Annotated in this window: 54 protein-coding genes (1 of these 54 running past the window's edge); 30 read left to right on the forward strand and 24 right to left on the reverse strand. The window is 67.2% G+C overall.

Annotated features, from left to right (window positions below; translation table 11 throughout):
- Positions 1-112: 112 nt before the first annotated feature.
- Positions 113-649 carry a GcrA family cell cycle regulator gene (locus HNP47_RS14340; protein ID WP_184280079.1) on the reverse strand — a complete coding sequence of 179 codons (537 nt, stop codon included), beginning with the start codon at positions 647-649 and terminating at the stop codon, positions 113-115.
- Between the two features lie 312 nt (positions 650-961).
- On the opposite strand from HNP47_RS14340, the gene HNP47_RS14345 reads away from it, so the two are divergent.
- From HNP47_RS14345 to argF, 4 genes are all read left to right on the forward strand, one after another.
- Positions 962-1792: an ABC transporter permease gene (locus HNP47_RS14345; RefSeq protein WP_045810698.1), complete on the forward strand. Its 831-nt coding sequence runs from the start codon at positions 962-964 to the stop codon at positions 1790-1792.
- A gap of 42 nt (positions 1793-1834) precedes the next feature.
- A complete protein-coding gene (locus HNP47_RS14350) occupies positions 1835-2860 on the forward strand; it encodes a M28 family metallopeptidase (RefSeq protein ID WP_184280080.1) in 1026 nt (341 codons plus the stop codon).
- Between the two features lie 117 nt (positions 2861-2977).
- Entirely contained in the window at positions 2978-4171 is a 1194-nt protein-coding gene (locus tag HNP47_RS14355) for an aspartate aminotransferase family protein (protein WP_311770083.1), read from the forward strand.
- Between the two features lie 139 nt (positions 4172-4310).
- On the forward strand, positions 4311-5225 hold the full coding sequence (argF, locus tag HNP47_RS14360; protein ID WP_184280081.1) for an ornithine carbamoyltransferase: 915 nt from the start codon (positions 4311-4313) through the stop codon (positions 5223-5225).
- Positions 5226-5232: 7 nt separating this feature from the next.
- Here the strand turns inward: argF and HNP47_RS14365 are convergent, their stop codons facing one another.
- From HNP47_RS14365 to HNP47_RS14375, 3 genes are all read right to left on the reverse strand, one after another.
- Positions 5233-6021 (reverse strand): hypothetical protein, encoded by a 789-nt coding sequence (locus tag HNP47_RS14365; RefSeq protein ID WP_184280082.1) that lies wholly within the window; start codon positions 6019-6021, stop codon positions 5233-5235.
- Positions 6022-6115: 94 nt separating this feature from the next.
- Positions 6116-6613 (reverse strand): pyridoxamine 5'-phosphate oxidase family protein, encoded by a 498-nt coding sequence (locus tag HNP47_RS14370; protein ID WP_184280083.1) that lies wholly within the window; start codon positions 6611-6613, stop codon positions 6116-6118.
- 62 nt (positions 6614-6675) lie between these two features.
- Entirely contained in the window at positions 6676-6894 is a 219-nt protein-coding gene (locus HNP47_RS14375; RefSeq protein ID WP_184280084.1) for a hypothetical protein, read from the reverse strand.
- A 216-nt stretch (positions 6895-7110) separates the two neighbouring features.
- Here HNP47_RS14375 and HNP47_RS14380 point away from each other — a divergent pair, with 216 nt between their 5' ends.
- The 3 genes from HNP47_RS14380 (at position 7111) to HNP47_RS14390 (ending at position 11817) form a co-directional block, all read left to right on the forward strand.
- Complete coding sequence (locus tag HNP47_RS14380; RefSeq protein WP_311770084.1) at positions 7111-9987, forward strand: hypothetical protein; 2877 nt, start codon at positions 7111-7113, stop codon at positions 9985-9987.
- A 97-nt stretch (positions 9988-10084) separates the two neighbouring features.
- Positions 10085-11008: a sulfite exporter TauE/SafE family protein gene (locus HNP47_RS14385; RefSeq protein WP_017506607.1), complete on the forward strand. Its 924-nt coding sequence runs from the start codon at positions 10085-10087 to the stop codon at positions 11006-11008.
- On the forward strand, positions 11008-11817 hold the full coding sequence (locus HNP47_RS14390) for a TIGR02186 family protein (protein ID WP_091750657.1): 810 nt from the start codon (positions 11008-11010) through the stop codon (positions 11815-11817). Before HNP47_RS14385 ends, HNP47_RS14390 begins: the two co-directional genes overlap by 1 nt.
- Here HNP47_RS14390 and gluQRS read toward each other — a convergent pair.
- On the reverse strand, positions 11801-12661 hold the full coding sequence (gluQRS, locus tag HNP47_RS14395; RefSeq protein WP_184280085.1) for a tRNA glutamyl-Q(34) synthetase GluQRS: 861 nt from the start codon (positions 12659-12661) through the stop codon (positions 11801-11803). The genes HNP47_RS14390 and gluQRS overlap by 17 nt on opposite strands.
- An 81-nt stretch (positions 12662-12742) precedes the next feature.
- Between gluQRS and HNP47_RS14400 the strand changes: the two genes are divergently transcribed.
- From HNP47_RS14400 to HNP47_RS14425, 6 genes are all read left to right on the forward strand, one after another.
- Entirely contained in the window at positions 12743-13393 is a 651-nt protein-coding gene (locus tag HNP47_RS14400) for a DNA-3-methyladenine glycosylase (RefSeq protein ID WP_184280086.1), read from the forward strand.
- Complete coding sequence (locus tag HNP47_RS14405; protein ID WP_184280087.1) at positions 13390-14049, forward strand: trimeric intracellular cation channel family protein; 660 nt, start codon at positions 13390-13392, stop codon at positions 14047-14049. Before HNP47_RS14400 ends, HNP47_RS14405 begins: the two co-directional genes overlap by 4 nt.
- A gap of 141 nt (positions 14050-14190) precedes the next feature.
- Positions 14191-14751 (forward strand): HNH endonuclease, encoded by a 561-nt coding sequence (locus HNP47_RS14410; RefSeq protein WP_184280088.1) that lies wholly within the window; start codon positions 14191-14193, stop codon positions 14749-14751.
- Positions 14752-14920: 169 nt separating this feature from the next.
- A complete protein-coding gene (locus HNP47_RS14415) occupies positions 14921-16159 on the forward strand; it encodes a site-specific integrase (RefSeq protein ID WP_184280089.1) in 1239 nt (412 codons plus the stop codon).
- A gap of 75 nt (positions 16160-16234) precedes the next feature.
- Positions 16235-16516: a type II toxin-antitoxin system RelE/ParE family toxin gene (locus tag HNP47_RS14420; RefSeq protein WP_184280090.1), complete on the forward strand. Its 282-nt coding sequence runs from the start codon at positions 16235-16237 to the stop codon at positions 16514-16516.
- 59 nt (positions 16517-16575) lie between these two features.
- Positions 16576-16896 carry a HigA family addiction module antitoxin gene (locus HNP47_RS14425; RefSeq protein WP_184280091.1) on the forward strand — a complete coding sequence of 107 codons (321 nt, stop codon included), beginning with the start codon at positions 16576-16578 and terminating at the stop codon, positions 16894-16896.
- A 322-nt stretch (positions 16897-17218) separates the two neighbouring features.
- Here the strand turns inward: HNP47_RS14425 and HNP47_RS14430 are convergent, their stop codons facing one another.
- Together HNP47_RS14430 and HNP47_RS14435 are read right to left on the reverse strand one after the other, a co-directional pair.
- The gene (locus HNP47_RS14430; protein WP_184280092.1) at positions 17219-21478 is read right to left on the reverse strand and encodes a YadA-like family protein; all 4260 of its coding nucleotides are present in this window, start codon (positions 21476-21478) and stop codon (positions 17219-17221) included.
- Between the two features lie 120 nt (positions 21479-21598).
- Positions 21599-23347 (reverse strand): PAS domain-containing protein, encoded by a 1749-nt coding sequence (locus tag HNP47_RS14435; RefSeq protein ID WP_184280093.1) that lies wholly within the window; start codon positions 23345-23347, stop codon positions 21599-21601.
- Positions 23348-23870: 523 nt separating this feature from the next.
- On the opposite strand from HNP47_RS14435, the gene HNP47_RS14440 reads away from it, so the two are divergent.
- Together HNP47_RS14440 and HNP47_RS14445 are read left to right on the forward strand one after the other, a co-directional pair.
- Positions 23871-25001, forward strand: a complete 1131-nt coding sequence (locus tag HNP47_RS14440; protein WP_184280094.1) for a relaxase/mobilization nuclease domain-containing protein — start codon at positions 23871-23873, stop codon at positions 24999-25001.
- Positions 25002-25082: 81 nt separating this feature from the next.
- Positions 25083-25688 carry a DUF3363 domain-containing protein gene (locus tag HNP47_RS14445; RefSeq protein WP_184280095.1) on the forward strand — a complete coding sequence of 202 codons (606 nt, stop codon included), beginning with the start codon at positions 25083-25085 and terminating at the stop codon, positions 25686-25688.
- On the opposite strand, the gene HNP47_RS14450 is transcribed toward HNP47_RS14445, so the two are convergent.
- The 3 genes from HNP47_RS14450 to HNP47_RS14460 form a co-directional block, all read right to left on the reverse strand.
- A complete protein-coding gene (locus HNP47_RS14450) occupies positions 25685-25975 on the reverse strand; it encodes a hypothetical protein (protein WP_184280096.1) in 291 nt (96 codons plus the stop codon). The two genes, HNP47_RS14445 and HNP47_RS14450, sit on opposite strands and share 4 nt — an antisense overlap.
- Before the next feature lie 166 nt (positions 25976-26141).
- Positions 26142-27107 (reverse strand): HEPN domain-containing protein, encoded by a 966-nt coding sequence (locus HNP47_RS14455; RefSeq protein ID WP_184280097.1) that lies wholly within the window; start codon positions 27105-27107, stop codon positions 26142-26144.
- Positions 27108-27944: 837 nt separating this feature from the next.
- Positions 27945-28655 (reverse strand): ATP-binding protein, encoded by a 711-nt coding sequence (locus tag HNP47_RS14460; protein ID WP_184280098.1) that lies wholly within the window; start codon positions 28653-28655, stop codon positions 27945-27947.
- Here HNP47_RS14460 and HNP47_RS14465 point away from each other — a divergent pair.
- On the forward strand, positions 28617-30110 hold the full coding sequence (locus HNP47_RS14465; protein WP_184280099.1) for a hypothetical protein: 1494 nt from the start codon (positions 28617-28619) through the stop codon (positions 30108-30110). The two genes, HNP47_RS14460 and HNP47_RS14465, sit on opposite strands and share 39 nt — an antisense overlap.
- A gap of 351 nt (positions 30111-30461) precedes the next feature.
- On the opposite strand, the gene HNP47_RS14470 is transcribed toward HNP47_RS14465, so the two are convergent.
- The 3 genes from HNP47_RS14470 to HNP47_RS14480 form a co-directional block, all read right to left on the reverse strand.
- Entirely contained in the window at positions 30462-30923 is a 462-nt protein-coding gene (locus HNP47_RS14470; RefSeq protein WP_184280100.1) for a hypothetical protein, read from the reverse strand.
- Between the two features lie 93 nt (positions 30924-31016).
- Entirely contained in the window at positions 31017-31769 is a 753-nt protein-coding gene (pdeM, locus tag HNP47_RS14475) for a ligase-associated DNA damage response endonuclease PdeM (protein ID WP_184280101.1), read from the reverse strand.
- On the reverse strand, positions 31766-34273 hold the full coding sequence (locus HNP47_RS14480) for a ligase-associated DNA damage response DEXH box helicase (RefSeq protein WP_184280102.1): 2508 nt from the start codon (positions 34271-34273) through the stop codon (positions 31766-31768). Before HNP47_RS14480 ends, pdeM begins: the two co-directional genes overlap by 4 nt.
- 58 nt (positions 34274-34331) lie before the next feature.
- Between HNP47_RS14480 and HNP47_RS14485 the strand changes: the two genes are divergently transcribed.
- The 5 genes from HNP47_RS14485 to hisC are packed head-to-tail and all read left to right on the forward strand — an operon-like array spanning position 34332 to position 40557.
- The gene (locus tag HNP47_RS14485) at positions 34332-37187 is read left to right on the forward strand and encodes an ATP-dependent DNA helicase (RefSeq protein ID WP_184280103.1); all 2856 of its coding nucleotides are present in this window, start codon (positions 34332-34334) and stop codon (positions 37185-37187) included.
- 1 nt (position 37188) lies between these two features.
- Entirely contained in the window at positions 37189-37662 is a 474-nt protein-coding gene (ybaK, locus tag HNP47_RS14490; protein ID WP_184280104.1) for a Cys-tRNA(Pro) deacylase, read from the forward strand.
- Positions 37663-37694: 32 nt separating this feature from the next.
- Positions 37695-38753, forward strand: coding sequence for a DUF2125 domain-containing protein (locus tag HNP47_RS14495; RefSeq protein ID WP_184280105.1), 1059 nt, complete (start codon positions 37695-37697; stop codon positions 38751-38753).
- Positions 38753-39439 carry a hypothetical protein gene (locus tag HNP47_RS14500; RefSeq protein WP_184280106.1) on the forward strand — a complete coding sequence of 229 codons (687 nt, stop codon included), beginning with the start codon at positions 38753-38755 and terminating at the stop codon, positions 39437-39439. The genes HNP47_RS14495 and HNP47_RS14500 overlap by 1 nt, the downstream gene beginning before the upstream one ends.
- 14 nt (positions 39440-39453) lie before the next feature.
- Complete coding sequence (gene hisC / locus HNP47_RS14505; protein ID WP_184280107.1) at positions 39454-40557, forward strand: histidinol-phosphate transaminase; 1104 nt, start codon at positions 39454-39456, stop codon at positions 40555-40557.
- A 47-nt stretch (positions 40558-40604) separates the two neighbouring features.
- On the opposite strand, the gene HNP47_RS14510 is transcribed toward hisC, so the two are convergent.
- The 5 genes from HNP47_RS14510 to HNP47_RS14530 are packed head-to-tail and all read right to left on the reverse strand — an operon-like array spanning position 40605 to position 44421.
- Positions 40605-41384 carry a MipA/OmpV family protein gene (locus tag HNP47_RS14510; RefSeq protein ID WP_184280108.1) on the reverse strand — a complete coding sequence of 260 codons (780 nt, stop codon included), beginning with the start codon at positions 41382-41384 and terminating at the stop codon, positions 40605-40607.
- A gap of 36 nt (positions 41385-41420) precedes the next feature.
- The gene (locus tag HNP47_RS14515; RefSeq protein WP_184280109.1) at positions 41421-42158 is read right to left on the reverse strand and encodes a 1-acyl-sn-glycerol-3-phosphate acyltransferase; all 738 of its coding nucleotides are present in this window, start codon (positions 42156-42158) and stop codon (positions 41421-41423) included.
- Complete coding sequence (locus tag HNP47_RS14520) at positions 42159-42803, reverse strand: YdcF family protein (protein WP_184280110.1); 645 nt, start codon at positions 42801-42803, stop codon at positions 42159-42161. It abuts the gene before it with no gap.
- Positions 42800-43714: an ABC transporter permease gene (locus HNP47_RS14525; protein WP_184280111.1), complete on the reverse strand. Its 915-nt coding sequence runs from the start codon at positions 43712-43714 to the stop codon at positions 42800-42802. The genes HNP47_RS14520 and HNP47_RS14525 overlap by 4 nt, the downstream gene beginning before the upstream one ends.
- On the reverse strand, positions 43711-44421 hold the full coding sequence (locus HNP47_RS14530) for a cell division ATP-binding protein FtsE (RefSeq protein WP_184280112.1): 711 nt from the start codon (positions 44419-44421) through the stop codon (positions 43711-43713). The genes HNP47_RS14525 and HNP47_RS14530 overlap by 4 nt, the downstream gene beginning before the upstream one ends.
- A 71-nt stretch (positions 44422-44492) precedes the next feature.
- Here HNP47_RS14530 and HNP47_RS14535 point away from each other — a divergent pair, with 71 nt between their 5' ends.
- The 5 genes from HNP47_RS14535 to HNP47_RS14555 all read left to right on the forward strand — a co-directional run bounded on the left by HNP47_RS14535 (position 44493) and on the right by HNP47_RS14555 (position 47765).
- On the forward strand, positions 44493-45428 hold the full coding sequence (locus HNP47_RS14535; protein ID WP_184280113.1) for an MJ0042-type zinc finger domain-containing protein: 936 nt from the start codon (positions 44493-44495) through the stop codon (positions 45426-45428).
- On the forward strand, positions 45421-45954 hold the full coding sequence (locus HNP47_RS14540) for a phosphoribosyltransferase (RefSeq protein ID WP_055754434.1): 534 nt from the start codon (positions 45421-45423) through the stop codon (positions 45952-45954). Before HNP47_RS14535 ends, HNP47_RS14540 begins: the two co-directional genes overlap by 8 nt.
- Positions 45955-46113: 159 nt before the next feature.
- Complete coding sequence (gene rplU / locus HNP47_RS14545; RefSeq protein ID WP_184280114.1) at positions 46114-46680, forward strand: 50S ribosomal protein L21; 567 nt, start codon at positions 46114-46116, stop codon at positions 46678-46680.
- Positions 46681-46776: 96 nt separating this feature from the next.
- Positions 46777-47064 (forward strand): 50S ribosomal protein L27, encoded by a 288-nt coding sequence (rpmA, locus tag HNP47_RS14550; protein ID WP_039244031.1) that lies wholly within the window; start codon positions 46777-46779, stop codon positions 47062-47064.
- Between the two features lie 167 nt (positions 47065-47231).
- Positions 47232-47765, forward strand: coding sequence for a GNAT family N-acetyltransferase (locus tag HNP47_RS14555; protein WP_184280115.1), 534 nt, complete (start codon positions 47232-47234; stop codon positions 47763-47765).
- Positions 47766-47781: 16 nt separating this feature from the next.
- On the opposite strand, the gene HNP47_RS14560 is transcribed toward HNP47_RS14555, so the two are convergent.
- Positions 47782-47979 carry a hypothetical protein gene (locus tag HNP47_RS14560; RefSeq protein ID WP_039244035.1) on the reverse strand — a complete coding sequence of 66 codons (198 nt, stop codon included), beginning with the start codon at positions 47977-47979 and terminating at the stop codon, positions 47782-47784.
- A 115-nt stretch (positions 47980-48094) separates the two neighbouring features.
- A complete protein-coding gene (locus tag HNP47_RS14565) occupies positions 48095-48610 on the reverse strand; it encodes a hypothetical protein (RefSeq protein WP_184280116.1) in 516 nt (171 codons plus the stop codon).
- Positions 48611-48784: 174 nt separating this feature from the next.
- Between HNP47_RS14565 and HNP47_RS14570 the strand changes: the two genes are divergently transcribed.
- On the forward strand, positions 48785-49987 hold the full coding sequence (locus tag HNP47_RS14570; RefSeq protein ID WP_184280117.1) for a threonine ammonia-lyase: 1203 nt from the start codon (positions 48785-48787) through the stop codon (positions 49985-49987).
- On the forward strand, positions 49968-50483 hold the full coding sequence (locus HNP47_RS14575) for an FKBP-type peptidyl-prolyl cis-trans isomerase (RefSeq protein ID WP_184280118.1): 516 nt from the start codon (positions 49968-49970) through the stop codon (positions 50481-50483). Before HNP47_RS14570 ends, HNP47_RS14575 begins: the two co-directional genes overlap by 20 nt.
- Before the next feature lie 43 nt (positions 50484-50526).
- On the opposite strand, the gene queG is transcribed toward HNP47_RS14575, so the two are convergent.
- Both queG and HNP47_RS14585 read right to left on the reverse strand, forming a co-directional pair.
- A complete protein-coding gene (gene queG, locus HNP47_RS14580) occupies positions 50527-51636 on the reverse strand; it encodes a tRNA epoxyqueuosine(34) reductase QueG (protein ID WP_184280119.1) in 1110 nt (369 codons plus the stop codon).
- Positions 51637-51802: 166 nt separating this feature from the next.
- The gene (locus HNP47_RS14585) at positions 51803-52330 is read right to left on the reverse strand and encodes a DUF2239 family protein (RefSeq protein WP_184280120.1); all 528 of its coding nucleotides are present in this window, start codon (positions 52328-52330) and stop codon (positions 51803-51805) included.
- Positions 52331-52388: 58 nt separating this feature from the next.
- Here HNP47_RS14585 and HNP47_RS14590 point away from each other — a divergent pair, with 58 nt between their 5' ends.
- Complete coding sequence (locus tag HNP47_RS14590; protein WP_184280121.1) at positions 52389-52724, forward strand: GIY-YIG nuclease family protein; 336 nt, start codon at positions 52389-52391, stop codon at positions 52722-52724.
- 6 nt (positions 52725-52730) lie between these two features.
- Here HNP47_RS14590 and HNP47_RS14595 read toward each other — a convergent pair whose 3' ends face one another.
- Together HNP47_RS14595 and HNP47_RS14600 are read right to left on the reverse strand one after the other, a co-directional pair.
- Positions 52731-53417, reverse strand: a complete 687-nt coding sequence (locus HNP47_RS14595; RefSeq protein WP_184280122.1) for a glutathione S-transferase family protein — start codon at positions 53415-53417, stop codon at positions 52731-52733.
- Positions 53418-53478: 61 nt separating this feature from the next.
- Complete coding sequence (locus HNP47_RS14600; RefSeq protein ID WP_184280123.1) at positions 53479-54471, reverse strand: cation diffusion facilitator family transporter; 993 nt, start codon at positions 54469-54471, stop codon at positions 53479-53481.
- Between the two features lie 138 nt (positions 54472-54609).
- On the opposite strand from HNP47_RS14600, the gene HNP47_RS14605 reads away from it, so the two are divergent.
- Positions 54610-54963 carry the start of an undecaprenyl-diphosphate phosphatase gene (locus tag HNP47_RS14605; RefSeq protein WP_112863434.1) on the forward strand. It continues 447 nt past the right edge of the window, so only the first 354 of its 801 coding nucleotides appear in the window; the start codon lies at positions 54610-54612; its stop codon lies beyond the right edge, outside the window.

A 54963-nucleotide genomic window follows, 5' to 3' on the forward strand; every position in this document is an offset into this window, starting at 1 on the left:
AAGGAGCATCTTTTTGGCGCTACGTTCGCGACGCGGTCGCTCACGACTTGAGCGCAGTCGTGCGCCCTGCGCGAAGCGCCGCGCTCATGTAGAGCGAAGCGCGGTAGCGCCCTTAAATGTAACGACGCAGGCTGCGGGCCAGGTCGGAACCGCTTTCCTTGGAGCCGCGACGGACTTGCGGCTGATAGGCGACGCGGGCGTGTTCGACGCAATAGACGCCTTCCGAGGAGCGGCGGCCGCAGAAGCTGAACTCGCGCGACGACGGGTCGCCGATCGGCCATTTGCACATGTGGGCGCCCAGGGTCATCACGGTCGCCGTGCCCGGCAGGTCCGGGATCGGGGCGGGAACGGGGGCTGCGGGTTCGACCGGCCTGGGCTCGACGGCTTCCAGACGGCGCGGGGCCGAAGGTTGCTGCGCGGGAGCAGCCGGCGCCGGGCGCGGACGTGCGGTGCGGAAGGTCGCGGCGACGGTGCGCGCCGGCTGCGACGGGGCGGCCCGGCCCGACAGGCCCAGACGGTGCACCTTGCCGATCACGGCGTTGCGGGTGACCCCGCCGCCCAGTTGTTTGGCGATCTGGCTCGCGGACTGGCCCTCAAGCCAGAGCTTCTTTAGCGCGCCTACGCGGTCGTCGGTCCAGCCTGCGGTCATGCCACCCTCCAGCGAGTTTGGATTCAATATCTAGGTCCAGGCTCCCCCTCCGGGGTCTTGACCTACAACTAATCGTAAACCAGCCGTTAAGAGACGCAAGATGTGCGAATCATCCTGTCCACAGAAACCAGATATTGAATCATCGTTAAGGTTAAGGCGGATTGGTGAGTGGTGAGTGGTGAGTGGTGAGTGGTGAGTGGTGAGTGGTGAGTTGGGTCGTGGGTCACGGCTGCGCCCTTCGGAAGTCACGATTCACCATTCACCAGTCACCCGGCCTTGCGCAGCAAGGGCGCAAAGCGCATCTGGCGGGCCATGACCGATACGCCCGATCTGATCTCCACCCGGCCTGCCGGCCTGCCGCAGCCGCGTCGCTATCCGGGGATCAACTGGATCGGGGTGCAGACCCTGTATCTGCGCGAGGTGCGTCGCTTCTGGAAGGTGGGCGCCCAGACGGTAGCTGCGCCGGTGGTCACGACGCTGCTCTATATGCTGGTGTTCGTGGTGGCGCTCCAAAACGCGCGGCCGCCGCTGCACGGCACGCCGTTCGCCCTGTTCGTCGCGCCCGGCCTGATCATGATGGCCATGTTGAACAACGCCTTCGCCAACGCCTCGTCCAGCCTGATCCAGGCCAAGATCATGGGTACGGCGACCGACTTTCTGACCCCGCCGCTCAGCCCGCTGGAACTGACGCTGGGCTTTACGCTGGGCGCCGCGACGCGCGGCCTGGCGGTCGGTCTGGTGACGGCGATCTGCGTGCTGCCGTTCGCGCCGTTGGGCATCGCCAACATCTTCGCCATCGTCTGGTTCGCCCTGGCCGCCTGTTTCATCATGGGCATGACCGGCGTGCTGGCGGGGCTGTGGAGCGAGAAGTTCGACCACCTGTCGGCGGTCCAGAACTTCATCGTCATGCCGATGACCTTCCTGTCAGGCACCTTCTATCTGGTCGAGAACCTGCCCGAGCCGTTCCGGGCGCTGAGCCGCTACAACCCCTTCTTCTATCTGATCGACGGCTTCCGCTACGGCTTCATCGGCCATGCCGAGAGCAATCTGACGGTCGGGGTCATAGGGTCGGCCGTACTGATGGCCGTCATGGGCGTGGTTTGCTGGCTGGTGTTCCGCTCGGGCTGGCGTCTTAAGAGCTAGATCGCTACCTGTTGCGGATCGCTCCCCCGAGAGGTCCGCTTCATGCTGTTTCGTTCGCTCGTCGCCGCCACGGCCCTGTTCGCCGCCACATCCGCTTCTGGGCCCGCCTTCGCTCAGGAAGCGACGCCCCAGGCCGGCGACCGCCCCGACATCGCCGCCGGCGCCGCCCAGTTCATCAAGCCCACCAACGCCGAGCGGACCCAGGTCCTGGTCGGTTTCCTGACGACGCTGGGCTTCACGCCTGAAATCCAGACCTTCGAGGGCGGCAACCAGGCCACCGGCCCGATGGAAGGCGCCAATGTCGTCGTCACGGTGGGCGAGGGCGACAAGGATATCGTCCTGACCGCCCACTATGACGCGGTGAAGCTGCGCGACGGCACGCTGTCGCAGGGCATCGTCGACAACGTCGGCTCGGTCATGGCGATGATGGAGGCGGCCAAGACGCTGGACATGGCGCTGGAAGGCCAGCCGGTCGCCCACCGCTTCGTCTTCGTCTTCACCGACCAGGAAGAGCTGGGCCTTCTGGGCGCCAAGGCCTTCCTGGCGAAACACGGCAAGGACCGGATCGCCGCCGTCATCAACGCCGATGTCGCCGCCTATGGTCAGACGGTCATGTACGGCGAAAACAATGGGCCGCAGTCGGCCTTCGTGCTGGAGACGCTGCGCGGCCTGTGCGCCGAACGCGGCTTCGACTGCATGCCCTATCCGACCTATCCGCCTAGCGACGACCGCGCCTTCTCGGCCGCGGGCGTGCCGGTGGTGTCGATGGGCACCCAGGATGCGGTCGGCGCCCACCAGATGTGGCTGGCCTTCAACGGCGGCAAGGACAACGGTCTGAAGGAGGGCTTCGTCCCGCCCGTCTTCCAGCGCATCCATACGGCCGACGACAAGCTGTCGTATCTGAAGGGCGTCGACGTCGCCCGTTTTGGCCTGTTCATCGCCGACCTGGGCCTGGCGCTGGACAAGAAGCTGGTCGAGATCCAGGCCAAGGACGAAGCGGTCGCCGCCGAAACGGCCCCGGACGCCCCTGCGGCCAGCACGCCCGCGCCGGACGCCGGCAACCCTTAAGCGGCTTGGTGCTCGGTGTTGACTAACACCGTCACTAATCCGACAACGCCTGACCGTATTGATCCGGCTCCGTCGCGCACGCGGCGGGGCCGTCTCGCTTTTGGAGGTCTTGGTCCCGTGTCCACTGAACATCTGATGGGTGTCTACAATCGCGCGCCGCTGGAAGTGGAACGGGGCCGAGGCGCGCGTCTGTGGGCGACCGACGGGACCGAATATCTCGACTGCGTCGCCGGCATCTCGACCAACGGCCTGGGCCACGCCCACCCCGAACTGGTCCAGGCGGTCAAGGATCAGGCCGAGAAGCTGTGGCACGTCTCCAACATCTTCCGCATTCCGGGTCAGGAAGCGCTGGCTGATGCCCTGTGCGAATCCAGCTTCGCCGACGTGGTGTTCTTCACCAACTCGGGCACCGAAGCCGTCGAATGCGCGCTGAAGACGGCGCGCAAATACCACTCGGCCAATGGCGCACCTGAGCGGATCGACATCTATGGCTTCGACGGCTCGTTCCACGGTCGGACCTATGGCGCGATCAACGCCGCCGCCAACCCCAGCTATACCGAGGGCTTCGGCCCGCCGATGCAGGGCTTCCACCAGCTGAAGTGGGGCGACCACGAGGCGATCAAGGCCGCCATCGCCAACCCCACCACCGCCGCCATCATCGTCGAGCCCGTGCAGGGCGAGGGCGGCTGCCGCGCCATGCCCGAACAGTGCCTGCGGGGCCTGCGCGAACTGTGCGACGAACACGGCGTTCTGATCATCTTCGACGAGGTCCAGTGCGGCATGGGTCGGACCGGCAAGCTGTGGGCCCACGAATGGGCGGGCATGGCGCCGGACATCATGGCGGTGGCCAAGGCCTTGGGCGGGGGCTTCCCCATCGGCGCCTGCCTGGCCTCGGCCAAGGCGGCCAAGGGGATGACGGTCGGCGTTCACGGCTCGACCTTCGGCGGCAACCCTCTGGCCATGGCCGTGGGCCAGAAGGCCCTGAGCCTGATCAACAGCCTCGAGACGCTGAGCAACGTCAACGAGATCGCCGGCTATTTGAAGCAGCAGTTCGCCGGCCTTCAGGAACGCTTCCCCGACGTGATCGCCGACGTGCGCGGCAAGGGCCTTCTGATCGGCATCAAGATGGTGCCGAACAATCGCGAGTTCATGGCCCTGGCGCGCGATACGCAGCAGCTGCTGATCGCCGGCGGCGGCGACAACTGCGTGCGCCTGCTGCCGCCGCTGAACCTGACGCTGGACGAGGCCCGCGAAGCCGTGGCCCGTTTCGAGGCGGCCTGCGAGGTCGCCCGCGAGAAGCTGGCGGCCTGAGCCCGACATCCGCTCATCCCCGCGAAAGCGGGGACCCAGTTCTTTCGGGAACGCAGGGTCGGCGGATGAAACACCCGACGGGCGCTGTCGCCCACAGCACTAGATCCCCGCCTTCGCGGGGATGAGCGGAGCTAGACATATGGTCCGGCACTTCCTCGACATCCACCGGCTGGACGCGGCGGACCTGCGCGCCATCCTGGACGACGCCCATGCCCGCAAGGCCGCCCGCAAGGGCTGGCCCCAGGGGCGCGCCGACGCCGATGCGCCGGGCAAGGACCGCGTCCTGGCGATGATCTTCGAGAAGAACTCGACCCGTACGCGTTTCAGCTTCGACGCGGCGATCCGCCAGCTGGGCGGCTCGTCCATCATCGCCACGGCCTCGGACATGCAGCTGGGGCGCGGCGAGCCCGTGGAGGACACCGCCCGCGTCCTGTCGCGCATGGTGGATGCCGTGATGATCCGCGCCAACGATCACGAGGATGTCGAGCGGTTCGCCCGCGTCTCGACCGTCCCGGTGGTCAACGGCCTAACCGACCGTTCGCACCCGTGCCAGATCCTGGCCGATCTGCAGACGATCGAGGAGCATCGCGGGCCGATCGCCGGCAAGACGATCGCCTGGATCGGCGACGGCAACAACGTCTGCCACAGCTTCATGCACGCGGCGCCCAAGTTCGGATTCCATCTGAACGTCGCCTGCCCGGCGGAATACCACCCGGACCTTCGCGACCTGGCCAAGGGCGGCGACGCCGTCACCCTGACCAGCGATCCGCGCGAGGCGGTCAAGGGCGCCCACGTCGTCGTCACCGACACCTGGGTCTCCATGGGGGATCAGGACTATGAGGCGCGGCTGGCGGCGTTCGAACATTACGGCGTCGATGAAGCCCTCATGGATCTCGCCGATCCCGAAGCGGTCTTCCTGCATTGCCTTCCCGCCCACCGTGGCGAGGAAGTCACCGACGCCGTCATCGACGGGCCGCGCTCTCTGGTCTGGGACGAGGCCGAAAACCGCATCCATGCCCAAAAGGCCGTTCTGGCCTGGTGCTTCGGCGGATGACGGTGTGCTATTCCTCGCTGCCGATCGGCGGCGAGGCGGTCCAGGGCCCCAGCGCCAGAACGCCGTCGTATCCGCCGTCTTCCAGCGTGGTCAGGATGACGCCTCGCGCATCGACGTCGTAGCTGGCGATCGACGGATTGACCCCACAGGCGTCTTGACCGCAGTTCCAGGCAAAACCGCCTTGCTGCGCGATCTTCAAGCTCAAGGTTTCGCGCTTGGGGAGATGGCCGGCGGCGGGAACGCCAATGTCTGGATACTTTTCGAACGGCGTCTTTCGCGCGTGGATATTGCCCGCCAACCCGATCACCCGCGCGTCGGGCCGTTTCTGACGCGCCTGGCTCAGAAGGTGACCCATGTCCAACTCATACCAGGCCTGATCCAGGCCTTCGCCCTGTGTCATGCTGGGCTGGAACAGATGAAGGGAAATGTCCCGCCCCGACGCCTTCAAGTCGCGCACACGATCAAGCAACGCCAGCAGAGCGTGACTGGTGCGGCCATCCTGATGTACGCGGTTCAATAGGGAGCTGCCGGTCAAGACTGCCCGCGCCGCATCCTGATCGGGCGCAACAATGAAGGCGTCCAGCGTCGGTTGCAGCGTGTCTTCCAGTTCCAACGCGACGACGACAGGGCCGCGTTCAGAAGCGGCGCATGCGATCTCGGCGACTGCGTTGGGGGCTTGGTCGGTGCCGTGAAGCTCCCCTATCATGATGACCCGTTCGGGGCGATCCAGCAGAGTGTCTGTTCCCGGCGGCGGCGTGCATGCCGCGACGGCCGCGGCGGCCAACAATCCCAGCATCGACTTCCCCCTTGCTTTGACGGTTGTATAACGAACAACCCAAAAGGCGAAAATATGGTGGAGCTGCTGACCGCCACGATTGGCGATCGGTCTGTTAAAGCTTCACGTCCGACACGCCGCCGACATCCGGGACGCTCTTGGTCAGGTTGGCCTTGAGGACTTCGTATCCGAAGCCCAGCGCGCCCTTGTCGGACACCCACACGCGGCCGTCGTCGGCGTCGAAGCGGACCAGGGTCAGGTGGGCGTCGTCCTTGCCGTCCGGATACCAGGCGGCGACGACGGGGTTCCAGTATTTCTCGATGCGGCTGCGATCCTGGTCGGTGGCCAAGCGGCCGTGGATGCAGGCCTGAACCTTGCCATCCTTGGCCTGGTAGCAGAACATGCCGTTCTGGCCGCCGCCGGCGACGTCACGGGCGAAATCGGTGTCGTCGCGGGTGAAGAACCAGATGGTCCCCGTCTCGTCCTCGCCGAAACCGGTCATGGGTTGGTGGTGATAGCCGGGGCGATCGATGCCCAGCATGCCGGTGTTGGACTCCTTCAGGCTCTTCCAAAATTCTTTCTCGGCCTCGGCGGGGGTCAGTTTGTCGGACACGCGGTCTCTCCTTGAGTGGTTCGCAAGGTTCAACCGACCGGCCCTAATCGGGTTCCCGCAGCTTAAGCGCCGGGTATCCAGGGCGCGCGCTCGGCGCCGAACAGCGTCGCCAAGTGAATCAGCAGCAGCATGGCGATCGCCGCCGCGCCGACCATCAGGAACCGCCACGGCATCAGGCGCGGTCCCTTGAACGGATCCGGCGGCCGCGCGCCGCGCCAGCCGCAAAAGACCATGACGGCGAGGGAGACGCCCAGCAGGATGAGGGTGGTGGTCAGGCTCATGCGCCGCAGGTGGCGAAAGCCGCGGCGCTTGGCAAGCGAACCCTTGCTGGGAGGTTAATCTTCATGCCGCGTTAACCGAGATGATACACAAATCCGGCTGTCTGGCGCGATGTCCACAGGATTGGGATATCGCTGCTAGATATTGCGGTTAACCATCAGTTTACACCCTCGATATTGACGGTATAGCCTTCGTCGCATGGGCTGGGAGACGAATCAGTGAGCGCTGCAGCGCCGTGGAGCGTTAAGGGAATCGATCCCAAAGCACGCGAGGTCGCCAAGGATCTGGCGCGCCGGTCCGGCATGACGCTGGGCGAATGGCTTAACTCCATGATCATGGAAGACGAGGAGGAGGGCTACGCCACCCTGCCGCGTCGCTCACAGGCCGCCGAATACGAACGCCGCAACCGCAGCCGTCGTCTGGACGACGCCTATGAGGTCGAAGACAACCAGCAGCGGATCAGCGCCTCCATCGATGTGATCGCCGCGCGGCTGGAAGCCGCCGAACGTCGCTCAACCGTCGCCATCCAGGGCGTAGATCAGGCCGTCGCGGGGCTGATGCGTCGGCTGGATGGCCAGGAGGTTGAGGCCCAGGGCGCCGCCCGCCGCATCGACGATATCGCCGAGGAACTGCGCGAAGGGCATCGCCGCCTGCGCGCCTTCGAACGCGACACCGGCCCGTCGACCCAGGAAGCCTTCGGCAAGATCGAGACCTCCTTGGGCGCGCTGACCGGGCGCCTGTATGACATCGAGGAACGCCAGCGTCTGGGCGTCAGCGATCTGCGCGAGCGGATGGAGGCGGTCGAGAAGGCCGCCGGCCCCGGCGTCGGTACGGAAATGCTGGCCCAGGTCAGCGCGCGTCTGGACGAGGCCCAGAACCGCACGACCGAAGCCCTGAAGACGCTGGAACGCTCGTTCGCCGCGCTGGACCAGCGGATGCGGACGGCCGAAAGCCGCGTCGAGCCGGAAGGCGCGCGCGACCTGGCCCGTTTCGAGAAGCTGGCCGAAAGCCTTTCGCGTCAGATCGACAACAACCGCGTCGAGATGATGCAGCGTCTGGACGCCGCCGAAACCGGCGCCCGCATCGATCGTATCGAACGCGCCGTCCAGGCTGTCGGCGATCAGTTGAAGGCGTCCGAAGAGAAGGGCGCCATCGGCCTTGAGGCCATGGGCCGCGAGGTCTTGCGCATCGCCCGCAACCTGAATGCGCGGGTCAAGAAGGTCGAGACGGACAACGACGGTCGCACCGACGCCGTCGCCCGCGCCGCCGCCGACGTCGTCAGCCAGACCATCGAAACCGAGGTCGCCCGCCGCGCCGCGCGTCTGGACCAGGAGTTCGCCCGCCACGTCGACCGGGTCGACCAACGCCTGACCGCCAGCGACGATCGCCACGCCATTGCCCTGGAGAAGCTGGGTGGCGAGATCACCCGCATCTCGGATCAGCTCAGCGACCGCATCGCTCAGTCCGAGCGCCGCTCGCAGCAGGCGCTGGAAGACATCGGCCGACGTCTGTCGGAAAGCTCGGACAAGATCGAGCAGCGCTACGACCGCGCGTCCGGCGAACTGGCCGAGCGGATGCGTCTGAGCGAGGAACGCACCGCCCGTCTGCTGGCCGAGGCCCGCGAAAGCATCGACGCCCGCGCGCCGACGCCGATCCGTGACAAGCCGCTGGACAGTGAGCCCGCGTGGACCCCGGCGCGACAGGTGCTGGAACGCGCCGCCTCGGCGACAATACAGGCGCCGATCCAGTCCGCATCCGTCGAAGGCGACTGGCGCGCCGCCGCCTTCCCCGATGAGACATTCACCGACCAGGACGCCTGGTCGAGCGATCCGGTGACGCCTGAAGTCGCGACCGCTGCGCCCTTCCCCTCGTCGCCCGTCGTCCACACCGAGGCCGAGCCCGTCGAAGCGCTGGCCGACGACATGCCGATGCGTCAGGTCGATCCCGACGGCGTCGAACCCATCATCCAGCCCTTTAGCGGTTTCGGCGGCGCCGACGTCGAGGATGCGCTGGAGGCGACGTCGCCGGGCTTCTCGACCGCACCGGCCGAAAAGCGTGACGCAACCGTCCTGGATGCGGACGACGACGATTTCGGCGGCGAGACCGAGTTCGTGGATCCGCGCCGGCTGCGTTCCAGCATGGAAGCCGCCGCCGCCGCCGGCCGCGCCGCCTCGACCCGCAGCACCATCGATGCCGCCCGTGCTGCGATCACCGCGCCGGCCGAGCCGGAACCTGCGCCCCGGTCGGGCTTCGGCCCGAAGCGCGGCGGCAAGTCCAAGCTGCAGGAACGGCTGGACCGGCAGGCGTCCAAGGACGGATCGACGGTCAAGAAAACCTTCCTGGCTTCGGTCACGGCGGTCGCCCTGACCGGGGGCGTCTATGGCTATCTGTCTCTGACCGACGGCGGTTCGCCGGACTTCGAGATGCCCGGCTTCGGCGGCGGCTCGACGACAAACGGCGCCGTGCCTCTGGCTGCGTCGGCGGTGACGCCGACCGGCCGGAAGGCGACCTTCGACATCGGCGGCCCTGGCGCTGCCGACTATGAGACGGCGATCGGCAAGCTGGAGGCCGGCGACAACTCAGGCCTCGACGGCATGAAGCGCGCCGCCAACCTGGGTTACGCCCCCGCCCAGACCTATCTGGGTCAGCTGTATCTGGACGGCGCCAATGGCGTGCAGGCCGATCCGGCCCAAAGCCGTCAGTGGGGCCGTCGCGCGGCCGAGGGCGGCGATCCGCGCGGGATGCATCTGTATGGGATGCAGCTCTATGAAGGCGACGGCGGCGCGACCAATCAGGCCGAGGCCCTGACCTGGCTGCTGAACGCGGCCGAGCGCGGCCTGCCGGACAGTCAGTACAATGTCGCGCGCATCTACGAGACCGGCGCCGACGGCGTGGCCAAGAATCCGACCGAAGCGCTGAAATGGTACATGATCGCCGCGCGCGGCGGGGATGCGGAGGCCCAGGCCGCCGTGACGCGCCTGCGCCCGACGGCCAGCGCCACCGCCCAGCGCGCGGCCCGCACCGCCGCCGACGCCTTCGTGGCCCAGTCGCAGGGGCAGTCGCAGACCCAAGCCCAAACGCAGGCCACGGGCTAGATTCCCAGGCGCCGGGCGGCTATCGGTCGCCCGGTCGTCCCCGACCTCGCCCGCCTGACGGCGATTCTTGTGTCCGCTCCAGCCGAAGGCGCGTCCTTTGGACATCTATCTGCCGATCGCCGAGGTTTCGGTGAACTGGCCGACCCTGGTGATCCTGGGGGCGGTGGTTGGATTCGTGTCCGGCCTGTTCGGCATCGGCGGCGGCTTCCTGATGGCCCCGATCCTGGTCTTCCTGGGCATTCCCCCGACCGTCGCCGTCGCCAGCCAGGCCAGCCATGTCGTGGCCTCCTCGACGTCGGGCGTCATCCGCTACGCCGGGGCGGGTTCGGTCGATTTCAAGATGGGGTCAGTGATGGCGGCTGGCGGCGCGGCCGGCGCCCTGGCGGGGGTCGAGCTATTTCGCTACCTGCGTCTGCTGGGCCAGGCCGATCTGGTCGTGGCCCTGTCCTATCTCGTCTTCCTGGGCGCCATCGGCATTCTGATGCTGAACGAGAGCCTGACCGAGATCCTGCGCCGCCGCCGGGGGCTGCCCGCGCCGCACAAGCAGCGTCGGCGGCCGATGTGGCTGTATGGTCTGCCGCTGAAGATGAAGTTCCCCAAGTCGGGCCTCTATATCAGCGCCTTGCCGCCGTTCGGCCTGGGCGTCTTCGCCGGCGTCCTGTCGGCCATCATGGGGGTGGGCGGCGGCTTCATCCTGGTGCCGGCCATGCTCTACATCCTGCGCATGCGCGCGGGCGCGGTGGTGGGCACCAGCCTGTTCCAGATCATCATCACCACCGCCATCACCACCATACTCCAGGCCGGGCGTAACCAGACGGTCGACATCGTCCTGTCCACCATCCTGCTGCTCGGCGGCGTCGTCGGCGCCCAGATCGGCGCGCGCTTCGCCGGGCGGTTCCGCGCCGAGGAGCTGCGGGCGGCGCTAGGCCTGATCGTGCTGCTGGTTGGGATCCAGATGGGGCTGGATCTGTTCGTGCGGCCCAACGACATCTTCATGATCGCGCCGGGGATCGCCGACTGATGCAGGCGCTTCCTCCCCCTCCGCCCCCCGTCGCGGCCCCGCCGCTCGATCGGTCCGAAGCGACGACCGGCGACCTGCGCGTCGCCGCCGCCCTGACCGACGCCCAGGTCCGGGTCGACAGCAGTTTCCGCGGCGCGTCCATCGTCCTGTATGGCGCGGTTTTCAATCCGACGCCTGAACCGGCGGATGTGGTGGTCGTGGTGCGGGGGCCGGACGCGCCGATCCGCCTGGTCAAGAAGACGCGCACGTCGGGTGTCTGGCTGAACAGCCGGCCCGTGCTGTTCGAGGGCGCGCCCGGCTTCTACATGACCGCCTCGACGCGCCCGCTCAGCGACATCGCGGACTTCGGCCAGCTGCGCCGCCTGGGCGTCGGCGTCGATCACCTGCGCATCGATGCGCCCGAGGAAAGCCGCACCGTCACCCGCTATGGCGTGCGCGATGTGGTCGTCAGCCGTCTGGGCGACGACTACCTGGACTGGCGCCGCGCAGTGATCCGGCTGAAGGAGGCGGCCGCCCTCTACGATACCGATTCCGAGGGCGTCGAGTTCGTCGACCGGGGCCTGTTCCGCGCCGAGGTCAAACTGCCGACCGTGGCGCCCACCGGCAAATACTACGCCGAGGTCTGGCTGTTTCAGGACGGCGAGCCGCAGTCGGTGTCGAACCTGACGCTGACGGTCGAGAAGGTCGGGCTGGAGCGCGACATCTATGAGTTCGCCCACCGTCGGCCGTGGCTGTACGGCGTGCTGTGCGTCGTGCTGGCCGCCCTGACCGGCTATGGCGCCTCGCGCATCTTCAGCCGGCGGAGCTGAAGCCCAGCTCGGTGCGCAGGGCGTCGGCCGTCAATCCGCCGGCCCTCAGCTCGGCGAGGGTGATCGAGCGATCGCGCTTGGCGTAGCGCCGCCCGTCCGCCCCTGTTAGCAAGGCATGGTGACGATAGGTCGGCGCCGGCCACCCTATCAGGGTCTGGATCAGCCGCTGCACGTGCGTGGCTTCGAACAGGTCCTGGCCCCGGATCACATGGGTGATCCCCTGCAAGGCGTCGTCATGGGTCACGGCCAGATGATAGGCGACGCCCGTATCCTTGCGCGCCAGGACCACATCGCCTGCCGCCTCGGGATCGACGGCGATGACGCCGGTTTCGTCGTTCGGACCCTCGCCCTCTTCGACGAAACTCAGGTCGTTCCAGGTCGCCTCGCCCAAGGCCTCCCGCGCCCGATCCAGCGACAGCCGCCAGGCGAACGGCGCGCCCGAGGCCAGCAGTCGCGCCTCCTCGTCTGCTGCGTGCGGACCGGGCCTCGCCGCCTCCATCGCCCCATGCGGCGCCTCACTGATTGCGCTCAGGATCTCTTTGCGTGTGCGGAAACACCGATAGAGCAGGCCGCGCGCACTCAGGTTTTCGATCGCGGCGGCGTAGTCGCTCAGATGATCAGACTGGCGACGGACCGGCGCTTCCCAATCCAGACCTAGCCAGGCCAGGTCCTCCAGAATGCCCGCCTCATATTCCGGCCGGCATCGCGTCGGATCGATATCCTCGATGCGCAGCACGAAGCGCCCGCCCGCCGCCTTCGCCGCCGCCCAGGCGGTCAGCGCCGAAAAGGCATGGCCCTTGTGCAGGCGGCCGGTAGGCGATGGGGCGAAGCGGGTCGTGAACATCCCGACGCTCCTTAGCGGTTTGCGGCCCTCAACGGCGCCCCCGCTCTTTCCGACAGGCGCGACGGGCCGTAAGCATGGCGAATGCCGTTCGCACCCACGCCTGATGACATCGCCGCCGCGCGTCGCGCGCTGGTCGCCGCCGATCCGGCGCTCGTGCGCGTGGACGCCCAGACGCCGCCGCTGGAATGGCGGTTGAGAGTGGGCGGGTTCGAAGGTTTGTTCCGCATGATCGTGGAGCAGCAGGTTTCGGTGGCCTCGGCCGCTTCGGTCTGGGCGCGGCTGCGCGAAGGCATGGGCGGCATCACGCCCGAGCTATTGCTGGCGCACGATCTGGATCAACTGCGCGGCATGGGCCTGTCGCGACAGAAGGCGACCTATGGTCAGGGGATCGCGCGGGCGCAGATCGCGGGCGAGATCGATCTGGAGCATCTGGCCAACCTGGATGACGAGGCGGCGATCGCGTCACTGACAGCGCTGAAGGGCGTGGGCCTGTGGACGGCCGAAGCCTATCTGATGATGTGCGAGGGGCGGCTGGATGTCTTTCCCGGCGGCGACGTGGCCTTGCAGGAGGCGATCCGTTGGGCGGACGGCGCAGAGGTACGGCCCGATCAAAAGGGCGCCTATGCCCGCGCTGAGATTTGGCGGCCCTATCGTGCGGTCGCCACGCACCTGCTGTGGGCATGGTACACGGGCGTGAAGCGTGGCGAGATCGCGCTGGATGCGCCGGCATGACCCCGCTCGATCCCGCTCTGACCGAACCGCTGCGCAATCCGCAGACCGTGCTGACCGCGCTGGATTTCGCCGGCGTGGCGGTCTTCGCCGCCACCGGCGCCCTGGCCGCCGCGCGCGAGAAGCACGATGTCGTCACCTTCGCCTTCTTCGGCGCCATCACCGGCGTGGGCGGCGGGACGCTGCGTGACCTGCTGCTGGGCCTGCCGGTCTTCTGGGTGCAGGACTGGCGCTATCTGGCGGTCTGTCTGTTCGCATCGACGGCCTTATGGCTGGTGGGGCAGCGCGACTGGCGGTTCCGCGCCTTGCTGTGGCTGGATGCCGTGGGTCTCGCGGCCTATGGTGTGATGGGGGCGGCCAAGGCCGAGGCGGCCGGGGCGCCGGCCCTGATCTGCGTCGTCATGGGCACGCTGACGGCCTGTTTCGGCGGGGTGGTGCGCGACACTCTGGCGGGTCAGCCGTCGATCCTGCTTCGGCGAGAGATCAACGTCACGGCCGCGATCCTGGCGGCGACGGTCTATATGGTGCTGAGGGCGCCGGGCGTCGGCGTCTGGCCCGCCGCCATCGTCGCGGCGCTGTCGGGTTTCCTGCTGCGCGCGGCCGCCTTGCGCTGGGGCTGGACCCTGCCGGGGTTCCCGACCCATGCGCGCCGGGTCTGAGGCAGGACGTCACGAAAACGCTGCACACTGGTCATGGCGATGAGCGGGAATCAGGGGTAGGCTGATCTCACAAGACTAGGGAAGGAGACGTGTCCTCACCTCTGTCGCCTCAAAATCCCCCCGTCCGCGCGGGAGGGCCTGATGCAGGTTCTCCATCGACCGCCCTCAGGTTTTCCCGCGTTGGTGTTGAACGCCGACTTCCGGCCGCTGTCCTACTATCCGCTGTCGCTGTGGCCGTGGGAGGAGGCGGTCAAGGCGGTCTATCAGGACCGCGTGGACGTGGTGTCCCTGTATGACAAGGTCGTCCGCTCGCCGTCGATGGAGATGCAGCTTCCCAGCGTGATTGCGCTGCGCAGCTATGTAGATCAGGACCGCAGCCCCGCCTTCACCCGCTTCAACGTCTTTCTGCGCGACGGCTTCGCTTGTCAGTACTGCGGTCAGTCGGCTGAACTGACCTTCGACCACGTCATTCCCCGCTCGCAGGGCGGACGCACGACCTGGGACAATATCGTCGCGGCCTGCAGCCCCTGCAATCTGGCCAAGGGCGGGCGAACGCCGCGCCAGGCGATGATGCCGGTCCGTCGCGAACCCTATCGCCCCAACGCCTGGCAGCTTCAGGACGCCGGCCGACGCTTCCCGCCGCACTATCTGCACCAGAGCTGGCTGGACTATCTCTATTGGGACATCGAGCTCGAACCCTAGGGTTTCCCGATGTTTCCCGTTGATGCCCAAGTGCCTGTTTTGATGGCGTAAACTGGGCAAAGGGCGATTGCCCGGGATGACCGCTTTATCCTCCGATTTGCTCCCAAGTGGTGACCATGTGGTCACCAAAATGGGCGTTCAAAACCCGCTGTGGCGGGACGGAGGCGAAATGTCTGGTGACCATACGGTGACCACGAAATTGACCAAACGGGCCGTAGATGCCCTGGTGGTGGGCCCAGAGCGGTATTTGGCGTGGGATATCGAGTTGAAAGGGTTTGGCGTTCGGGTCACCCCGGAAGGCCGAAAAACCTACATCGTGAGATACCGCACGATCGGCGGCGCGAGGCGGATGCTGACGCTGGCGACCCACGGCGTTCTGACGACGGAGGAGGCCCGCGAGGAGGCGCGCAAAGCGCTCGCGCGGGTCGCAATGGGCGGCGACCCGCAAGGGGTGAAAGCCGAGCGGCGCGCGGAGATGACGGTCCGGGAGCTGTGCGACCTCTACATGGCCGAGGGTACGGCGACCAAGAAGGCGACGACGCTCCATATCGACCGCATACGGATCAAGCGGCATATCAACCCCCGGATCGGAAACATGAAGGTCACCGATGTCGCGCGGAGCGATATCCAGAGGCTGATGATCGACGTGGGCAACGGCAATATTCGCAAGGACGCGACGCCGCACACGCGAGGCGGCAAGGGCGCTGCTGCGCGAACGGTCGGTCTCCTCGGCGGCATCTTTAACTTCGCAGTCGATTACGGCTTCATCGCGCAGAGCCCCGTTCGAGGCGTGAAACGCTATCGGGACAATCGGAGAGATCGTTTCCTGTCTCCCGCAGAGCTCGGCCGACTTGGGGATGTCCTCTCCGACCTCGAAAAGGACGGCGGCGACCCTCGACATATCACCATCCTGCGGCTGCTGGCGTTGACGGGCGCGCGCAAGAGCGAGATCGCGCGTCTGAGGTGGTCCGAGCTGGATCTCGATCGCGGCCTGCTGCGGCTGCGGGACTCCAAGACCGGGCCGAAGATCATTCCGCTCGGCGTGGCTGCCCTGGAGCTGGTCGCGGCGCTCAAGTCGAATGGAAGCGTATATTTGTTTCCCGACCGGCGGAGACCTGACCAGCCGGTCGCCAATCTGGATTGGGCCTGGGTCTGCATCCGCAAGAAGGCGGGGCTCGATGATGTCCGCATCCATGACCTGCGCCACAGCTTTGCGAGCGCAGGTTTGGCGTCCGGCGAGGGGCTCCCTCTGATTGGCAAGCTGCTCGGGCACGCCCATGTCGCGACTACCAGCCGGTACGCCGACTTGGCCGACGATCCGATCCGCGCCGCCGCCGACCGGATCAGCCGCAACGTCGCAGAAACGCTTCTACGTCGATCCGCTGAGGGCGGAAATGATCATGTGTAGTGTGTCGCGCTACAAAACGCTTGCTGTCTGTAGCGTTTCCCGCTACGTGTCGGGCGACGTCAATGGATGTGGAGGATGATCCAGTCGTTCAAGGATCGCCAGACCGAGGCGGTGTTTCTGGGCGCGAGCCCCAAAGGCTTTCCGGCCGACCTTCTGAGGCGCGCGCGGCGAAAGCTCCAGGTGCTGGACGCCGCCACGGATGTAAGCGACCTGAGAGATCCGCCGGGAAACCGGCTTCACCGACTGATCGATAATCGCGACGGGCAGTGGTCCATCAGCGTGAACGACCAGTTTCGGATCTGCTTCTCTTGGGGAGCGTCCGGTCCCGAGGATGTTGAGTTCGTCGACTACCATTGAGGCCATCCCGGAGGTCACAGACCTTCTCTTCATCCGACGGCGGAAGCCTGGAGACCGTCATGACCGTTCGTGACTATACGACCTTCGCTGCGCCTCTAGCCCACCCGGGCGAAATCCTGAGGGAAGACTACCTGCCGGCCTTCAAGCTTTCGGCCGGCGGGTTGGCGCGCGCCATGGGCTTGAAGGATCGCAGTCGGATCGAACAGCTTGTCCGCGAGCAGCGCGCCATCACCTCTGACACAGCCCTGCGGCTCGCGAGGGTGTTTGGGACGTCACCGGAGTTCTGGATGAACCTCCAGGCTCAACATGACCTGTCGCGGGATGCGATCGCCAATCGCCAAGCCTTGGCGGAGATAGAGCCTTTGCGCCCCGTGGCCTGACAGTGGAGGCTTGCGTGCCTGGGTCCCTCAGCGCGGCCGGATCAAAACGTTCGATCCTCTGGAGGGACGCGCACCGGGTCCGTCACTGAGGCCTCCCGATCGCTTATCCGACCCGTGCGCCTTTGCCGGAGCATCTCGTGATAGCAATCCGCGAGATCGAGAAGCTGGAGGTCTGACAACCGACCACCGGCGGCGATGAACCGCGCCTTCATGGTCTCAAATTCAGCGTCGGTGAGGGTGGGGGCGGACACAGGGAAACGACCTCTTGGAGCTTCGCCTATAAGGCGGATAGCCAGGGGAGGCTGAGCCTCCCCTGGCCTATTCAGAAGCGCCAGCCGATGCCGGCGTTGGCGCCGACATGGTTCTGGGTGTCGAAGGTCGCGCCGGCCCGGAAGACCATGGAGCCGTCGCCCAGGGCGCGGGAGTAGCCCATCGCCATGGCCGATTGGCCCTCGTAGGTGCCGTAACCCACCGCGAACATCGACTTGCCGCGCTCGGCGATCTGCGGCATCCCGGCCGCCGCCAGGGCGCCTGCCGTGCCGGCGAAGGCCAGCTTGCGCACTTCCTGGACGTTGTAGTTGACCGCCGCCAGCCGCATGTCGGTGTAGGTGTTCGACTGCTGAATCGCTTCGTTCATGCTCTCGCGCAGTTGGAGGACGTTGACGGCGTCGGTGTCTGCGACGCCGGCGGCGACATTGCTGACAGTGACCGCCGGTCCGTTGCTGCGGCCCAGGACGACGCGGGTCTGGCCCTGATCGGCGTACTGAAGCGAGTTCTGACCCAGGGCCAGGGCGCTGTCGGCCGTGGTCTGGGCGGTGGCGACCGCCTGGTTGGTCTGGAACAGCTGCGAGCCATTGACCGCCTCAGTAGAGGTGGCCGTGACCGCACCCGCCGCGACATTGTTCAGCGTCACCGGGGAGGACGCGTCGCCGCCCTGGAATGTGATGCTGTTGGTGCGACCGCCGTTTGCGTCGGTGTCGTATTGGACCGCATTGGTCGCGGCGAAAGCCAGTTCGTAGATCTGGCCGCCGTTGACGGCGTCGGTCGAGCCGGCGGCGATACGGCCGTTGGCGACATTGTGCAGACCCACCGCGCCGCCGCTGGCGCCGACCAGGGTGAGGTCGTCTGAGCGCACGCCGCCGTTCGGGGTCTCGGGGTCATCGCCGTCGCTGTATTGCACGGGGCCGAGGCTGCCGTTGGCGATGTCGTTGGTCAGATTGGTGATCGCCGTCGTGTTCTGGGCGACCTGGGTGTTGGTGGCGAACAGTTGCGACCCGTTGACGGCGTCGGACGAGTTGGCGTTGACTTGGCCCGCCGCGACATTGGTGATCGTGGTGCCGTTGGCGCCGGCCAGGGAAAGGGTGTCGCGGGTCGTCGTGTCGTACGAGACGGCGGTCCCGGCGATGGCCTCGACCCGATCGGACACGCCTTGGAGTTGGGCGACGTTGACCGCGTCGGTCGCCGCCGTGCCCGCTGCAACATGGGTGAGCTGGCGTTCGGCGCCGGCAGAGCCGAACGAGACCGAGCCGGCCGACGATAGAAGGCCCGTGACGCCCAGCGCCGCATAGTCGGTCTGGGCGGCGCGATCGGCGACACTGCCGGCGCCCAGGGCGACGCTGTTGTCGGCGACGGCTTGGGACTCGGGGCCGACGGCGACGGCGTCCTGACCTTGCGCCGTCGCAGGGGCCAGGTTGGAGTTGACGGCCAGGTAGACGCTTGGGCCGCTGCCGAGAGGCGTCGCGGAAAGGGCGTTCAGGAAGGCCTGGATGCTGGCGTATTCAACGCCCTGGTAGGTGATGGCGACATCCAGGGTGTTGGTCACAGGGTTGAAGGCGGTGCCGCCGCCGAACCCGGCCGCCGCACTCTGTCCGAAGGCGAAGATCTGGCCGCCGTTGACGGCGTCGCTCGACCCAGAAGCGATCAGGCCGGCGGCGACATTGTGCAGGCCCACCGGACCGGCCAGCGCGCCCACAAGGGTCACGTCATTGCTGGGGCCCCCCCCGTTCGGCGTCGTCGGATCGGCGGCGTTCGAATATTGCACCACGCCGACCGCGCCATTGTTCAGATTGTTCGTGATGGTGGTGATGGCGGTGGTGTTGGTGACGATGTCGGCGGTGTTCTCCCCGACCTGGGTGTTGGTCGCGAACAGTTGGGCGCCGTTGACCGCCTCGGCGGAGGCTGCGCTGAGCTCGCCCGCAGCGACATTGCTGATGGTGGTGCCGGCGGGGCCGGCAAGAGTCAGGGTGTCGAAGCTTGGATCGTCATAGGCGACCGCCAGCGCAGAGACGGCGGCGATGTCCGCGATCGCATCCGTATTCAATCCGACCTGGGTGTTGGTGGCGAACAGCTGAGCACCGTTGACCGCCTCGGTCGATGTCGAGGTCAGGGCGCCGGCGGCGACGTTACCGATGACGGTGCCGTCAACCCCCGCCAGGGTGACGCGTCCGGCTAGAAGATCGTCGTACATGACGGCCGTGTCGGACAGGGCGCCGAGGTCAGTGCTGAGGTTGGTGATGGCGGTCGTGTTGACGCCGACCTGGGTGTTGGTGGCGAACAGCTGAGCGCCGTTGACGGCCTCGGATGAGGTCGAGGTCAGGGCGCCGGCGGCGACATTGCCGATCACCGTGCCATCGACGCCCGCCAGGGTGACGCGGCCGGCCAGCAGATCGTCGTACATGACGGCCGTGTCGGACAGCGCGCCCAGGTCGGTGCTGAGGCTGGTGATGGCGGTCGTGTTGATTCCGACCTGGGTGTTGGTGGCGAACAACTGGCCGCCGTTGACCGCCTCCGTCGAGGTCGCGGTCAGGGCGCCGGCCGCAACATTGCCGATGACCGTGCCGTCTACGCCCGCCAGGGTGACGCGACCCGCCAGAAGGTCGTCATACTGGACAGCCGTTTGCGCGAGGGTCTCCAGATCTGTGCCAAGCTCGTCGATCGCGTTCACGCTGGCCGTCACCTGCGTATTGGTGGCGAACAACTGCGAGCCATTGACGGCTTCTGTCGATGCGGCGCTCAGGTCGCCTGCAGCGACATTGCTGATGATGGTCCCGCCGATACCGGCGAGCGTCAGGCTGGCACGTGTGGAATCATTATAGGCGACGGCGACGTCCGCCAGAGCCTGAAGGTCGTTTGACACGCCCTGCAACTGGCCCACGTTGACAGCGTCTGTGACGGCCGATCCGGCGGCCACATTGGTCAGCTGACGTTCCGCGCCGACGGCGCCGATGGAGACTTCGCCCGATGAGGTTTGCGGCGTGTCCAGACCCAGCGCCGCATAGGCGGCGAGCGATCCACGCGTCGCCGTGCTGGACGCGCCCAGGGCCACGCTATTGTCGGCGCTGGCCGAAGCCGCAGGGCCGACGGCTGTCGAATTCAAGCCCCCGGCCAGGGCGCCGCCCAGAGCGGAATTGACGGCCAGGAAGGGGCTGCCGCCGGCCGACGTCGTGAAGACCGCGTCAAGGGCCTCCTGGACGCTGCCGTAGATCACGCCGTCGTAGGTCAGACCGATGTCGAGAGTGCTCGAGGCGGGATCGAAGACGGTGCTGCCGCCGATCTCGGCCGCCAGGCTGGAACCCAGACCGAACAGTTGAGCGCCGTTGACGGCGTCGGTGGACCCGGAGGTCAAAAGACCGGCGCTCAAATTGGTGATGCGCGTGCCAGTCGCGCCGCCGAGGGTCAGGCTCGCGGCAGTGCTGTCGTCATAGGTGACGGCCAGGGCGGCAAGCGCCTCGATGCCCGTGGCGACACCCCGAAGCTGCCGCAAATTGACGGCGTCAGTGTCTTCCGAGCCGGCCGCAACATTGGTCAACTGGCGTTCCGCGCCGACGGCGCCGAAGGACACCTCGCCGACCGAGTTTTGGGGATCAACGACTCCCAAGGGGGAGTAGCCCGTCTGGGCGCCGCGAAGCGCGGTGCTGCTCGATCCGAGGGCGAGACTGTTGGCGACAGCCACGGAGGCGTCCGCGCCGAAGGCTATCGAGCCGGCGGCCCCGCCCAGCACCTCGGCGTCCGGGCCAAGCGCGATGGCGTCGGCGGAGGTGGCTGCCGTCACGGCGCCATTGCCGAAGGCTATGGAGTTGACCTCGCCCGCCACCGCAATCGCCCCTCCGGAACCAAGCCCAGTGATCTGATTGCCGCCGATGGCGATGCCCGCTTCTTCCGCCAGGGTGAAGCCGTCCGCCTGATTGATGCAGGCGTCGTCGGGGTCGACGAGGCCGCCGTTCACATCGAGAACCTGAAGGTTGATGTTCTGACCGCTTGCGGCGTCGTTCAGCAGATCGTCCGCGCCAACATCAACATCGGGGACCAGGATACCGAGCAGGCCGTCGAGAATATCTTCGAGCGGCGTCACGACGCCGGTGATGACGGGACCCATGATGTCTGTGACCACAGAACGCGGCAGAGAGACGCCGGAGCAGACGCTCACCAGGCTTGTCTGGGCCCGCGCGCGTTCCGGCGCGACGAGCAATCCAAAGGGCGCCAGCGCGCCGATCATATAGACTGCCGCGACCAACAGCCGTGTCGCGCGCGTCGCGCCATCCTTGGCAGCGGCAGATCCGCTCTTCCAACCCTTTGCCGACATTGCACTTCTCCCAGCACGGGAGACTTCCGCTCCCAGACGGAAAGGCTAATGCGACCGAAGACACAATCGTGACGCGATTGCGACTTCTTGGATTTCGCGCAGGGGACGTACTTTTGTCGCCTAGTAACGGCTTGCGGGTAGGGCTTGCCGGGGGGTGAGAAGGTCCCCCGCCTGGCTGACCGACCTCATGCCGAGTTTGTCCAGCGCCTTGCCGCGGTGGTAGTCGACGGTCCGGGGGCTGATGCCGAGCACACGCCCGATCGTCTTGGACGTACCGCCCGCGACCGCGTGTTCCAGAATCTCACGTTCACGCTGTGACAACCGGGCCAAGGCCTGCCTGGTAGGTCTACCAGGTAGTGATAGGTCGATGTTATCGTTGGAGATTCCACAGTGCGCGCGAATGGCGGCGATGTGGGTCTCGTCGGTGTCTCCATAGGACAGAAGATCGACGACCCCCGAGTTGTGCAGAGCGATGACCTCGCGCGGCGTCGCCAATGGGTCTCCCAGTATGACCAGAGGAACGTCAGGCAGCTCGCGTCCGACGACCTCTGTCGCCTTGAGGATGTCCACGACTGTCGAGTCGGAGCAGTAGACGATCGTTTGAACGCCCGTGCGTGTCCGGAGCGTTTGGTCCAGGGCGCCGGTCACATCCACCCGGACTTCATCGCTCTCCAGTGCGCGGCGCACCTGGCAACCCCGGCGCGCAGGGTCGATGAGAAGGACGGTCTTGCCGCGCTGGGTGCGAATTCGGGATTCGCCAACGAATCGGCTGATCGTCCCATCCGCCTCAGTCAACGGAAAGGCGGTGTCCTCGACTGAAAGCAAACTCCCGCTGCGGTCGCGGACTCGATAGGCGGCCTCGATGGACCTGCCCGTCATCAACGTCTCGATCGCCGAACGGAATGCAGGGCGGTCCTCCTCAAGCACCGCAGCGAGTTGGTCGCTCCAGGCGATGACCGACGGGCGATCCCCCGGCCAGGCCGTCTGGGTGTCGATGTTGAGAAAGCGACGGGTCCAGTCGGCGACATCGACTGTCCAGAGCAGCCGGCGCTCGGGCGCGGCGGTCTCTGCGTCCAGGACTTCCAAAGCCGCCGAATGCCATTCGAACAACTCTCCATGCTCGTCGAACTGGGGCAGGGCGCGAATGGTGAACCAGCGATAGACGCCGCCCGCGCTGCGGAGCCGATGTCGGCTTTCGAAGGGTTTGGCCAGGGTGACGGCGCGGCCCCAATCGGCGATGATGCGGTCCCGCTCGGCCGGATGAAGCCAGCCCATCCAGCCGTCCGTCCGCGCTTGCGGCAGGCTGACGCCGAAATAGGTCTGACACCGGTCGTTCATCCATCGGATGACCCCGCGGGTGTCCAGGCGCCATAGGAAGAGGGGGGCCAGGGTCGCCAGCGAGTCCAGGGTCGATTCCGCCGTTACAAGACGCGCGCGCAGACCCTTCTCCTCGGTGACGTCGCGGAGCACGCACAATACGGCGTGGACCTTGCCCTCGCGGGCGATAGGCGTGACGGCCGCTGTGACCCAAGTCTCCCGCGCGCCCTCCGATCGATCGACATGCAGACGAATGTCGTCAGCGGTTCCCCCGTCCCCTGCCCAAGCCGCCGCGACGGTCGCCGCAAGTTGGGACGACAGGGAGGGCGCCATGTCCCCGAACACGCCTCCCTGCGAAGCCGACAGCGGCAGAAGCGCGCGACAGGCGTCGTTGAAATAGATTGACGCCTGGCTTCCGACGATGATGAGGGTCGGAAACGCCTGCCGCAGCATCGACTCGACGGAGTGGATCATCCAGTCGCGATCGACGACGCCTGTGCCGTCCGCGACTTGATCTGATCGGCCTAGCCCTTCAGCCATCGCATTGATCATGAGTCAGTCCTCCAGATCTGGAACTATGTTCACTGAGTCACAACTCAAGGTAAATAGTTGGAGCGGCGCGACTTTACAGCAAAGCCTGTTTTCGCTGGCGCGGACGCTTAGGTGTTTGCGCGCAGAGTGTGCGAGTCCGCACATTTGTATTAGGCCTGACCTCTCCGAGATGTGACGGCAGAGCGACGCCCGCACTGTCTTCGCGGGAGTGGCGACCGTTGCAAGCCAACCCGCAAAGGGGGCGACAGCTGATTGGCGCCGTCTTCAGTGTGACTGGAATCTCGTCACGCAAAACACGATGTCCGCGACGATCTGCCGCGCTCGGTCGTCGTCTTTCCGGCCTGCGCAGTCTGATCGGGCAATGGTGAAGCTGTCGGTTAGTATCCATGACAAGGAGCCACGAGCAATCAGGGGCGCAGCGACAGGGTGGCAGGGCAAGATAAAATCCAGCCTGCGATCCTTGAACGTCGCCGGCCGGGTACATCGGTGAAGGCGAAGGGTTTGGAGGGCGCAGGAGCCTTCCATGAGCGAACCGAGAGAACCTGACGACTACGGCTTCAAGCCGCCGATGACGGCGCGACGGGAGACGCCGCCGACCTGGACCGTCGGGCGTCTGGTCAGCCGGGCGACGCCGTCGATGCCGCCGCGCGCGAGAGCGCGGCATTTCTCGTCGAAGGGTTCGGTCCAGCGCGTCCGTCCGATCCGTTCAGCGGCGGGCGGGATGCGCCGGGTGATGGTCAAGGTTCGGGTCGTGCCGATGACTCCGGGCGCGAAGAAGGCGCTGATGACCCATGTCCGCTATGTGGCCCGCGAGGGGGCGGGGGCCGGTGGCGAACAGGGCCAGTTCTTCGATGCGCGCGAGGACGCGGTGGAGGCCTCCGGGTTCGCGCGGCGCTGCGACGGGGACCGCCACCACTTCCGGATCATCGTCAATCCGGAGGACGGGCGAGATCTGCCCGATCTGAAGGCCTTCACGCGCCGGTTCATGGATCAAGTCTCGACCGACATGGGGACGCCGCTCGAATGGGTGGCGGGAGAGCACTACGACACCGGCCGACCCCATCTGCATATCCTGCTGCGGGGCAAGCGCGACGACGGCCGGGATCTGGTCCTTCCCCGTGAGTACGTCAGCCACGGGCTACGTCAGCGGTCCCAGGAACTGGCGACCGAGATCCTCGGCCCGAGGCAGGAACGGGCTTCGTCGGAGCGGGACGTCATGGCGGATCGGTTCACCCGTTTGGACCAGACCCTGATCGGCGAGGTCCGGGACGGACGGCTGACGCTGGACAGTCTGCCGGAGGCGCAGCGGACCGACGCACTGCGACGGCTGGTCCATCTGGAAACGCGGGGCTGGGTCGCGCGCGAGGGGCCTGAGATGTGGAACGTCCCCGCCGATCTCCGCGAGACCCTGCAGCGGGTCGGGGAGCGCGAAGCGAGAGAGGCGGCGGCCGCCAAGGCGATCTGGGGCGGCCGGTGGGGCGGGCAGATGGAGCGGCTTCAGCCGCTGGAGATCAAGGCGGGCGAGAGCGTCGTCGGCGCCTATGCCGGGGTGCAGCCTATCGGTCCTTACGGGAACGGACCACAAGCCCTGGTGATGGAGACGATGGACGGGCGACTGGTCATGTGCGGCTGCCGTCGCTGGACAGCGCCCTGATCCTGGACCGCGTGCCCGAGCGGGCGATCGTCGAGGTGCGAGGATCAGCGCGGCCGGAGCGGGTGTCGGACCGAACGATCTGTGAGATCGCGGGCGAGCGACGGCCAGTTCGCCATACCGGAGGACTATCTGGCGAAAGCCTCGGCGGCGGACCAGGCGCGTCATGGGGCGGTGGATCTAGAGGTGCGGGTGCTGGACGTTCGGCCGCTGGAGCTACAGCCGCAGGCCAGAGGTGTGACCTGGCTCGACAAGGTCGCCAGCGGGCTGGCGAAGGGGCCGGTATCGGGAGCGCTGGCCGACGAGGCGAAGGCGCTCGGACTTCAGCGGGCTGAGGTTCTGAAAAGCTGGGGCATCGGCTCTGGCGCGCCGATGGGGCTCGGCGAGAGGGAAAGGCGACAGCTCTGGGAAATGGAGCTGGAAGGCCAGATGGAGCGGCTTGGTCAGACCGGCAAGCCGATGGTCAGGGCTCAGGAGGGGAAGAGGTTCTCCGGCGTTTATCTGGACCGGGCGCATATGGGTGGGCGGACCTATGCGGTGATCGAGAGCAAGACCGCCGTGACCCTGGCGCCGTGGCGGCCGGCGCTGGAGGCCTGTCGCGGGCAGGCGCTAACCGGGGTGCTTCAGGGCGGTCAGGTGGACTTCCGCTTTGGCCAGTCGCGTGGGCGCGGATTGGGGCTGGAACTCTAGAGCGGCGGCGACTGATCGACATCTTGCGCCCAGCCGCCTTGCCGGCGCGGCTGGCTCGACGAGGAGCGAAGGCCGGTCAGCTGGCTCCGGGCCCATTCGTGCAGCTTGCTGCGCGGGTAATAGGGGGTGCGGCCGAGATGGGTGCAGGGCGGGCCGTCGGAGCGGGTGCAGAAGATCTTGGCCAGCGTCGAGGGGGCGCGGCGGATGCCGAGGGTCGCCAGCTCGCGCGAAGCCTCTTTGCGATTCAGCAGAACGTCTTCGGTCTCTTCGGGGAAATGACGGGTCATTGAGGGTGCTCCATGGTGAAGACCCTAAGCGACGCACTTATCCCCAGGTCGTCAATCCCGCCGAAACTGCCGGTCACGGAAGGGTTGTTTCAGGGCTGTTCAGGGCTTTTCATTTTCACATTTCGTCAAGCGAATGTGATCGGCGGCTGCCGCAAACACCCACAGATCAGGCGGTTTGAGTCCTCACCCTCAGCTCCGAGATGCGGGCCTGGCAGAGGGCGGCGACGAGATCGCGCAGATGGCGGGCGCGGGTCATGAGCCAGTCCAGATCTTCAGCGGAGGCATCGTACTGATCGCTGTATCGGGCTTCGACATAGGCGCGCTTCAGCAGTTCGAACCGGCGGCGGTCGAAGCGGTGTTCGCGGGGCCAGGCCTCGACTAGGCCGGTGTTCACGTCCTCGGCGAGGGAGCGGAGGAATTTGATGTTGTGAGAGCGCGGGAAATAGAAGGTGTGGACCAGAAGGAAGCAGGCGTAGGCCGCTTCCACGGCTTGGTGGAGCCTGAAGGCGGCGTGCTTCCGGCTGGTACGGGTCGATGGGGCTGTCGCAAGATGCTGCGCAGCTTCGGCCAGCCAGACTTCGATGTCTGCGCTCTTCTCAGCGAGGTGGCCAAGCGCCGCCGCATATGCGGCGTCGGCCGTCATCGGATGGGGCGTGGCGAACGGATGACCGGGGATTTCGTAGAGGGCGATGCCGTCGCGGACGATGTCGGTCCAGAAGTACTCGCCGCGTCGCAGGGCGTCGTTGACCTCCTGGAGGTCGTGGACGATCAGATTGACCGTACGGCCAATGGCGGGATCGCGAAGGATTTGATCCTCGGAGTTCCACCAGTAGTCGGCGATGTTGGTCAGCTTCTCGTGGTTGACCACGATGAGCAGGTCGAAGTCCGAGAGGTAGCCGTTCTCCGGTTCATCGACCCAGTCCGTCCGCGCGTACGATCCGAACAGGATGATCTTGTAGATCTGGCCGCCACGCCGCCAGGTCTGGGTGCCGCCGCCTCCGCCGTTCTTGGCCGCATCGAAACCGGCGAGCAGGATGTCGCGAACCCGTTCGAGTTCGCGCTGTTGGCGTTCGGGGAGAGCTCTCCACGACGGCGCGGTTGAAGTCCGCGAACCCGATGTCGTCGCCAGCATCAACGTCTACGCTCAGAGCATCGATGATCCCATCGACATCCTCGCGCCAATAGAACCGACCAACTTGGGAAAATGGGCCGGCGAAGCGCGCCGCTTCGAACAAGCCAGCAAGCGCGTCTGCCTCAGTGGCGCTCGTTGCGCAGTAGGCGGCCAAGGCATTGTCGCTCAGGAGCGGCCCAGGGAATTTCAGGATGGAATTTGCCAGCACATGCCTCAGTAGATAGGCCATGAGCTTCTGCATCGGCTTGAGGTCATCGCCTGCCTCGGCGTTCATTGTCCGCAGGCGCTCGACTAAGCCTGCATTTGCAGCCCCGAGACGCGACATGTAGAGCGCGAACTGGCTTTCAAGATGCGGCCACCCCACCAGGGCGGAGAGAACGCCAGCCAGGCTTCTCTTGTCCTTCAGCAGATCGGGTTGTGCCTCCAATCCGGCTGCGAGATCGCGGAAACCGGCATAGATCGCCGCGATGAAGGCTGCTCCATCCTCGTCGGTCGGGGGAACCTTCAGTTCGAACAGGTTGGGCTCTTTAGGCAGCGAGTCCCGATGCCCACGAGAGAAGTCGCCAACGGGTACGGCGGCCATCTGGCTCCAGGCCACTATGCTGACGCCGAAAAGCCCGCGCAGCCCCTTCGACGTCAGATCGTAATCCGTGACGACGAGGACGGTATTGTCATCAATCTTCTGTTTGAACGAGGCTTCAGGATCGTCGTCAGCCGTCGCCGGCATCCATTGAGCGATTTCGACGGGCTCGTTGCCGAGCCTTTCGCGCAGTTTGGCCGCCAGGCTTTCGAGCAGTTGCTCGTTGTCGTCGATCAAAAGAATGGAACGCGCTGCTATCATGTTTGGGAACGCTCTAGGTTGAGAGGCAGACGAACCCGGATGCAGGTCGCGAAATTAGGGGGCGGGGTCGTCAGTTCCGCTTTGCCGCCGAACGCTTCTGCGCCGCGCCGGACCAGCGCCAGGCCGAGCCCCATGCCGGACCCCAAGGGGTCGTTCCGCGAAGCGGTTGTTGTGAACAGGGGGTCGAAAACCTTGCTTTGCAACGGGCCCGGAATTCCCACGCCTGTGTCCGAAACCTCGAGGTAATGCCACCGACCCTCGTTCCAACTACGGAACGCGATGACGCCCCGTTCCACGCTTGTCTTGCCGGTCACCGCCTTCAGCGCATTGGTGTAAAGATTGAGCGCGATACCGTCATAAAGCGATGCAGGCACGAGCGGAGCGAGAAGGTCTGCCTCCGCGCTGATCTCGACATCGATGTTTCGTTCTTCCGCGTATCGTCCGAAAACCCGCTTGACTCTCTGCAGACGCGGCCTGACCGGATAGGCAGCCGTGGGCAGAACCTTGGTACCCTGGATATAGCCCGACGAGTACTTCACGAACTCGTTCAGGCTGGCGATGTGCGTTGCGAAGCTCGCAACCACAGGATCGAAACGGGGGTTATCCTTGGCCAGTTCGACCAGTTCCTGATGCGTCGTCTCCAGCTCCTGGATTGCGACGCCAAACTCATGAGTCATAAAGCCGGCGACGACGCCAAGCAGGCTCATTACCTCACCGTACTGGTGGCGCTGCGCGATCAACTGAAAGCGCGACTAGAAGCGTTCAGGGACGCGGTGAACGCTGACCAAAACTACGTCACCCACAAGACGTTGGTCGGCTTCGAGCCCGTTTCGCGAGGTGAATGGGATCGGACGGAGTGGGACCTGGAGGCCATGCGCGAGGAGCGAACGGCCGCGTTGGAAGCGTTGGTGCAATGGGCGACCGACGAGAATTTCGACGCATTACTCTCGATCATTTTAGACGCCGCCTCAGTCCAGTCGAATGATGGTGCCACCTTCATTTCATTCGATGAGTTTCTGAGGCGTTTCGCCGAAGCGCGTCCGGCCTTGGGGTTCCAACTCCTCACTGAGCACCACGTCGAGCTTGCGCCATTTCTCGTCCCGCTGCTGGCTGGATTGGCCCTAGGTCCAGAGGCGGCTGCGACCTTGGCGCTTTGCACGCAATGGATTGCCGAAGGCCGCCATCTCACCACCATCCTTCGGTTCAGCGCCTTCAAGATGCCGCCGAACCTTTTCCTTTTCGACGCAGCCGCATCGACTGTGTTGTCCCGCGAGGACCCGAACGAGATTCTCGCGCTGGTGGAGCACGCTTCTCGCCTTGTCGACACCCACCCGCAGGTAATCACCACTGCGCTTCTGCCGAGCGTTCGCGCACTTGCGGCCCTGGGCAATCACCGCTGGATAGATCGGCTGTGGTTCGTTTGGAAAGAGGAATACGTCGCTCAGTTCTCCGAGACTCAGATTGACGAGGTGCTCCATCTCGCCGAGGAAATCCCGACCGTTGGCACCCATGCAGAATGGTGGCTCGGCGCCATCGCGACAGTCTGGCCGGAGAAGATTGTCCGTTGGTTCGAAACCCGGATCGTGCGGCAGCGGCAGCGCGACTGGGGCGAGCGCTTCGAAGCAGTGCCTTTCCGGCTCTCTCGTCTCAAACCGCCTCTCCAGACCCAAGGCACCGCCGTCCTCAAGATGGTCCGAAGGGCGTTCGACGCTGCGGACATGTCGTTCCAATACACGGGCGGCAAGCTCTTGGCAGAAGTCCTGCCCGACCTCGGGTCCGTCCAGGCAGAGCTCAAGGCGTTGGCCTGTCGCAACGATGATGATCGGCTCTTTCTCACGAGGATCATGGCAGCCTACGACGGTTCACCCGCCATTGACGGCGTGTGCCGGGACTTGGTGGCAGCAACCGAGCCCGGATCCAAAACATGGACGGCGGTGGAACTTGCGATCGACGCCACGGGCGTGGTTTCGGGTGAGTTTGGCATGGCCGATGCCAGCCAAGCGCGAAAGACGGCAATGGAGGCGTGGCTTAAAGATAAGCGCGAGCCCGTCCAGCAATTTGCCAAACGTCATATCCTTAGCCTCGATCGTCAGATCGCGAGCGAGCGGCGGCGGACCATCGAGGAGGTTGCTCTACGAAAGCGCGAGTACGGTGAGGCCTAATCGACCTCAGGGACTTTCCACTACTATTCTTGCCCACTCGGCGACAAGCGTGGCTTCCGGACAGGCGTGGACGAACGTCGGCGAGAGCGTAGTAGACTTCCGGTTTTCGGCGCGAAGCGGATGTCCGTTGTTGGCGCATCTGCGACCTTCGCAGGCGACCGTCGAACCCGTTTCTGGTAAGCTCCTGGACAGGTTGGAAATCGCTCGTGATTTCCGCCTCTGTGGTGACCATATGGTGACCACGGGGTTCTTTCGCTCCATGTCGGATCGGAATTCATCAATGCGCTCAGGAGTTTATCGCGACGGATAAGGCGTTCTCAGCTTCCTTTATTGGGACATCGAGCTGGAGCCCTAGACGCGCGCACTGGCGACGCCCGGGCGGCTGGTTTCCACGCGGCGGCGGCGCAGTCGGCGATCCAGATGATCGATCTCGGCCAGGGTCATGTCCGGATGGTGGCGGAAGGCCTGGCGCAACTGTTCGATCCGTCCGGGCGCCCAGGCGGCGGCGACGCCGGCCGCGCCCGCCAGGAAATCGACGACGGAGACGCTGCGGCCGGTCAGGGCCTGAAGCAGTTCGGCACCGAAGGCGGCGGCGATGACATAGAGGGCCAGGTCGTCGCGGCGCTGGTTCGGCGCGATCAGGAACAGGCCGCTGGCCACGCCATAGAAGGCGATCACGTGGGCGGCCTTGTCGTTCAGGCCGAAGACCTGTTCCAGACCCTGGAATGGTCCCAGCATCAGGACGGCCATGCCCAGCGCCGCCAGGGCGAAGCCGAGGCGAGCGGCCATGACGATGCGGCGGGGCGTGAGCATGAGGCGGGTGTCCGTGACCTTGATCCGCCGTCATCCTGCATCGCCGTCCGCCAAGATGCGGTGAAGCGACGTGCTGAACGCTTTACGAACAGACTATCGCAGGATCGCCCAATCCAGGGCGTGGACACGGTCTCGTCCCAGGGCGGCGGCCAGCGGCGGGGCGGCGAACAGTTCGGCGATGGCGGGATCGAGCACGTTCAGCCCCCCGGTGAAGGCGCCGAAGGCTGGCAGGACAATGCGCGATCCGTCGGTGACGAAGCAAGGACGGCGCACACCGCGTCCGTAGGCGGCGATCTTGGCGGCCGGGTGCAGGTGGCCCGCGACCTCGCCACTCCGGTCGTCGTCGGCGGTCAGCGCCTCCGGTTCGTGGGTCAGACGCAGCGCGCCCAAGGCCATGTCGCCGACGATCCGGCCGGGCAGGCGGGACGCCGTGTCCGCATCGCGAGCGAGCGCCTCGCGGTCGTGGTTGCCCTCCAGCCACAGCCAGTCGCGCCCCGCCGCCAAGTGATCCAGCCGCGCCCGATCGTCGGCCGCCATGCGGGGAATGGCCTTCGTGTCGTGGAAACTGTCGCCCAGCAGCACGACCATGGCGGGGTTCAGTTCGACAATCTCGGCTTCCAGCCTGTCCAGCGTGGCGCGGCTGTCATAGGGCGGCAGAAGCTGGCCGCGCACGGCGAAGGCCGACCCTTTTTCCAAATGCAGGTCCGCGACGATCAGGGCGCCGTGGGCCGGAACCCACATCGCTCCTGAACAGCGCAGCACGCAGGCCTCGCCCGCGATCCGCACGCTCAGCGAACCGCAAATCTTGCGGGCCGGGGACAGGGTCTGGCGCAGAGCGGCGTTCATGCGGCAGCTTCTGGTTCGGCGTCGTCCATGACTTCGGCGATCAGCGGGTCGGCGCTTTCGTCCAGAATCATTTCGGCGGCGTCTCCGCTGACCCGCTCGCGTCCGATCTGGACCAGCACGGGCACACAGAAGGGCGAGGCGCGGCTCAGGGGTTGGTGACGAATACGTCCCTCGATCCGCGCCAGCATCTGGCCCAGGCGCGCCACGTCCAGCAGGCCCGAGGCGGCGTCCGCGCGGGCAGTCTTCAGCAGCAGATGGTCGGGTTGGTGGCGGCGCAGCACGTCGTAGATCAGGTCGGTGGAGAAGGTCACCTGCCGGCCGGTCTTTTCGGCGCCGGGCTGGCGGCGTTCGATCAAGCCCGAGATCAGGGCGCAATTGCGGAAGGACCGCTTCATCATGAAGCTTTCCTCCAGCCAGGCTTCCAGATCGTCGCCCAGCATGTCCGGCTGGAACAGGGCGTCCAGGTCGATCGTGTCCATCGGCCTGATCGACCAGATCGCCAGCGAATAGTCGGTCACGACAAAGCCCAGAGGCCCGACGCCCATCCGGTCCAGCCGCCGGGTCAGCAGCATGCACAGGGTGGTGTGGGCCAGATTGCCCTCGAACGGATAGGCGACCAGGAAATGCCGGCTGCCGCGCGGAAAGGTTTCGACCAGCATGGATTCAGCGTCGGGAATGACCGAGCGGGTCTCCTGCAGCTCCAGCCATTCCTGCACGTCGGGCGGCAGAACGCGCCAGTGGTCGCGGTCGTGGATCATGGTGCGCACCCGGTCAGCCAGGGACGTGGACAGGGGGAACTTCGAACCGCCCCACGACGGAATCTTGGGGTCGCTGTCGTTGGCGTGGGTGACGAGGGCGTCGGTCCCGGTGATGCCCTGAAACGCCCAGATCTGGCCGGCGAACTGGAAGGTGTCGCCAGGCGTCAGCTGTTCGAAATACCACTCCTCGGCCTCGCCTACCTTGCGGCCGCCGATCAGCTGGCGAGAGGCGCCGCCGCGACGGCTGGCGACGCGGACATTCAGCGTGCCCGCCGAGACGATAGCGCCGACATTCATGCGGTGGCGCTGGGCGATATGCTGGTTTCTGACCTTCCAGCGGCCATCCGGCGTGCGAACGATGCGGGCGAACCGGTCATAGGTGCGCAGCGCATAGCCGCCGGTGGCGACGAAATCGACCACCTCCTCGAACTGCTCCCATGTCAGGACGCGATAGGGGCCGCAGCCGGTGATCTCGTCATACAGGGCCTGCATGTCGAACGCCTCAGAACAGGCGACGCCCATGACGTGCTGGGCGAGAGTGTCCAGCGTGCCGATGTGGACCGGCTCCCAGTCAAAGGCGTTGTCGGCGACCGCCTCGCGCGCCGCCTGACATTCCAGCATCTCGAACCGGCTGGCGGGCACCAGAAGCGCGCGAGACGGTTCGTCCAGCCGGTGGTTGGCGCGGCCGATCCGCTGGACCAGACGGCTAGATCCTTTCGGCGCGGCCATCTGGATCACCAGATCCACGTCGCCCCAGTCGATGCCCAAATCCAGCGTCGAGGTGCAGACCACGGCCCTGAGGTCGCCGCGCGCCATGGCCGCCTCGATCTTGCGCCGCTGCTCGGCCGCCAGCGAGCCGTGGTGCAGGCCGATGGGGAGGTTCTCGTCGTTGATGGCCCACAGCTGCTGGAACACGAACTCCGACTGCCAGCGGGTGTTGACGAAGATCAGCGCCAGGGTCGAACGCTGGATGGCGGCATAGACCTCTGGGATCGCGTGCTGTCCCGTGTGGCCTGCCCAGGGAACCTTGCCCTCGGAGATCAGCACGTCGATGACCGCCGGCGCGCCGGGGTCGCCTTTGACGAGGGCCACATCGGCGACGCCGGGCGAGGGACTGAGCCATCCCCGGATCAGATCGGGATCCTCGATAGTCGCGCTCAGCCCTACCCGGCGCATTTCGGGTGCGCAGCTCTGCAACCGCCCCAGACCTAGGGACAGCAGGTCCCCGCGCTTGCCGCTCCAGATCGCGTGCACCTCGTCCAGCACCACGCATTGCAGATCGGCGAAATAGGACCGTGCGCCTTCCCAGGCGCAAAACAGGGCCAACTGCTCGGGCGTGGTCAGCAGGATGTCGGGCGGGAAGTCGCGCTGTCGTTGGCGTTTGGACTGTTTGGTGTCGCCGGTGCGCGTCTCGACATGTATGTTCAGCCCGATCTCGCGGATCGGGGTCATCAGATTGCGCTCGACGTCTGTCGTGAGGGCCTTCAGCGGCGACAGATAAAGCGTATGCACCCCCGACCCCGGCCCGGTCGCCGGCTTCGGTCCGCGCTCGGCCAGGTCGATCAGGCTGGGCAGAAACCCCGCCAGCGTCTTGCCCCCGCCGGTCGGCGCGACCAGCAGGGCGTGGCTGCCGGCCTGCCCCGCTGCGACCATCTCCAGCTGATGCCGCCGGGGCGCCCAGCCGCGCGACGCGAACCAGTCGGCGAACAGGGGTGGAAGCGTTGCGGGAGCGGCGGCGGTCGTCACGGACGGGATATAGCATGTTCCCGTTCCGTTTCAGCCCCAGGCTCGCTATCTATCGGACGTGTCCGACGAATCCGTCATTTCCGAAACCCGCCCGACCGGCGCCCAGCCGTGGGCGGACTTGCCGCCGGCGCTCGCCACGCCGCCGGGCGCAGGGGCGGTGTGCGACGAGGCGGGGGCCAGGAAGATCGGACGCGGGGCGGCCGAGGGGTTCTTCAGCACCGGGCCGGTAATGGCAGCGCACGCGTCGTTGACGGCGCGGCGGCTGGGGCTGACGCCGCCGCCGCGCTCGCCGGACCTGATGGACGTGCTGGAACTGTACGCCTTCGTGCGGCCGGCGCGCTTCTGTGCGCCGTCGCCGACGGGGCTGGCGCTGTCGCTGGGTCTGGCCGAGCCGAAATCGGCGGAAGAACAGGCGGCGGCCCTGCGTGAGGCGGCGGGGCTGCTGCTGCGCGAACTGGTCGATCCGGCCTACCCGGAGCGCGAGGCGGCCTATGTTCTGGCGCTGACGATGCAGCGGGCGGGCTGGGCCTGGGGCGAGCGGGTGGTTCAGGCGCTGGAGGCCGGCGGCGTACGGGCGCGCCAGCATCGCGGGTCGGGGTTGGATGTCTGGTCGCGGCTGACCGAATGGGAGGACGAGGCGCCGCGCGGCGAGGCGGGATCGGCGCCGGTCGACAGCGAGAGCGCGCGCATCCGGCTGGAGAAACTGCTTCAGGCCTCGGGTCTGGACGAGACGCGGCCGACCCAATCGGACTACGCCGCCGAAGCCGCCTTCGCCTTTTCGCCGAGGAACGAAGAGGGGCGGCCCCGCATGCTGCTGGCCGAGGCGGGAACCGGCACCGGCAAGACCCTGGGCTATCTGGCGCCCGCCTCCCTGTGGGCCGAGCGGAACCAGGGAGCGGCCTGGATCTCGACCTATACCCGCGCGCTGCAACGCCAGATCGACCGCGAAAGCCATTCGCTGTGGCCCGATCCGGCCGAGCGCAGGAAGAAGGCGGTGATCCGCAAGGGGCGCGAGAACTATCTGTGCGTCCTGAACCTGCAGGACATGGTGCAGGCGGCCCAGCTGGGGAATGGCGACCTGATCGGCCTGGCGCTGGCCGGGCGTTGGGCGCTGCACACGCGCGATGGCGACATGACGGGCGGGGACTTTCCTGGCTGGCTGCCCGGCCTGTTCGCCATGCCGGCGGCCCATGCGGCGGCGGCGGCCAATCTGGTGGATCGGCGCGGCGAGTGTGTCCACGCCGCCTGCCCGCACTACCGCACCTGTTTCGTCGAAAAGACGATCCGCGCCAGCCGCCGCGCGGATCTGGTCATCGCCAACCACGCCCTGGTCCTGACCCAGGCGGCGTTCGACGGGGCGCGCTCGGCGCGCGGCCAGAAGCAGGACGGTGAGACGGCGGCGCTGAAGCGGATCGTTTTCGACGAGGGCCACCACCTGTTCGACGCCGCCGACAGCGCCTTTTCCGCCTGTCTGTCGGGCCAGGAGGCGGCCGAACTGCGCCGCTGGATCCGGGGGCCTGAGGGGCGGGGGCGTCGCGGTCGCGGGCTAGAGCAGCGGCTGGGCGACATGGTCAACGACAATGAGGCGGCGATGAAGGCGCTGCAGGACGCCATCCGCGCCTCGGCCGCACTGCCGGGGGAAGGCGTGTCGGGCCGCGTCGCGCCGGCCTCGGGCGAGGTCAATCCGATCGGCCCGATCGAAGCCTTCCTGGCCGCCGCCCTGGACCAGCTTCGGGCGCGCACCGCCGAGACCAACACCTATGGCGGGCCCGAGTTCGGCATGGAGTGCGCGCTGAAGCCGGTGACCGATCCCGTCGCCGAAACGGCGCGTGCGGCGGCCCAGGCCCTGGCCGCCATCGAGGCGCCGCTGCTGGCCCTGTCGCGACATCTGGAGGACATCCTCGATGACGAGGCGGCCGAACTGGATGGGTCGCAGCGCTCGCGGATCGAGGGGGCGCTGCGCGGGCTGGACCGGCGCGCGCGCATGACCCTGCCGGGCTGGCGGTCGATGCTGGCGGCGTTGGAGGATGGGGGCGATCAGCCCGATCCCGACTTCGTCGATTGGCTGTCGGCCGAAACCGCGTTCGGCCGCATCCACGACGTGGCCCTGCGTCGCCACTGGATCGACCCGACGGTTCCGCTGGAGGCCGCCGTGATCGTGCCGTCGCACGGGGTGCTGGTGACCTCCGCCACCCTGTCCGATCCCTTACAGGAAGACCCGTTCGACCTGGCGCGGATGCGGACCGGCTCGGCGAGACTTATTGAGCCGCCCCGCACTCTGAAGGTCGAAAGCCCGTTCGACTATGCGGCCAACAGCCGTGTCATCGTCGTCAACGACTTGGTCAAGGACGATCCGCGCCAGACGGCGGCGGCGATGCGCGAACTGTTCCTCGCGGCGGGCGGCGGGGGTCTGGGCCTGTTCACCGCCATTCGCCGATTGAAAGAGGTCTATGAGCGGCTGGGGCCCGATCTGGCGAAGTCGGGCGTGCCTCTGTATGCCCAGCATGTCGATCCCCTGGAGGTCGGGGCGCTGGTGGACATGTTCCGGGTCGAGGAGAATTCCTGCCTCTTGGGCACCGACGCCGTGCGCGACGGGGTGGACGTGCCGGGACGGTCGCTACGGGTGCTCGCTTTCGACCGCGTGCCGTGGCCGCGTCCGGACCTGCTGCACAAGGCGCGGCGCGCACGGCTGGGCGGCAAGGGGTATGACGACGCCCTGGCCCGCGCCCGCATCGCCCAGGCCTTTGGCCGGCTGATCCGGCGCGGCGACGACAAGGGGGTGTTCCTGATGCTGGACGCCGCCACTCCCACCCGCCTGTTCGCCAGCCTGCCGCCCGGGACCGAGGTCCAGCGCATGGGTCTGGCCGATGCGGTCGAACTGACCCGCAGTTTCCTGAACCCCGAGACGACTTAGAATGTCGAAAACCACGCCCGCCACCGTCGCCCTGACCAAGGCCGGCGTCGCCTTCGCTCTGTTTCCCTATGACTATGATCCCGACGCGCCGCGCGTGGGATTGCAGGCCGCCGAGGCGCTGGGCGTGGCGCCGGAACAGGTGTTCAAGACGCTGATGGTCCTGGTCGACGGGGCTCCGGCCTGCGTCATCGTGCCGTCCGACTGCGAGGTCAGCATGAAGAAGCTGGCGGCGGTGCTGGGAGCCAAGTCGGGCCAGATGATGAAGCCGGCCGACGCCGAACGGCTGACAGGCTACAAGGTCGGCGGGGTCAGCCCGTTCGGCCAGCGAAAGGCCGTCCCCACCGCGATGGACGAAACCGCCATCCTGTTCGATCAGATCCTGATCAACGGCGGTCAGCGGGGGCTTCTGCTGGGCCTGGCGCCGGACGATGCGCGTCGGGCCGCGCAGGCGGTGCTGGCCGACCTGACCGCCTAGAAGCGCCAGGTGCGGCGCGCTATAGGTCCGGCATGACCGACGCCTCCACAACCAAGCGACACAGCCGCAAGGGCCTGTATGCGCCCTTCATCCTGGTGCTGATCGCGCTGGCGGCCTGGACCGGATGGTGGATCTTCCTGGCGCGCCAGATCGATACGCGGCTTGAGGCCCAAGTCCAGACCCTGCGCCAGGACGGCTGGGACATCCGCTTCGCTGACAAGACCATCAACGGCTGGCCGTTTCGCACCCATGTGGCCTTGACGAACCTGGTCGTTCAGGCGCCGTCGGGCCATGCGATCAAGGCGACCGAACTGACCGCAGAGGCCAACGCCTATCAGCCGACCCAATGGGTCGTGGTGGCCCCGCAAGGCCTGATGCTGACCCGCGCCGGAAAGGGCGAGGTGGCGGTCAAGGGCGACGCCATACGCATGAGCGCCAGCGGCATCGATCAACGCTGGCCCAACCTGGCGCTGGAGATGGTCAATCCGGTCTTTACGGCCCAGACCGGCGCCGAACCCTTCCCCATCGCCCGCGCTGCGCGCATCGAATTCTACGCCCGGCCGCATCTGGAAGGTTCGACCGCGCCGACCGACGACGTCGATGTCATGTTCCGGCTGGTGGACGGGCAGGGGCGGGCGGACGGCCCTGTGGAAGGCTTCGCCCAGGACGGCCGCCTGACGACGCAGCTGGAGGCCGAGATCGGCCAGGCCAGCCTGCTGAAGACCGGCGGCGATGCGGCCGGCGTCTTCTCGGCCTGGACCAAGGCGGGCGGGACGTTCCGCAATGTGCGCGGCGATCTGCAGGCCGGCGACAGCCGCGCGACCCTCTCCAGCGATGTGTTGCGAGCCGATGCGAACGGCCGTCTGACCGGCCAGGTCCAGCTTCAGGCGCAAAAGCCTCTGCCCGCCCTGGCTGGTTTGATGGCGACCCGACAGGGGCCGGTGAACCGGATCGGCGCGGCCGGGGCCGCCGCAGCAGCGGGCGCGGCCGAGGCGACGGGTAAGGAGCAGTTGCCCCTGACGCTGGTCTTCCGCGACGGCCGCACCTGGCTTGGCCCCTTCCCGCTGGCCCCGGCGCCCAAGCTGTTCTGATGACCCTGCTGAACGAACCCGAAGCCGACGACGCCCTGCTGGCGCTGGATCGCGCGCTGGTCGAGGCGGTGCGGGCGCGGGTCGCCGCCGGTCCGCGCGACCGAGCCGACGCCTCGGCCATCGCCCTGCGTCAACTGCTGGACGGCGCCTCGGCCGATGAGGCTGCGGCGGTCAAGGCGGTGTGGGGCCGGATCGAGGTGGCGACCGGACCCGCGCTGGTCGTCTGCGGCGGCGTGGCCCAGGCCCTGGCCACCGACCGCTATGGCTTGCGGTCGCGGCCCCTGTCCGCCGACGAGGCGTTGAAGGCGGCCGAGGCGGGCTCGCGCGCCGTGATCGACCTGTCGCCCGACCGGCCGTGGTGGGGCCGCCTGCTGGCGCGGCCCGAACTGAAGATCGTCGCCGCCCTGCCGGACGACCGGCGCGGCCGGCCCCAGGCCTTTGTCGTGTCCAAAGACATGTCCGGCCCCACGGGCGACGACCGCAGCTTCTGGGTCACCGACAGCGGCTGGTCCGAGACCAAGATCGTGGACGCCCTGGGCGACGCGGGACTGGTCGCCGATCCGCTGGCGGCGGCGGGCGGGTTGAAGCTGTTCATGCTGACGGGCTATGTGCAGGTCGACGACGGGCGGCTGAAGAGCGCGCCCGGACGAATGAGCGGCGTGATCGGCGCCGCCCCCATCTTCTGAAACCAAGGCTTTCCATGACCGACGCGACCGCGCCACACGGCCCTGCACCCAAGCCCGGCATCCTCGACATCGCCCCCTATGTCGGTGGCAAGTCGTCCATCGCCGGCGTCGCCGAGCCGATGAAGCTGTCCTCCAACGAGAACATGCTGGGCGCCGGCGAAAAGGCGCGCGCGGCCTATGAGGCGGCGATCAAGAATATCCACATCTATCCCGACGGCCGAGCGACCAAGCTGCGGAACGCGGTGTCGGAACTGCACGGGCTGGAGCCCGAGCGGTTGATCTTCGGGAATGGCTCGGACGAGGTCTTCGCCCTGTTGAACCAGACCTATCTGACGGCGGGCGACAACATCGTCTGCGGCCAGTACGGCTTTCTCGCCTACCGCATCAGCGCTTTGGGTTGCGAAGCCCAGGTCAAACTGGCCCCCGAGCCGAACTTCAAGGCCGAGGTCGATGCGCTGCTGGCCCAGGTCGATGACCGCACCAAGATTGTCTACGTCTCCAATCCATCGAACCCGACCGGCAGCTACAATACGGGCGAGGAAATCCGCCGCCTGCACGCCGCCCTGCCGGCCCACATCATCCTGGTCGTGGACGAGGCCTATGCGGAATATGTGACCGAGGCCGACTGGGAAACCGCCTTCCCGCTGGCCAAGGACGCCGAGAACATCGTCGTCACCCGCACCTTCTCCAAGATCCACGGTCTGGGCGGTTTGCGCATCGGTTTCGGCTATGCGCCGCTGAAGGTCGCCGAGGCTATCGACCGCATCCGCCTGCCGTTCAACGTCTCGGTGCCGGGGCTGGAAGCGGCGACCGCCGCTCTGTCGGACGAGGCGCACCAGACGGCGTCGCGCGATCTGATCTCGAACTGGAAGCCGCGCTTGACCCAGGCCCTGCGCGGCTTTGGGCTGAACGTCCTCCCCAGCGCCGGCAACTTCGTGCTGGTCCTGTTCGACAGCCCCGAGCGCGCCGCCGCCGCCAACGACTATCTGAACACCAAGGGCATCATCGTCCGCCCTGTCGGCGGCTATGGCCTGCCCCAGGCTTTGCGCATCACCATCGGCACCGAAGACCAGAACCGCGCCGTCATCGATGCGTTGAGCGAGTTCGCGGCCACCTGATCAAAGGGCAAGAAGCGGCGGCCGCATTCGCAGCCGCCGTCTTGATATCAACCGCCGAAGCGGCGGGCGATGAAGACGCCGGTGCGGACGGCGTCGTCGCTTTGCGACAGGGGGCTGTCGGCCACGTCGCCCAGGCGGCGTTCGTAGTTGAGCAAGGCCCCGGCGCCCCATTTGTCGCCGATCGGGACCAGCAGGACCAGGCTGACACCCGCGCCCTGCAGACCGCCGCCGGGGGAATAGGCGCTGATGCCGTTAGCGCCCGCCTCGGCCGTGCTGACGCCATAGTAGGCGTCGGCCAGTTTGGAATCGCCGCCGCGCACATAGACCGAGCCGTTCAGCAGGCCGACGGGCGTCACGCGCTGATGGCCGACGGAGGCATAGTATTCGGTGCCCTCGCTGACGTCGGACACGTCACGGCTGATCCGACCGCCAACCACCACATTGCCGGGCAGACGCTTGTAGGCGTAGGCGGCCAGGTCCGCGCCGAAGCCCGGACGATCCAGCGTCAGGCCTTCGATATCATCGGCCGAGAAGCGCGGGCGCAGTTGCAGGCCGGCGCGGAAGTCGTCGGTCTTGATCGCGTTCCAGCCCAGGCCGTCGATCGGGTTCAGATAGACCAGGTCGCGATAGTTGGCCGAAACCCATGGGGCGACCGTCGTCTTGGAGCCCGTGTCGCCGTTGGAGTCGTTGCGATAAAGGACGCCTGCGCCGAGATCGACGGTCCAGTTCTGTGGGGCGGGCCTGATCTGCTCGTAGGGTTGCGACTGGGCCAGGGCGGAGCCGGCGACAGCGGCGAAGGCGACGGAGAGCAGAAGGGAACGAAGCATCGGACGATTTCCATTGAACGCGCCCGAGCGGGGAGGTCAGGCCGGTTCAGAATGCGCAAGCTGGACCTTTGGCTCCAGCAGCGCCAACGACGCCGTCTCTATGCGACTTTCCAGCAACGCCATCATCGCGCCGCGCTTCAGCTGGGCCGGGATCGGCTCAAGGAATTCGAAAACGACCGTGCCGGGATAACGACGGAAGCCGTGCGCCGGCCAGTGGACGCCGGAGTTGGTGGCGACGGGCCAGCAGGGGCCTTCCAGATCGCGATAGATGGCGGCGACGCCAGGCTTGTAGTCGCCCGGCACGCCCGGATCGTTGCGCGTGCCCTCGGGGAAGATGACGATCTGGCGGCCTTCGGACAGGCGGTCGCGCGCCTGTCGCGTCATGTCCTTCAGCGCCTTGGCGTGACCCGCGCGATCCACGGCGATCATCCTGGCCTTCCAGGCGAACCAGCCGAAGAAGGGCAGGGGCATCAGCTCCTTCTTCATCACGAAACAGGCGTCGGGCAGGACGGCCAGCAGGGCCACGATATCCAGCATTCCCTGGTGTTTGGACGCGATCAGGGCGGCGCCGGACGGGGCGTGCTCCAACCCGCGCACCTCGACCTTGACCCCCGCGATCCAGCGCAGGCCGAACAGGACGATCTTCGCCCACAGCTTGCACACGCCCTGCACATAGCGGTGCGGCGCCAGCAGGACCGGCGACAGGCCGATGGCGATGATCGGCATCGACAGATAGAGCCAGGCAGTGAAGATCAGGGAACGCAGGGTGTTCACTTAGGACGCGGCCTTTTCGTCAGGGGCGGTTTCGGTCTCGGCCGTGACTGCGGCGGGCCGGTCGCGGGTGATGCGGCGTACGCCCTCACGGCCCAGGACGGCGAGGTATTTCATATACTCCAGCGTCATCCGACGCGCGGTCACCGCCGCCCGCCACCAGCGCGCATTGTCCAGCGACGGGGTGGAGATGGCGTAGGGCGTCAGTTTCACGCCCGGCAGGTGGCCGCGGATTTCAACCAGCGAACGCGGCATATGATAGTCGGAGGTCACGACGATCAGGCTGCGATAGCCCTTGGCGCGGCTCCAGGCGGCGATCTCCTGGGCGTTGCCGACGGTGTCCTCTGCCTCGAAACCAAGGTCCACGCAGCAGTTGAACAGTCGGCTGGAGCCGGGCGTCAGCTCGCGCAGCTCCTGACGGCGCACCTCGCGATTGACGCCGGAGATCAGCACCCGCTCACCCTTGCCCTGTTCCAACAGGCGGATGGCGGTGTTGACCCGTTCGGACGAGGGGCCGGTCAAGGCCACGATGGCGTCGGCGCGGGCGGGGTCGTCGGCCGGCGTCAGCTCGCGCACCCGGTGGGCGAAGGCGAACAGGCCGACCAGCCAGATCAGACCGGCGATGAAGATGACGCTCAACAGTCTCATGCGCCCCCTCCTTCTGTCGGCCGTCCTGAAGCCAGCATTCGCATGGCGGCGAATCTCGCCGCGAGAACCGCAACCGTAGCCGCGAGCAGCGGGCAAGGCGAGAGCAACGCCAGGTCGCTCCAACTGATCGGCAGGGCCGCCGTCAGGCCGCCCGATCCGCCGATGAAGCGCAGAAGGATCAGAAGGACCGCCGCCAGCCCGGCGCCGATCGCGCCCGCGCCGGCCGCCATCAGGCCGAACCGCCGCTGGAACAGCCAGGCGATGGCGCCGTCGGTCGCGCCGTTCAGGCTCAGGGTCTCTATCACGCCCTGACCGGCCGCCAGGCCTGCCCGGGTCGCATAGGCGATGGCGGCGGCCGCAGCGAAGGCGACGGCCAGGAAGGCGGCGCCGGCCAGGACGGTGATCATGCCGGCGGACCGCTCGACCTCGCCGCGCCACAGGCTGTGATCGTCCACCGTGGCGTCCAGCCCGGCCTCGGCCAGGGCGCGGCTCAGGGTGACGGCGCTGGCGGGGGCGTCGCGGTTCAGCCGCACGGTCACCAGATGGGGCAGGGGAAGATCGGGCAGGACCGCGTCGCCCAGCCAGGGGCGCAGCAGATCCTCGGCCGCCTTGCGGCTCAGGGCGGCGGCCTCCTCCACCCCATCGACGCCGGACAGGGTCTCGGCCGCGCGCGCGGCGGCGGTGTCGCCGGTTTCGCCGACGCGGGGACGGACCTGGACGGTGGCCTCCGCGCCCAGCTGTCGGGCCCAGCCATGCGCGGCGCGGTCGGCGGCGGAGGCGGCGACGCCGGCGAGGCAGGCCAAAAAGCACAGGACGGCGATGACGGTCATCAGCCACGGCTCGCCGGCCGCGGCGGGCGGCAGCAGGCCGGGCCGGCGGCTGGAGAAACTAAAATCGGACAGACGAATCATGCGGCGGCCCGCGAGGGTTCGCTGAGCCGTCCGGCCTCCAGCCTCAAGACGCGCGCGCCCGACCGCTGGGCCAGGGCCTCGTCATGGCTGGCGATCAGGACGGTGGCGCCCAGTTTGTTCAGCGACTGGAACAGCCGCAGCAGCTTGTCGGCCATGACGGCGTCCACGCTGCCGGTCGGTTCGTCGGCCACGATCAGGCCGGGGCGGGTGATGACGGCGCGGGCGATGGCCAACCGCTGCTTCTCGCCGCCGGACAGGGCGGGCGGACGGGCCTCCATCCGGCGACCCAGGCCCACCCATTTCAGCATCTCGCGCACGTCGTCGGCGTACCCGGCCTCGGATCCGCCCGCTAGGCGCAGGGGCAGGGCGACATTGTCGAAGGCCGACAGATGATCCAGCAGGCGGAAATCCTGGAACACCACGCCCATCCGCCGCCGAAAGGCCGGGATGTCGCGACGATCGATGCGCGTGACATCCGATCCGAACAGGCGGAGGGTTCCCGTTCGGGGTTGGTCCGCCAGCGTCAGCAGACGCAGCAACGAGGACTTACCGGCCCCGGACGGCCCGGTAAGAAAGTGGAAAGAGCCGCGCGGCAAAATGAGGTTAACGTCCCGCAGCACGTCGGGCGCGCCGACATAGCCGAAGCTGACGCCAGACAGGCGAACGGTCTCGGTCATAGCGGCGGGTTCGGCGGGCGAGGACGGCATGGTATGTGTTTCAGGAACAGGGCGCGGCGTCGCGCCTTACGGGAGGGGGCGACAGCCTCGCAGTCAGCCACATGATACTGACCTGCCCCGCCTGCGCCACCAGCTATTTCATTCGTGACGAAGCCATAGGCCCCGAAGGTCGCAAGGTGCGCTGCCAATCGTGCGGCGAAGTCTGGCGCGCGACGCCCGACGAGCCGCTGGAATTGACGCTGACGCCCGACCCGGCGGTCGCCGCCGCCACGCCTGCAACCCCGCCCGAACCCGATCCCGCGCCAACCGCCGCCAGCCTGGCCGAAACGCCGGCGCCGGAGCTGCCTCGCGCCTTCCGCGCCCGCGCCGATCGCCAGAAGAAGCTGCGCCGCGCCGCCACCCAGGGCGTGATCTGGGCCGGTCTGGCCAGCGTCTTCATCGGCCTGATCGTTTCGGCCTTCCTGTTCCGCGTCGAGATCGTTCAGGCCTTCCCCCGGGCCGCTTCGGCCTACAAATTCTTCGGCGCGCCGGTCAATCCGGTCGGGTTGGACTTCGAAGCGTTGACGGCCAAGGCTGCGCCGAACCACCCCGGCATGGTCGTGGTGTCCGGCGCTATCCGCAATGTGCGCGACGTCGAGATCGTCTCGCCGCCGATTCGCGTGGCCCTGCTGGACGCCGCCGGCGCCGAAGTCGGGTTCAAGATCGTAAAGATCGACGCGGCGCCGGTCCTGCCGGGCAAGGTCCAGGGCTTCGCCGCCCTGATCCCCGATCCGGGCGGCCACGGGGCCGGGATCGGCGTCGATTTCGCGCCGGCCAGCCCCTCGCCTGCCAAATCCCCGGCTGAACACGGCGGACAGGATGCGAAGGCCGCGCCCGCGCACGCGGCGCAGCCCGCCGCCGAAACCTCGCAGGGGCTGCGCTCGGCGACGGCGCCCGGCGCCGAGGCGCCGAACACGGCCGCGCCGATCGACGCGCGGCCGGTCGGGGCTGTGGACAAGGGGCATGGTGAGGCGGTATCGGCCTCGCATCATGGCTGATCCCTCCCCGACGCCGACCGTTCTTCTGTCCGAGGCCGAGGTGGCGCGCATCGTCGCCGACCTGGCCCAGCGCATCGCGCCCGTCATCGACGACGATACGGTCGCCGCCGTGCTGCTGACCGGCGGCCTGTGGTTCGCCGCCGACCTGACCCGCGCCCTGTCGCGCGTCGGCCGCAACGTCCGTTTCGACGCCCTGTGGCTGGCCTCCTACGGCGACGAGCAGACCAGCCGGGGCCGGATCGACGTCTATGCGCCGTTCCAGCGCCCGATCGCGGGCCGCCGCGTCCTTATACTGGACGACGTGTTCGACACCGGCCTGTCGCTGGCCGAAGCGGTGCGTATCGCCAAGGACGCCGGCGCGTCCGAAGTCCTGACCTGCGTCTTCGCCAGGAAGCCCTGGCCCAAGCCCCGCGCGCCCGAGCCGGACTTCGTCGGCTGGGAGGCGCCGAACCGCTTCCTGGTCGGTTATGGCCTGGACCACGCCGGCACGCTGAGGGGCCTGCCGGACATCTGCGCCCTCGACTGAGTTCCAGCGCGGCGACAGCGGGGATAATCCGTCCGGGGCTGAATTTCCGCCCGGTTCGGCGTTGACTCTCCGACACCCTTCCGTATATGTCGCCGCTCTTCGCCGCCGGGGCCCTCTCCGGGGGCGTATCTTTTTTTGCGTTTGCGCTGAGGCTTCAACATGTACGCGGTGATCAAGACCGGCGGCAAGCAGTACCGGGTCCAACCGGGCGACACCATCGTCGTCGAAAAGCTCGACGGCGACGCCGGCGCTGAGCTGAAGTTCGACAGCGTCCTGATGCTGGGCGGCGACAAGGGCGTGACCCTGGGCGCCCCCCTGATCGACGGCGCCTTCGTCGGCGCGACCCTGGTCGAGACCCGCAAGGGTGAGAAGATCAAGATCTTCAAGAAGACCCGTCGCCAGGGCTATCGCCGCACGAACGGCCATCGCCAGATGGAATCGGTCCTGCGCATCACCGGCATCGAAGGCGCCGGCGAGACCGCCAAGTGGGAGGGCAAGGTCGATCTGACCACCAAGGCCGAGATCAACCTGCGCGCTCGCAACCTGGCCGCTCGTGACGCAACGTCCTCGCTGGGTTCGACCGAGACGGTCGTGACCGACGTGGACGGCGCCGAGGTCAAGGGCGTCGTGGTCGAGAGCTCGGCTCCCACCCAAGACTCTGGCAAGAAGGCCCCGGTCAAGAAGAAGGCTGCGCCCAAGGCTGAAGCCGCCGGCGACGAAGCCTAAGACATTCACCGGCGCCTCGGCGCCAGACCTAAGTTACGGACGCGCTCAAGTAGGCCGAAAGGCCGGTAGCGCACCAAGAAAGTACGGAGCGGCAAGATGGCTCACAAGAAATCCGGTGGTTCGTCGCGTAACGGTCGCGACTCCGAGTCGAAGCGCCTTGGCGTGAAGAAGTATGGCGGCGAGCGCGTGCTGGCCGGCAACATCATCGTGCGCCAACGCGGCACCACCTTCCACGCCGGTGAGAACATGGGCATGGGCCGCGACCACACCCTGTTCGCCCTGACGAACGGCGCTGTGAAATTCACCACCAAACGTGGCGGCCGTTGTTACGTGTCGATCCTCGCGGCCAATGACGACGCCGCTCAGGCGATGGCCGCCGAGTAACGCAGTCTGGACCTTCCCGGATCGCGTTGCTCCTGCCAGCAGCCGATCCGGACCAGGGATGATAATCCGCGGGGAGTCTGGATCACCAGGCTCCCCGTTTGCGTTTCCCCGCCTCGAGGACCGTCCGAGCCCTTCAAGGAGATGGTCGACAATCCGAGGCAACGCCCATGTGCGTCATCGAAACCTCTCCTGTCGTCGAGACGCGGCGCCTGATCCTGCGCGCGCCCGCGCCCCAGGATGCGCCGCGCATCGCCGCCCTGGCCAACGACCTGGACATCGCGCGCATGACCAGGCGGATGCCGCATCCGTTTCAGATGCGCGATGCCGACGACTTCGTGCTGCAGGTCGCCTCGCAGGACCCAAGACGAGCCAACACCTTCGTCATCGACCATGAGGACGTGGGGCCCATCGGCGTCATCGGCCTGTTCGAGGGCGAAGACCGGGTGCCGGAAACCGGCTACTGGATCGGGCGCGAATACTGGGGCCGGGGCTTCGCCACCGAGGCGCTGGACGCCGCCCTGGTCTGGGCCAGCCGCAAGTGGAAGCGCCGGGCGCTGGTCGCCGGGCATTTCGCCGACAATCCGGCCTCTGGCCGCGTGCTGGAAAAGGCGGGCTTTCTCTACACCGGAGAGACGCGCCGGGCGTGGAGCCGGGCGCGTCGGGCCGAGGCCGATACCCGCATGATGGTGTGGCTGGCCTGACGGCCAGCCCGCAATGTCAGCCGCCCGCCAGGGCGGGGCCATAAACGGCCGCGACGGCGACGGCGCCCACCACCAGCATGGCGCCCGCGCCAGCGATGAAGGTGGCGATGGTCTTGGACCGGCGACGCCGCATGCCGCCCGCCTTGTATTTGCGGATGATGACCGACGGCCCTCGCGTAAAGGCCTCGGATCCTATGATATTGTGTTGGGACAAGAAAAAAGCTCCCCGAACTCTCGCACAGAAGCAGCGATCAGTCCGGGGCGCTCGTGGTCAGAAGATGGCGATCCGCGTTACCGGGGTCGCATCTTCGTGAGAAGGGGAGTGCGGGTCACAGGGTGACGGAGATGACCCGGCCGCCGCGCGTCTGCACCGACTGCATCAGCACCAGGGGCGCATCGCCCGAGGTGACTGGCACGATCAGGAACCAGCCGCCGTCGGGCAGGGCGTCGAAGCGGAAGCGGCCGTTCTCGCACCGTTCAGAGCGGACATAGTTGCGATAGTCGGCGTTGGCGTCGGCGACGGTCCGGGCGCGGACGACGGCGGCAGGCACGGCCGCGCGCTGGGTCGAGCCGTACAGGGTGCGAATGCGCGCGCGCGTATAGGGCGTGTCCGGCGTCAGGCCGACGCTGGCGACGCAATCAAAGGCCTTGCCGTCCCGGGCGAAGGCGATCTGGCCCTGGATGCTGTTGCGACCGGGCATTTGGGACCAGCCGAAATCGGCCTCGTTGAACGCGGCCGGACCCCCGTTCGGCAGGCCGCCGCCGGCGGTCGGCGCACAGGCGGAGAGGGCTGCGGCGGTCAGGGCGAGAGCCAGGCCAGGGGCGGCGAACGAACGGATCGACATGGGGCTTCCTCCGGGATTTCGGGGTCGTGGGGGACGACGTTCCCCACTATCGCACGACAGGCCGGGCGACTTCCACGCTCAAGATTCCCCCTCTGGACCCGGACCCGACAACGCGCCAAACAGGCCCGACAACGCGCCCAGTCGTCGAGGCGCGACAGCTCGGAAACGCCCCGCATGACCGTCACCTTCGCCGATATCCAAGCCGCGCGCACCCGGATCGCCGGCGCGGTCGACCGCACCCCGACCCGCTATTCCAGAAAGCTGTCGCAGCTGACGGGAGCCGAGGTCTGGGTGAAGTTCGACAATCTTCAATTCACCGGCAGCTTCAAGGAGCGCGGCGCCCTGAACCGGTTGCTGATGCTTAGCCCCGACGAGATGAAGCGCGGCGTGGTGGCCGCCAGCGCAGGCAACCACGCCCAGGCCCTGGCCTATCACGGCGGCCGGCTGGGCGTGCCCGTCACTATCGTGATGCCGCAGGGCACGCCCTTCGCCAAGATCAACGGCACGCGGTCGCACGGGGCGACCGTGGTGATCGAGGGCCTGGACTTCACCGGCTCGACCGAGGCGGCCAAAAGGCTGGAGGCCGAGAAAGGCTATGTCTTCGTCTCGGCCTTTGACGACGAAGGCATCGTGGCGGGCCAGGGCGTCTGCGCCATCGAGCTTCTGGAGGATGCGCCCGAGGTCGAGGCCCTGATCATCCCCATCGGCGGCGGCGGGCTGATTGCGGGCTGCGCCATTGCGGCCAAGGCGATGAAGCCGGACATCAAGGTCTTCGGCGTCGAGGCCGCGCGCTATCCTTCCTTCACCGCCAAACGGGCGGGCAAGCCGCCGGTCTGCACCGGGCAAACCATCGCCGAGGGGATCGCCATCAAGGCGGTTGGCGACATTCCCTTCGCCCTGGCCGACCCGCTGGTGGATGAGGTCTTCGTCTGCGAGGAGCCGCATTTCGAACGGGCCGTCGCCACCTATGTCACCTATGAGAAGACGGTGGCCGAGGGCGCGGGCGCCGGCGGTCTGGCGGCGCTGCTGGCCTATCCCGAGCGGTTCAAGGGGATGAAGGTCGGGCTGGAGCTGTGCGGCGGAAACATCGATGCGCGGATGCTGGCGGTCGTCCTGAACCGCGAAATGGTCCGTGAGCGCAGATTGATCGTCTATCGCATCCTGGGCGACGACCGGCCCGGCATGTTGTCGGCCATGGCGGCGGTGATCGGGGGACTGGGCGGCAACATCATCGACGTGGTCCACAACCGTCTGGCGCTGGACGTGCCGGCCAAGGGCGCCGAGTTCGACATCATGGTCGAAACGCGCGATAGCGCCCACGCCGACGAGATCGGCGAGGCCTTGAAGGAACGCGGCTATGAACTTCGGATGGGGTAGGGCGGCAATCGTCGCGGCCTTCTTGCTGTCGGGCTGCGGCCAGGCCGAGCCGGTCGATCCGAACGCGAGCAAGGCCGAGGCGGCCGCCTTCATGGCCAAGAACGCTACGGAAGAGGGCGTTCAGACCCTGCCCAGCGGCCTGCAATACAAGGTGGTTCAGGCGGGACCGGCCGGCGGCGTCAGCCCGGACCGCAACGACCTGGTCAAGGTCGATTACGAGGGCAAGCTGGTCGACAACAGCGTGTTCGACAGCTCCTTCGCGCGCGGGGCGCCTGCGGTGTTCACGCCTGAGGAAGTGGTCAAGGGTTGGACCGAAGCCTTGCAGAAGATGCGCGTCGGCGACGAATGGCTGCTCTATGTCCCGCCCGAGCTGGGTTATGGCGAGCAGGGCAATCCCAAGATCCCCGCCAACTCGGTGCTGATCTTCCGCCTGAAGCTGCTCGACGTGGCCAAGGTGCCAGGCGGCGGATCGGGCGTCGGCACGGCGATGGGGTGACCCTTACGCAACTCATCTCCTCCCTGCGAAACGAGAGGAGACCTTAAGCGCGTCGCCATTCGCTCAGAACCTGAGGATCGGTCTCGGTCGTCGCCTTGGCCAGGGCCGCGAACTCGTCGGGCGGCGTCAATTGTGACAGGGCCCAGACGGCGGCGCCGCGCACCAGGGGCGAGGGGTCGGCCAGAAGGGCTTTCGTGGGGGCGATCAGGGTCACGTCGGCCGAGTTGCCGACGGCGTAGAGGACGTTTCGCAGGAAGCGGTCGCGGCCGATCCGCTTGACCGGGCTCTTGGTGAACAGGGCGCGGAAGGCGGCGTCGTCCAGCGTCAGCAGGTCATGCAGGCGTGGGCTTTGAAAAGCCGGGCGGGGCGCCAGCCGGATTTCGCGGGCTTCCTGGGCGAACTTGTTCCACGGGCAGACCGCCAGACAGTCGTCGCAGCCATAGATGCGCGATCCGGTCAGGGTGCGGAACTCGATTGGCCAGGGACCGGCGAACTCGATGGTCAGGTAGGACAGGCAGCGCCGGGCGTCGAGCTGGAACGGGGCGGGGAAGGCCTTGGTCGGACAGGCGTCGAGACAGGCGGTGCACCGGCCGCAACGTTCGGTCTCGGCCGCGTCCGGCTCGATCTCGGCGGCGGTCAGGATGGTGCCCAGAAACAGCCAGTTGCCATGGTTGCGGCTGAGCAGATTGGTGTGCTTGCCCTGCCAGCCCAGGCCGGCGCGCTGGGCCAGGGGTTTCTCCATCAGGGGGGCGGTGTCGACGAAGACCTTGATGTCGGCGCCGTTGCGGGCCGCGATCTGGCCGGCCAGCTGTTTCAGCCGGCCCTTGATGACCTCGTGATAGTCGTCGCCACGCGCATAGACCGAGATGTATCCGGCCGAGCCGTCGGCCAGCTGATCCAGCGGGTTCTGCTCAGGGCCGTAGTTCATGCCCAGGACGATGGCGGTCTTGGCCTCCTCCCACATGGCGGTCGGGTGCTGGCGGCGGTCCAGCGTCGTTTCCATCCATTCCATGTCGCCATGCCGACCCTCGTCCACGAAACGCCGCAGTCGCTCGCCCGCCGGCCAGGCGTCGGCCGCCGAGGCGAACCGGCAGACATCGAAGCCGAGCTCGGCCGCGCGCTGGCGGATGAAGGTTTTCAGGCGGTCGGACACGGGCGGGGGATAGCATGAAGTCTCCTCCGTGCGGAGCGGGGAGGTGGCGCGGCGCGTCTTCGCGCCGTGACGGAGGGGTTCTTCAGCGCATCACCGACGTCTGTGGGATTTCAAAAGCCCCTCCACCGCTTCGCGGTCCTCCTCCCCACAAGTGGGGAGGAGACGGTCATGCGCCGTCGAACAGTTCAAGAAGCTGGGCCCGAATGTCAGTGGGCCAGGGGGCGATCAGGGCGGTCAGACGATCGCGGTCGCTGGCGAACAGGGCGCGGCTGGCCTCTTCGAAGTCGGGGGCGTCGCCGGCCATCTCGACCATGAAGCCGTAGGCGGCGTCGGCGCGACGGCGGCGTGCATCGTTGTCGGCGCCGGTCTTGCGGGCCTGTTCCACCAGACGGCGCAGGGCGGCCGAGGCGCCGCCCGGCTGGGTCGCCAGCCAGTCCCAGTGGCGAGGCAAAAGCGTGACCTCGCGCGCGGCGACGCCCAGACGCGGACGGCCGCGCTTTGGAGCCGGAGCCGGTTCTTGTTCCCGAAGATCCAGATCGACCGGCCGACCGGTCGCCAGATCGAACACGCGCAGCGCGGCTTGAGGCGAGGCCGCCAGGGTTTTGCGAAAGGCGGCCGCCACGGCGGCGTCCGAGCCTCTTGCGATGCGTCGCGGGCCGTCGAACAGGACCAGATCACGATCTTCGTCGCTCATGTATTTACCCGGATGAAATTATCCGTCATGTTTATACCCGGATAAATAGGAGAAGGCCATGACGCCGGCAAGTCGCAAGCTGAAGATCGCGGAATACAAGGAGCGGCCGACCATCGCCGGGGTCTTCGCCGTGATCTGCAGCGCGACGGGACAGGTCTGGGTCGGCAAGAGCCGCCATATCGACACCGAACAGAACGGCCTTTGGTTCGCGCTGCGCCACGGCGGCAGTCCCTATCGGTCGCTTGAGGCGGCGTGGCAGGCGCATGCGCCCGAGGACTTTCGGTTCGAACAGCTGGACCGACTGCCGGAGGACATCTCGGACCTGCGGCGCAAGGACGAACTGGTCAGCCGGGCGAAGCTGTGGATCGCGCGGCTGGGGGCGGAAGCGCTTTAGGGGCGCCTAGAAGTCCAAATCCGCGTACCAGGCCGATGGCGGCACGCCGACGAAGCGGTCGGCGAGCAGAGGGCGGAAGCAGGGGCGGGATTTGAGCTTGGAGTACCAGGTCTTTAGGCCTGGCCAGGTCTTCCACTGGATCTCGCCGAAATAGTCCAGCACCGACAGGTGGGCGGCGGCGATCAGATCGGCTTGGGACAGGCGTCGGCCGGCCAGCCAGTCGCGCGCGGCGACCAGGTCTTCGAGCATGGCGAGATGGGATTTCAGGGCGTCGCGGCCGTCGCGCAGGGCGCGGGCCTCGGGCGGGCCGAGCTTGAGCAGGGGTTTCTCCATCCGCTCGTGCAGCAGGACGGCGTCGACCTCGTCCATGAAGCGGCGCTCGAACCAGCCGGTCAGGCGGCGCGCCTCGGCGCGTTCGGCGAGGTCGGCGGGCAGCAGCAGCGGCCCCTTCTGCTGATCCTCGATCCAGCCCAGGATGGCGGGCAGTTCGCACAGCACCAGCGGACGGCCGCGATCCATCGTCTGGATCACAGGGGGCAGGCCGGACGGATTGAAGTCATTGACCGGGCAATCGTCCTCCCACGGACGGACCAGGGTGTCGGTCCATTCGATCCGCGCCTCTCCCAGCGCCAGTCGCGCGGCGCGCGAGGCGGGCTGGAAGGCGAAGTGGAAGAGAACGCAAGGGTCGGCCATCTGCGGTTGATGCGCCCGGACCCGTTAATGCGCGTTTACTGCATTGAAATTGGACGCAAGGTCAGGACCATGGGCCCTTGGGCGCGGGGCCGGTCGGGGCGGGGGCGGCTTGCGGCTCGGCGGGTGCGGCGGCCGGGATCGCGGGCTGCGGACGGGCGTGGCCGCGCGGGTCGGCGTGGATCAGGATGTCGGCGGAGGGATACTGGGCCAGCACCCGGTTTTCGGCGGCGACGACGATGGCGTGTGCGGCGTCCAGCGTCTGGTGCGCGTCCAGGTCGACATGCATCTGGATCATCATCACCTGACCAGACATGCGCGTGCGCAGCTGGTGCACGCCGAAGACCTGGAGGTCGGCCAGGACGGCCTTGGTGATGGCGGCGCGGTCGGCCTCGGGCACGGCGCGGTCCAGCAGGTGGTCGGCGGCGGCCTTCAGCATGCCGGTCGCGCCCCAGAACAGCCAGACGGCGACGACGATGCCGGCCGCTGCATCCAGTCCCGGCGCGCCGAGGAAGGCGCCCGAGATCACCCCGATCAGCACCACGACGTTGGCGGCGAGGTCGGCGGCGTAATGGGCGCGGTCGCCGGCGACGGCGAGGGAGCCGGTCTTCTTCAGCGTCTGGGTCTGCATCCACACCAGCCAGGCGGTGATGGCGATGGCCGCAACCATGACGCCCGTAGCCCAGACGCCGGAGGTCACGGGACGGGGGTCGAAGATGCGCTGCACCCCCTCCCAGGCGATGAAGATGGCCGAGGCGAAAACCAGCCCGGCCTGGACCAGGGCGGACAGGGCCTCGCCCTTGCCATGGCCATAGCGATGGTCCTCGTCAGCCGGCGCGGCGGCCCAGCGCACCGCGAAGAAGGTGGTCAGGGACGCCGCCAGATCCAGAACCGAATCCGCCAGGGTCGCCAGGATGGAGACTGAGCCTGAGGCGCCCAGCGCAAAGGCCTTCATCGCGATCAGCACCACCGCGACCCCGACCGACAGGCGGGTGATGCGGCGCGTGGCCAGATGGGCGTCGTCGAGCGAGGCGGGGGCGGGGGCGGGCGTCGTCATTGTCGGCTTCTTCTCGCGCAATCGTGGCTGAAAGCCAACCGCTGGCCCAAACGGGTCGTTCCGTCAGAAACGATCATGCTCTAGGGGGAAGGCATCCGGGCGCGGCGCGTTCCGGGCGCATTGGTTTTCGAGGGTCTCATGTCGGACTGGCTTGCCGCCATTATTCTGGGTCTGGTCGAGGGGCTCACCGAGTTCATTCCGGTCTCGTCCACTGGCCATATGCTGCTGCTGGGCCACTTCATGGGCTTCGAGAGCGCGGGCAAGACGTTCGAGATCGTGATCCAGTTGGGCGCCCTGCTGGCCATCGTCAGCGTCTATTTCAAAAAGCTGTGGACCTTGGCGACGCGCTGGCCCTTCGACGCCGAGGCGCGCCGGTTCCTGATCGGGCTTTTGGTCGCCTTCGCGCCGGCTGTCGTGATCGGTTTCCTGGCCTATGACTTCATCAAGACGGTGCTGTTCGAGACGCCGCAGGTGGTGTGCATCGCCCTGATC

Origin of the sequence: Brevundimonas vesicularis (assembly GCF_014204545.1) — a bacterium.
GTDB lineage: Bacteria > Pseudomonadota > Alphaproteobacteria > Caulobacterales > Caulobacteraceae > Brevundimonas > Brevundimonas vesicularis_B.

Excerpts from the sequence above, each read along its gene's own strand:
- HNP47_RS14340 (WP_184280079.1), bottom strand. The coding sequence starts at position 649 with ATGACCGCAGGCTGGACCGACGACCGCGTAGGCGCGCTAAAGAAGCTC.
- HNP47_RS14345 (WP_045810698.1), top strand. The coding sequence starts at position 962 with ATGACCGATACGCCCGATCTGATCTCCACCCGGCCTGCCGGCCTGCCG.
- HNP47_RS14350 (WP_184280080.1), top strand. The coding sequence starts at position 1,835 with ATGCTGTTTCGTTCGCTCGTCGCCGCCACGGCCCTGTTCGCCGCCACA.
- argF (WP_184280081.1), top strand. The coding sequence starts at position 4,311 with ATGGTCCGGCACTTCCTCGACATCCACCGGCTGGACGCGGCGGACCTG.
- HNP47_RS14365 (WP_184280082.1), bottom strand. The coding sequence starts at position 6,021 with ATGCTGGGATTGTTGGCCGCCGCGGCCGTCGCGGCATGCACGCCGCCG.
- HNP47_RS14375 (WP_184280084.1), bottom strand. The coding sequence starts at position 6,894 with ATGAGCCTGACCACCACCCTCATCCTGCTGGGCGTCTCCCTCGCCGTC.
- HNP47_RS14390 (WP_091750657.1), top strand. The coding sequence starts at position 11,008 with ATGCAGGCGCTTCCTCCCCCTCCGCCCCCCGTCGCGGCCCCGCCGCTC.
- gluQRS (WP_184280085.1), bottom strand. The coding sequence starts at position 12,661 with ATGTTCACGACCCGCTTCGCCCCATCGCCTACCGGCCGCCTGCACAAG.
- HNP47_RS14400 (WP_184280086.1), top strand. The coding sequence starts at position 12,743 with ATGCCGTTCGCACCCACGCCTGATGACATCGCCGCCGCGCGTCGCGCG.
- HNP47_RS14405 (WP_184280087.1), top strand. The coding sequence starts at position 13,390 with ATGACCCCGCTCGATCCCGCTCTGACCGAACCGCTGCGCAATCCGCAG.
- HNP47_RS14410 (WP_184280088.1), top strand. The coding sequence starts at position 14,191 with ATGCAGGTTCTCCATCGACCGCCCTCAGGTTTTCCCGCGTTGGTGTTG.
- HNP47_RS14415 (WP_184280089.1), top strand. The coding sequence starts at position 14,921 with ATGTCTGGTGACCATACGGTGACCACGAAATTGACCAAACGGGCCGTA.
- HNP47_RS14420 (WP_184280090.1), top strand. The coding sequence starts at position 16,235 with ATGATCCAGTCGTTCAAGGATCGCCAGACCGAGGCGGTGTTTCTGGGC.
- HNP47_RS14425 (WP_184280091.1), top strand. The coding sequence starts at position 16,576 with ATGACCGTTCGTGACTATACGACCTTCGCTGCGCCTCTAGCCCACCCG.
- HNP47_RS14430 (WP_184280092.1), bottom strand. The coding sequence starts at position 21,478 with ATGTCGGCAAAGGGTTGGAAGAGCGGATCTGCCGCTGCCAAGGATGGC.
- HNP47_RS14435 (WP_184280093.1), bottom strand. The coding sequence starts at position 23,347 with ATGATCAATGCGATGGCTGAAGGGCTAGGCCGATCAGATCAAGTCGCG.
- HNP47_RS14440 (WP_184280094.1), top strand. The coding sequence starts at position 23,871 with ATGAGCGAACCGAGAGAACCTGACGACTACGGCTTCAAGCCGCCGATG.
- HNP47_RS14450 (WP_184280096.1), bottom strand. The coding sequence starts at position 25,975 with ATGACCCGTCATTTCCCCGAAGAGACCGAAGACGTTCTGCTGAATCGC.
- HNP47_RS14455 (WP_184280097.1), bottom strand. The coding sequence starts at position 27,107 with ATGCTGGCGACGACATCGGGTTCGCGGACTTCAACCGCGCCGTCGTGG.
- HNP47_RS14465 (WP_184280099.1), top strand. The coding sequence starts at position 28,617 with ATGAGTCATAAAGCCGGCGACGACGCCAAGCAGGCTCATTACCTCACC.
- HNP47_RS14460 (WP_184280098.1), bottom strand. The coding sequence starts at position 28,655 with ATGAGCCTGCTTGGCGTCGTCGCCGGCTTTATGACTCATGAGTTTGGC.
- HNP47_RS14470 (WP_184280100.1), bottom strand. The coding sequence starts at position 30,923 with ATGCTCACGCCCCGCCGCATCGTCATGGCCGCTCGCCTCGGCTTCGCC.
- pdeM (WP_184280101.1), bottom strand. The coding sequence starts at position 31,769 with ATGAACGCCGCTCTGCGCCAGACCCTGTCCCCGGCCCGCAAGATTTGC.
- ybaK (WP_184280104.1), top strand. The coding sequence starts at position 37,189 with ATGTCGAAAACCACGCCCGCCACCGTCGCCCTGACCAAGGCCGGCGTC.
- HNP47_RS14495 (WP_184280105.1), top strand. The coding sequence starts at position 37,695 with ATGACCGACGCCTCCACAACCAAGCGACACAGCCGCAAGGGCCTGTAT.
- HNP47_RS14500 (WP_184280106.1), top strand. The coding sequence starts at position 38,753 with ATGACCCTGCTGAACGAACCCGAAGCCGACGACGCCCTGCTGGCGCTG.
- hisC (WP_184280107.1), top strand. The coding sequence starts at position 39,454 with ATGACCGACGCGACCGCGCCACACGGCCCTGCACCCAAGCCCGGCATC.
- HNP47_RS14510 (WP_184280108.1), bottom strand. The coding sequence starts at position 41,384 with ATGCTTCGTTCCCTTCTGCTCTCCGTCGCCTTCGCCGCTGTCGCCGGC.
- HNP47_RS14520 (WP_184280110.1), bottom strand. The coding sequence starts at position 42,803 with ATGAGACTGTTGAGCGTCATCTTCATCGCCGGTCTGATCTGGCTGGTC.
- HNP47_RS14525 (WP_184280111.1), bottom strand. The coding sequence starts at position 43,714 with ATGATTCGTCTGTCCGATTTTAGTTTCTCCAGCCGCCGGCCCGGCCTG.
- HNP47_RS14530 (WP_184280112.1), bottom strand. The coding sequence starts at position 44,421 with ATGCCGTCCTCGCCCGCCGAACCCGCCGCTATGACCGAGACCGTTCGC.
- HNP47_RS14535 (WP_184280113.1), top strand. The coding sequence starts at position 44,493 with ATGATACTGACCTGCCCCGCCTGCGCCACCAGCTATTTCATTCGTGAC.
- HNP47_RS14540 (WP_055754434.1), top strand. The coding sequence starts at position 45,421 with ATGGCTGATCCCTCCCCGACGCCGACCGTTCTTCTGTCCGAGGCCGAG.
- rplU (WP_184280114.1), top strand. The coding sequence starts at position 46,114 with ATGTACGCGGTGATCAAGACCGGCGGCAAGCAGTACCGGGTCCAACCG.
- rpmA (WP_039244031.1), top strand. The coding sequence starts at position 46,777 with ATGGCTCACAAGAAATCCGGTGGTTCGTCGCGTAACGGTCGCGACTCC.
- HNP47_RS14555 (WP_184280115.1), top strand. The coding sequence starts at position 47,232 with ATGTGCGTCATCGAAACCTCTCCTGTCGTCGAGACGCGGCGCCTGATC.
- HNP47_RS14565 (WP_184280116.1), bottom strand. The coding sequence starts at position 48,610 with ATGTCGATCCGTTCGTTCGCCGCCCCTGGCCTGGCTCTCGCCCTGACC.
- HNP47_RS14570 (WP_184280117.1), top strand. The coding sequence starts at position 48,785 with ATGACCGTCACCTTCGCCGATATCCAAGCCGCGCGCACCCGGATCGCC.
- HNP47_RS14575 (WP_184280118.1), top strand. The coding sequence starts at position 49,968 with ATGAACTTCGGATGGGGTAGGGCGGCAATCGTCGCGGCCTTCTTGCTG.
- HNP47_RS14585 (WP_184280120.1), bottom strand. The coding sequence starts at position 52,330 with ATGAGCGACGAAGATCGTGATCTGGTCCTGTTCGACGGCCCGCGACGC.
- HNP47_RS14590 (WP_184280121.1), top strand. The coding sequence starts at position 52,389 with ATGACGCCGGCAAGTCGCAAGCTGAAGATCGCGGAATACAAGGAGCGG.
- HNP47_RS14595 (WP_184280122.1), bottom strand. The coding sequence starts at position 53,417 with ATGGCCGACCCTTGCGTTCTCTTCCACTTCGCCTTCCAGCCCGCCTCG.
- HNP47_RS14600 (WP_184280123.1), bottom strand. The coding sequence starts at position 54,471 with ATGACGACGCCCGCCCCCGCCCCCGCCTCGCTCGACGACGCCCATCTG.